48 protein-coding genes and 1 rRNA gene (1 of these 49 only partly in view) are annotated in these 56,988 nt (G+C 74.6%); 31 read left to right on the forward strand and 18 right to left on the reverse strand.

Going from position 1 to position 56,988, the window contains the following annotated elements; translation table 11 throughout:
- The first annotated feature begins 16 nt into the window (after positions 1-16).
- Positions 17-133, forward strand: a 5S ribosomal RNA gene (gene rrf / locus PUR61_RS17550).
- Between the two features lie 75 nt (positions 134-208).
- Here rrf and PUR61_RS17555 read toward each other — a convergent pair.
- On the reverse strand, positions 209-1,369 hold the full coding sequence (locus PUR61_RS17555) for an iron-containing alcohol dehydrogenase (protein WP_329879798.1): 1,161 nt from the start codon (positions 1,367-1,369) through the stop codon (positions 209-211).
- A 173-nt stretch (positions 1,370-1,542) separates the two neighbouring features.
- On the opposite strand from PUR61_RS17555, the gene PUR61_RS17560 reads away from it, so the two are divergent.
- Both PUR61_RS17560 and PUR61_RS17565 read left to right on the forward strand, forming a co-directional pair.
- Positions 1,543-2,568: a LysR family transcriptional regulator gene (locus tag PUR61_RS17560; RefSeq protein WP_329879799.1), complete on the forward strand. Its 1,026-nt coding sequence runs from the start codon at positions 1,543-1,545 to the stop codon at positions 2,566-2,568.
- A gap of 217 nt (positions 2,569-2,785) precedes the next feature.
- A complete protein-coding gene (locus PUR61_RS17565; protein WP_329879800.1) occupies positions 2,786-4,201 on the forward strand; it encodes a uracil-xanthine permease family protein in 1,416 nt (471 codons plus the stop codon).
- A 134-nt stretch (positions 4,202-4,335) separates the two neighbouring features.
- On the opposite strand, the gene PUR61_RS17570 is transcribed toward PUR61_RS17565, so the two are convergent.
- Positions 4,336-4,617, reverse strand: coding sequence for a hypothetical protein (locus PUR61_RS17570; RefSeq protein ID WP_329879802.1), 282 nt, complete (start codon positions 4,615-4,617; stop codon positions 4,336-4,338).
- Positions 4,618-4,975: 358 nt separating this feature from the next.
- On the opposite strand from PUR61_RS17570, the gene PUR61_RS17575 reads away from it, so the two are divergent.
- Positions 4,976-5,707: a heparin lyase I family protein gene (locus PUR61_RS17575; protein ID WP_329879804.1), complete on the forward strand. Its 732-nt coding sequence runs from the start codon at positions 4,976-4,978 to the stop codon at positions 5,705-5,707.
- An 85-nt stretch (positions 5,708-5,792) separates the two neighbouring features.
- Here PUR61_RS17575 and PUR61_RS17580 read toward each other — a convergent pair whose 3' ends face one another.
- On the reverse strand, positions 5,793-6,890 hold the full coding sequence (locus PUR61_RS17580; protein WP_329879806.1) for a winged helix DNA-binding domain-containing protein: 1,098 nt from the start codon (positions 6,888-6,890) through the stop codon (positions 5,793-5,795).
- A gap of 257 nt (positions 6,891-7,147) precedes the next feature.
- Positions 7,148-7,624, reverse strand: a complete 477-nt coding sequence (locus PUR61_RS17585; RefSeq protein WP_329879807.1) for a hypothetical protein — start codon at positions 7,622-7,624, stop codon at positions 7,148-7,150.
- A gap of 500 nt (positions 7,625-8,124) precedes the next feature.
- Between PUR61_RS17585 and PUR61_RS17590 the strand changes: the two genes are divergently transcribed.
- The 5 genes from PUR61_RS17590 (at position 8,125) to PUR61_RS17610 (ending at position 17,969) form a co-directional block, all read left to right on the forward strand.
- A complete protein-coding gene (locus PUR61_RS17590) occupies positions 8,125-11,373 on the forward strand; it encodes a discoidin domain-containing protein (RefSeq protein WP_329879808.1) in 3,249 nt (1,082 codons plus the stop codon).
- Positions 11,374-11,746: 373 nt separating this feature from the next.
- Positions 11,747-13,180: a DUF2252 domain-containing protein gene (locus PUR61_RS17595; RefSeq protein WP_329879809.1), complete on the forward strand. Its 1,434-nt coding sequence runs from the start codon at positions 11,747-11,749 to the stop codon at positions 13,178-13,180.
- Between the two features lie 207 nt (positions 13,181-13,387).
- Positions 13,388-16,582 carry a CHAT domain-containing protein gene (locus PUR61_RS17600; RefSeq protein ID WP_329879811.1) on the forward strand — a complete coding sequence of 1,065 codons (3,195 nt, stop codon included), beginning with the start codon at positions 13,388-13,390 and terminating at the stop codon, positions 16,580-16,582.
- A complete protein-coding gene (locus tag PUR61_RS17605; protein ID WP_329879813.1) occupies positions 16,579-17,277 on the forward strand; it encodes a hypothetical protein in 699 nt (232 codons plus the stop codon). Before PUR61_RS17600 ends, PUR61_RS17605 begins: the two co-directional genes overlap by 4 nt.
- A complete protein-coding gene (locus tag PUR61_RS17610) occupies positions 17,274-17,969 on the forward strand; it encodes an RES family NAD+ phosphorylase (RefSeq protein ID WP_329879814.1) in 696 nt (231 codons plus the stop codon). The genes PUR61_RS17605 and PUR61_RS17610 overlap by 4 nt, the downstream gene beginning before the upstream one ends.
- A gap of 73 nt (positions 17,970-18,042) precedes the next feature.
- Here PUR61_RS17610 and PUR61_RS17615 read toward each other — a convergent pair whose 3' ends face one another.
- Genes PUR61_RS17615 through PUR61_RS17625 form a run of 3 tightly spaced genes read right to left on the reverse strand, consistent with a single transcriptional unit; the run spans position 18,043 to position 21,386 of the window.
- Entirely contained in the window at positions 18,043-18,897 is an 855-nt protein-coding gene (locus PUR61_RS17615) for a fumarylacetoacetate hydrolase family protein (protein ID WP_329879815.1), read from the reverse strand.
- Positions 18,890-19,888: a 3,4-dihydroxyphenylacetate 2,3-dioxygenase gene (locus PUR61_RS17620; protein ID WP_329879816.1), complete on the reverse strand. Its 999-nt coding sequence runs from the start codon at positions 19,886-19,888 to the stop codon at positions 18,890-18,892. The genes PUR61_RS17615 and PUR61_RS17620 overlap by 8 nt, the downstream gene beginning before the upstream one ends.
- On the reverse strand, positions 19,881-21,386 hold the full coding sequence (locus PUR61_RS17625; protein WP_329879817.1) for an aldehyde dehydrogenase: 1,506 nt from the start codon (positions 21,384-21,386) through the stop codon (positions 19,881-19,883). Before PUR61_RS17625 ends, PUR61_RS17620 begins: the two co-directional genes overlap by 8 nt.
- A 149-nt stretch (positions 21,387-21,535) precedes the next feature.
- Between PUR61_RS17625 and PUR61_RS17630 the strand changes: the two genes are divergently transcribed.
- Together PUR61_RS17630 and PUR61_RS17635 are read left to right on the forward strand one after the other, a co-directional pair.
- A complete protein-coding gene (locus tag PUR61_RS17630; protein ID WP_329879818.1) occupies positions 21,536-23,041 on the forward strand; it encodes an aldehyde dehydrogenase family protein in 1,506 nt (501 codons plus the stop codon).
- A complete protein-coding gene (locus tag PUR61_RS17635) occupies positions 23,038-23,781 on the forward strand; it encodes a gamma-glutamyl-gamma-aminobutyrate hydrolase family protein (protein ID WP_329879819.1) in 744 nt (247 codons plus the stop codon). Before PUR61_RS17630 ends, PUR61_RS17635 begins: the two co-directional genes overlap by 4 nt.
- A gap of 104 nt (positions 23,782-23,885) precedes the next feature.
- Here PUR61_RS17635 and PUR61_RS17640 read toward each other — a convergent pair whose 3' ends face one another.
- On the reverse strand, positions 23,886-24,458 hold the full coding sequence (locus PUR61_RS17640; RefSeq protein WP_329879820.1) for a MarR family winged helix-turn-helix transcriptional regulator: 573 nt from the start codon (positions 24,456-24,458) through the stop codon (positions 23,886-23,888).
- Positions 24,459-24,599: 141 nt separating this feature from the next.
- Complete coding sequence (locus tag PUR61_RS17645; RefSeq protein WP_329879821.1) at positions 24,600-25,403, reverse strand: acetoacetate decarboxylase family protein; 804 nt, start codon at positions 25,401-25,403, stop codon at positions 24,600-24,602.
- A gap of 482 nt (positions 25,404-25,885) precedes the next feature.
- On the opposite strand from PUR61_RS17645, the gene PUR61_RS17650 reads away from it, so the two are divergent.
- Positions 25,886-27,148, forward strand: coding sequence for a glutamine synthetase family protein (locus PUR61_RS17650; protein ID WP_329879878.1), 1,263 nt, complete (start codon positions 25,886-25,888; stop codon positions 27,146-27,148).
- A gap of 180 nt (positions 27,149-27,328) precedes the next feature.
- Here PUR61_RS17650 and hpaD read toward each other — a convergent pair whose 3' ends face one another.
- The 4 genes from hpaD to PUR61_RS17670 form a co-directional block, all read right to left on the reverse strand.
- Positions 27,329-28,360, reverse strand: coding sequence for a 3,4-dihydroxyphenylacetate 2,3-dioxygenase (gene hpaD / locus PUR61_RS17655; protein ID WP_329879822.1), 1,032 nt, complete (start codon positions 28,358-28,360; stop codon positions 27,329-27,331).
- 22 nt (positions 28,361-28,382) lie between these two features.
- Positions 28,383-29,927, reverse strand: a complete 1,545-nt coding sequence (gene hpaE, locus PUR61_RS17660; RefSeq protein WP_329879823.1) for a 5-carboxymethyl-2-hydroxymuconate semialdehyde dehydrogenase — start codon at positions 29,925-29,927, stop codon at positions 28,383-28,385.
- Positions 29,928-29,971: 44 nt separating this feature from the next.
- Positions 29,972-30,892, reverse strand: coding sequence for a 4-hydroxy-tetrahydrodipicolinate synthase (gene dapA, locus PUR61_RS17665; protein WP_329879825.1), 921 nt, complete (start codon positions 30,890-30,892; stop codon positions 29,972-29,974).
- A gap of 74 nt (positions 30,893-30,966) precedes the next feature.
- Positions 30,967-32,427, reverse strand: a complete 1,461-nt coding sequence (locus tag PUR61_RS17670; protein ID WP_329879826.1) for a fumarylacetoacetate hydrolase family protein — start codon at positions 32,425-32,427, stop codon at positions 30,967-30,969.
- A gap of 190 nt (positions 32,428-32,617) precedes the next feature.
- On the opposite strand from PUR61_RS17670, the gene PUR61_RS17675 reads away from it, so the two are divergent.
- Both PUR61_RS17675 and PUR61_RS17680 read left to right on the forward strand, forming a co-directional pair.
- Entirely contained in the window at positions 32,618-33,373 is a 756-nt protein-coding gene (locus PUR61_RS17675; RefSeq protein WP_329879827.1) for an alpha/beta fold hydrolase, read from the forward strand.
- Positions 33,370-34,122: a GntR family transcriptional regulator gene (locus tag PUR61_RS17680; protein ID WP_329879828.1), complete on the forward strand. Its 753-nt coding sequence runs from the start codon at positions 33,370-33,372 to the stop codon at positions 34,120-34,122. The genes PUR61_RS17675 and PUR61_RS17680 overlap by 4 nt, the downstream gene beginning before the upstream one ends.
- A gap of 121 nt (positions 34,123-34,243) precedes the next feature.
- On the opposite strand, the gene PUR61_RS17685 is transcribed toward PUR61_RS17680, so the two are convergent.
- Together PUR61_RS17685 and PUR61_RS17690 are read right to left on the reverse strand one after the other, a co-directional pair.
- Positions 34,244-34,990: an SDR family NAD(P)-dependent oxidoreductase gene (locus PUR61_RS17685; protein ID WP_329879829.1), complete on the reverse strand. Its 747-nt coding sequence runs from the start codon at positions 34,988-34,990 to the stop codon at positions 34,244-34,246.
- A complete protein-coding gene (locus PUR61_RS17690; RefSeq protein ID WP_329879830.1) occupies positions 34,987-35,988 on the reverse strand; it encodes a methyltransferase in 1,002 nt (333 codons plus the stop codon). The genes PUR61_RS17685 and PUR61_RS17690 overlap by 4 nt, the downstream gene beginning before the upstream one ends.
- A 96-nt stretch (positions 35,989-36,084) precedes the next feature.
- Here PUR61_RS17690 and PUR61_RS17695 point away from each other — a divergent pair, with 96 nt between their 5' ends.
- Positions 36,085-37,128: an aldo/keto reductase gene (locus PUR61_RS17695; RefSeq protein WP_329879831.1), complete on the forward strand. Its 1,044-nt coding sequence runs from the start codon at positions 36,085-36,087 to the stop codon at positions 37,126-37,128.
- A 148-nt stretch (positions 37,129-37,276) separates the two neighbouring features.
- Here the strand turns inward: PUR61_RS17695 and PUR61_RS17700 are convergent, their stop codons facing one another.
- Positions 37,277-38,761: an amidohydrolase gene (locus PUR61_RS17700; protein ID WP_329879832.1), complete on the reverse strand. Its 1,485-nt coding sequence runs from the start codon at positions 38,759-38,761 to the stop codon at positions 37,277-37,279.
- 115 nt (positions 38,762-38,876) lie between these two features.
- Here PUR61_RS17700 and PUR61_RS17705 point away from each other — a divergent pair, with 115 nt between their 5' ends.
- The 9 genes from PUR61_RS17705 to PUR61_RS17745 all read left to right on the forward strand — a co-directional run bounded on the left by PUR61_RS17705 (position 38,877) and on the right by PUR61_RS17745 (position 49,463).
- Positions 38,877-39,824, forward strand: a complete 948-nt coding sequence (locus PUR61_RS17705; protein ID WP_329879833.1) for an alpha/beta hydrolase — start codon at positions 38,877-38,879, stop codon at positions 39,822-39,824.
- Positions 39,824-40,591 carry an ABC transporter ATP-binding protein gene (locus tag PUR61_RS17710; protein ID WP_329879835.1) on the forward strand — a complete coding sequence of 256 codons (768 nt, stop codon included), beginning with the start codon at positions 39,824-39,826 and terminating at the stop codon, positions 40,589-40,591. Before PUR61_RS17705 ends, PUR61_RS17710 begins: the two co-directional genes overlap by 1 nt.
- Positions 40,588-42,387, forward strand: coding sequence for a branched-chain amino acid ABC transporter ATP-binding protein/permease (locus tag PUR61_RS17715; RefSeq protein WP_329879836.1), 1,800 nt, complete (start codon positions 40,588-40,590; stop codon positions 42,385-42,387). The genes PUR61_RS17710 and PUR61_RS17715 overlap by 4 nt, the downstream gene beginning before the upstream one ends.
- A gap of 156 nt (positions 42,388-42,543) precedes the next feature.
- On the forward strand, positions 42,544-43,704 hold the full coding sequence (locus PUR61_RS17720) for an ABC transporter substrate-binding protein (RefSeq protein ID WP_329879837.1): 1,161 nt from the start codon (positions 42,544-42,546) through the stop codon (positions 43,702-43,704).
- A 103-nt stretch (positions 43,705-43,807) separates the two neighbouring features.
- Positions 43,808-44,680, forward strand: a complete 873-nt coding sequence (locus PUR61_RS17725; RefSeq protein ID WP_329879838.1) for a branched-chain amino acid ABC transporter permease — start codon at positions 43,808-43,810, stop codon at positions 44,678-44,680.
- Positions 44,681-44,731: 51 nt separating this feature from the next.
- Positions 44,732-45,841 (forward strand): zinc-binding dehydrogenase, encoded by a 1,110-nt coding sequence (locus PUR61_RS17730; protein ID WP_329879840.1) that lies wholly within the window; start codon positions 44,732-44,734, stop codon positions 45,839-45,841.
- Between the two features lie 262 nt (positions 45,842-46,103).
- Positions 46,104-47,060 carry an aldo/keto reductase gene (locus PUR61_RS17735; protein WP_329879842.1) on the forward strand — a complete coding sequence of 319 codons (957 nt, stop codon included), beginning with the start codon at positions 46,104-46,106 and terminating at the stop codon, positions 47,058-47,060.
- Between the two features lie 75 nt (positions 47,061-47,135).
- Entirely contained in the window at positions 47,136-48,839 is a 1,704-nt protein-coding gene (locus PUR61_RS17740) for an amidohydrolase (RefSeq protein WP_329879843.1), read from the forward strand.
- 102 nt (positions 48,840-48,941) lie between these two features.
- On the forward strand, positions 48,942-49,463 hold the full coding sequence (locus PUR61_RS17745) for a hypothetical protein (protein WP_329879844.1): 522 nt from the start codon (positions 48,942-48,944) through the stop codon (positions 49,461-49,463).
- Positions 49,464-49,604: 141 nt separating this feature from the next.
- On the opposite strand, the gene PUR61_RS17750 is transcribed toward PUR61_RS17745, so the two are convergent.
- On the reverse strand, positions 49,605-49,958 hold the full coding sequence (locus tag PUR61_RS17750; protein ID WP_329879845.1) for a cupin domain-containing protein: 354 nt from the start codon (positions 49,956-49,958) through the stop codon (positions 49,605-49,607).
- A gap of 329 nt (positions 49,959-50,287) precedes the next feature.
- On the opposite strand from PUR61_RS17750, the gene PUR61_RS17755 reads away from it, so the two are divergent.
- From PUR61_RS17755 to PUR61_RS17765, 3 genes are read left to right on the forward strand one after another with little or no spacing between them, the layout of a single operon-like run.
- Positions 50,288-51,289 (forward strand): RNA polymerase sigma factor SigF, encoded by a 1,002-nt coding sequence (locus PUR61_RS17755; protein ID WP_443035187.1) that lies wholly within the window; start codon positions 50,288-50,290, stop codon positions 51,287-51,289.
- Positions 51,290-51,319: 30 nt separating this feature from the next.
- Positions 51,320-52,081, forward strand: a complete 762-nt coding sequence (locus PUR61_RS17760; RefSeq protein WP_329879848.1) for an STAS domain-containing protein — start codon at positions 51,320-51,322, stop codon at positions 52,079-52,081.
- A gap of 11 nt (positions 52,082-52,092) precedes the next feature.
- Positions 52,093-52,584 (forward strand): ATP-binding protein, encoded by a 492-nt coding sequence (locus PUR61_RS17765; protein ID WP_329879849.1) that lies wholly within the window; start codon positions 52,093-52,095, stop codon positions 52,582-52,584.
- A 68-nt stretch (positions 52,585-52,652) separates the two neighbouring features.
- On the opposite strand, the gene PUR61_RS17770 is transcribed toward PUR61_RS17765, so the two are convergent.
- A complete protein-coding gene (locus PUR61_RS17770; RefSeq protein WP_329879851.1) occupies positions 52,653-52,976 on the reverse strand; it encodes a plasmid stabilization protein in 324 nt (107 codons plus the stop codon).
- Between the two features lie 248 nt (positions 52,977-53,224).
- On the opposite strand from PUR61_RS17770, the gene PUR61_RS17775 reads away from it, so the two are divergent.
- The 4 genes from PUR61_RS17775 to PUR61_RS17790 form a co-directional block, all read left to right on the forward strand.
- Positions 53,225-53,590 carry a response regulator gene (locus PUR61_RS17775; protein ID WP_329879852.1) on the forward strand — a complete coding sequence of 122 codons (366 nt, stop codon included), beginning with the start codon at positions 53,225-53,227 and terminating at the stop codon, positions 53,588-53,590.
- Complete coding sequence (locus PUR61_RS17780; RefSeq protein ID WP_329879853.1) at positions 53,587-55,974, forward strand: SpoIIE family protein phosphatase; 2,388 nt, start codon at positions 53,587-53,589, stop codon at positions 55,972-55,974. Before PUR61_RS17775 ends, PUR61_RS17780 begins: the two co-directional genes overlap by 4 nt.
- Before the next feature lie 118 nt (positions 55,975-56,092).
- Positions 56,093-56,596, forward strand: a complete 504-nt coding sequence (locus PUR61_RS17785; protein ID WP_329879855.1) for a hypothetical protein — start codon at positions 56,093-56,095, stop codon at positions 56,594-56,596.
- A gap of 75 nt (positions 56,597-56,671) precedes the next feature.
- A protein-coding gene (locus PUR61_RS17790; protein ID WP_329879856.1) for an ATP-binding protein crosses the window boundary here: on the forward strand, positions 56,672-56,988 show its 5' portion. 169 nt of this gene lie beyond the right edge of the window; 317 of the gene's 486 nt are visible here — the first part of the coding sequence; the start codon lies at positions 56,672-56,674; the stop codon falls past the right edge of the window.

Below are 56,988 nucleotides of genomic sequence, written 5' to 3' on the forward strand. Positions count from 1 at the left end.
GACAGTTTCATAGTGTTTCGGTGGTCATAGCGTGAGGGAAACGCCCGGTTACATTCCGAACCCGGAAGCTAAGCCTCACAGCGCCGATGGTACTGCAGGGGGGACCCTGTGGGAGAGTAGGACGCCGCCGAACAATCATTGTGAAGAACCCCCGTCCGGGATCCGGACGGGGGTTCTTTGCGTTTCCGGGGAATTCTGGACGAAGGGATCAGCCGTAGATGCCGGCGTAGAGGTCCTGGATCTGGTCGGCGGTGGGCACGGCGGGATTGTTGGCGGGGGAGCCGGAGGCCAGGGCCTGCTCGGCCATGAGGGGCGTCAGGCGGGTCCAGGCCTCCTGGTCGATGCCGTGGGCGCGGGGTGTGGGCACGTCCAGGTCCTGGCAGAGGCCGCGGAGCGCGTCGACGAGTTTCCCGGCGGCCACCTCGTCGGCGTCCGTGGCGGTCGCGGCTCCCAGGGCACGGGCGCAGTGGGCGTACCGGCCGGGTGCCGCGTGCACCGAGAAGGCGGTCACGGCGGGGAACAGCATCGCGTTCGACAGACCGTGGGCGACGTGGAAGTGGGCGCCGATCGGGCGGCTCATGCCGTGCACGAGGGCGACGCTGGAGTTCGAGAAGGCGATGCCGGCCTGGGTCGCGGCGAGCATCATGGCCTCGCGGGCCCGAACGTCCGAGCCGTCGGTGTAGGCGGGGCGCAGGTGGCGGCCGATGGTGCCGATCGCGGTGAGGGCGAGGCCGTCGGAGAAGGGGTTGGCCTTGCGGCTCACGTACGCCTCGACGGCGTGGGTGAGCGCGTCGATGCCGGTGTCGGCGGTCAGCCGGGGCGGCATCGACATGGTCAGCTCCACGTCGACCACGGCGGCGATCGGCAGGAACGCGGGGCCCAGACAGAGCATCTTCTCGTCCGTGCCGCTGTCGGTGATGACCGTGAACTGGGTCGCCTCCGATCCGCTGCCGGCGGTGGTGGGGACCGCGATCACCGGGAGCGCCGGGCCGAGGTTGACGCGCGGCGCCTTGTAATCGCGCATGTGACCGCCCCGCACGCCGAGCAGGGCGAGGGCCTTGGCGGTGTCCATCGGGCTTCCGCCGCCGAACCCGATGACCGAGTCCGCCTCGTGGTCGTGCAGAGCCTTCAGTCCCGGGGCGAGGGAGTCGGTCGTCGGGTCGGGCACGGTGTCGGAGAACAGCCGCGGGCTGAGTCCGGCCTTGAGCAGGGCCGCCGTAAGGCGTTCCGCCGCACCGCTTCCGACCAGGTACGCATCCGTGACGAGGAGCGGCCGGCTCAGCCCCAGCCCCGCGATGACGTTGCCGAGTTCCTCGGCGGCGCCGCGGCCGACGCGCATGATCCGTGGCAGGGACAGGCTGGCAACCATGGAGAACCCCTCAACGCTGGGAGGAACTTGGGGAGGACCCTCGGAAGGAACCGGGGGACGGACGGCGGCCGGGTACGCCGGCCGGGAAGGTTCGACTGTGACCCCCGTGAGGTTGTGCGTTCAATCGCCAATCGTGCAGACGAGGTGTGCGGAAATGCAGATACGCTGATCGCGTGCGCTCCCGTTCCCGCCCGGTCGGTGATGATCCGGCTCCGGCTCCGGCGCAGGTCTCGCCCACGCGGACGGACCGTAGCGGTCTCGATCCGCGCAGACTCCGCGCGGACGACCTGCGTTACCTGCTCGCGGTCGCCCGTACGGGGCGTCTGGTGACCGCCGCCGAGGTACTCGGGGTGGACCACACCACCGTGTCCCGCCGCATCACCGCACTGGAGAAGAGCCTCGGGGTGCGGCTGATGGAACGCGGTGCGGAGGGCTGGGCCCTGACGGACGCCGGGAAGGCCGTCTCCGCGAGCGCCCGCACGATCGAGGACGCCCTCGTCCGCGTCGTCGACGCGGTGTCCGGTCAGGACGCGCCGTCACTCCTCGGCACCGTCCGGGTCAGCGCTCCGGACGGCTTCGGCACCGTCTTCGCCACCCCGGCCCTGGCCCGGGTGCGCCGGCGCCACCCCCGACTGCACGTCGAACTCATCACCGCAACCCGTCAGTTGAACCTTCGACCGGCCGGCTTCGACCTCACCCTGACCATCGGCAGGCCGCCGAGGAGCCGTCTGGTGACCGAGCACCTCACCGACTACGCGCTGGGGCTGTACGCCAGCGACGAGTACCTCGCGCGGTGCGGGCCCCCCGGCGAGGTCGCCGACCTGCGCGAGCATCCGCTGATCTTCTACATCGAGTCGATGCTCCAGGTCGGCGACCTCGACATCGAACGTCATCTTCCGGGCATGACACCCGCGTTCTCCTCCACCAACGTCTTCGCCCAGCTCGAAGCCACCCGTGTGGGTGCCGGGGTCGGTGTGCTGCCGGCCTTCCTCGCCGATCGGGCCGGGTTGCGGCGGCTGCTGGTCGACGAGGTCGACATCCGACTGCCGATCACGCTGGCCGTGCGACGGGAAGCGGTGACCCACCCCGCCGTCCGGGCCGTGCGCGACGCCCTGCACCACGAGGTGGCCGACCGCACCGCCGAACTGCTCCCGGGGGAGTCCGGCCGCACGCCCCGGTCGAACGCGCGCCTGCTCTGACGGGCGACGGGGACGGACGACGGCGACGGCGGCGGTGACGGGTGACGGGCGACGGGTCCGACGGCACACGTGACGGGGGATGTCCGGTAGGGCCCACCGGCGTCGGTGCCGCGCGAGCGCGCAGGTCAGGAGCAGGGCCGGTGGCGTGCGGGACGCCCGGCGGCCACGAGAATGGTGCGGACGACTCCACGGAAGTACAGAGAAAGTGAACCCCCACATGGACCTCGGCGTGCGCTGGAAGCTGCACGGTGACGGGCGGACGCCCGCACCGGGAGCGGTCGTCCGCCCCGACGAACGACTCTCCTGGCCACGGACGGCAGGGCTCGGCGCCCAGCACGTGGTGGCCATGTTCGGCGCGAGCTTCGTGGCGCCCGTGCTGATGGGGCTCGACCCCAACCTGGCGATCATGATGTCCGGCGTCGCGACCGTCATCTTCCTGCTGGCGACCCGCGGCCGGGTGCCCAGCTACCTCGGTTGCTCGCTGTCCTTCGTCGGCGTGGCCGCGGTGATCCGGGCGCAGGGCGGTACCAGTGCCACGGTCACCGGCGCCGTGTTCGTGGTGGGCGTGGCGCTGTTCCTGGTGGGCCTGGCGGTCCAGCGGTTCGGGGCACGGATCATCCACGCCGCGATGCCCCCGATCGTCACCGGCGCCGTCGTCATGCTGATCGGCTTCAACCTCGCGCCCGTCACCGCCTCGACCTACTGGCCGCAGGACCAGTGGACGGCGTTGCTGGTGATGTCGTTCACCGGGTTGGCCGTGGTGTGTCTGCGGGGCTTCTGGTCGCGCGTGGCGATCTTCCTCGGGCTGCTCTTCGGGTACGGGATCTCCTGGCTGTTCGACCGGATCTTCGGGAAGATCCACTCGGTGGACGCGAGCGGACAGCTCACCGACCACTGGCGTCTGGACCTGTCGGGCGTGGGCACGGCGGACTGGATCGGCCTGCCCGCCTTCCACGGCCCCTCCTTCCAGTGGTCCGCGATCCTGGTGGCCCTGCCCGTGGTGATCGCGCTGGTCGCGGAGAACGCCGGGCACGTCAAGGCGGTGGGGGAGATGACCGGTGAGACCTTGGACGACAAGCTGGGCACCGCGATCTCCGCGGACGGCGTCGGCTCCATGCTCTCCACCGCGCTCGGCGGCCCGCCGAACACCACCTACTCCGAGAACATCGGCGTCATGGCCGCCACCCGTGTGTACTCCACCGCCGCCTACTGGGCGGCCGCCGGCTTCGCGCTGCTGTTCGGAATCTGCCCGAAGTTCGGTGCCGTCGTGGCCGCGGTCCCCGGTGGGGTCCTCGGCGGCATCACCGTCATCCTGTACGGCATGATCGGCCTGCTCGGCGCGCAGATCTGGACCAAGTCCGGGGTGGACCTGCGCAACCCGCTGAACCTGGTGCCGGCCGCCGCGGGCATCATCATCGGGGTCGGCAACGTCACCATGACGTTCACCGACACCTTCAGCCTCAGCGGCATCGCGCTGGGGACCGTGGTCGTCATCACCGGCTACCACGTGCTGCGAGCGCTGGCGCCCGCGCACCTCAAGACGCAGGAACCCCTGCTGGACGCGGGCACCTCCTCGTACGACGCGGGCACGGAGGACTCCGGAGAACCCGGCGGGGCGCCGCCGCGCACCTGACCGCTTCCGCAGCGGCCTTCCGGGTGGCCTCCCGCGTCGTCGCGTCCGTGTGCCGTCCCGCCACGGCCGACGACAGGTGCGGGCGAAGCCCACGGGGTGGGCCCGGGGAGCCGGACCGGTGGAGTCCCGGTCGGTCAGCCGGTGTGCGCGGCCCGGTCGCAGTGCGGGCAGACCTTCCCGCTCCCGTGCCACTTGGGCGGGTACCAGGAGGAGCCGGGCTCGGCCGGGCGGTAGTCCACGGCCTGCATCCGTCGGGTGTCGGCACCGCACAGGGTGGAACCACCGGGAGCGCCGGGCACGGACGGGTCGGCCCCGGCCGCGTGCACGGCGCGCACGCCCTCGACGTACTCGTCGGCGGCGCCGCCGAAGGGGGCCACCCGCTGGAGCTCCGGTTCGAGGAGCACGATGAGTCTCATCACCCCACCTTCGTGGTGAGGACGGCCGCGCGCACCCGTAACGCGCCCCGGGGAGGAGGAAGCCGGTCCCGGCCTCCTTCTCCGAAAGCGAAAGCGAAAGCGGGACCGGAAGCGGCAGGGGCCGGTGAGGTCGACGGTGCTCTCGTCCGGGGAGCGCCCACGGCACCCGGGGGCCGCCGCCGTGACCGCGGAGACCTTGCCCCCGGTGCCCGTGGTCGACCGGTGGGAGTGCCCGAAAGGGCCGCTGCCGGTCGGCCTGCTGGCCCGACCGGCCGTCAGGTGGTCGAATCGACGGATGCGTTCGGGCCGGCCGGCCCGGGCGGCGTCCGTTTCCGCCACTCATCCACCCGGGAGAGGCATGTCCTTTCTGTCCCACCACCGCAGGACCGCCGTCGGAGTCGTGGCCCTCACCACGCTCGCGATCGCGGGCGGTTCGGTCACCGCGAGCAGCTCGGCCGCCGCTGCGGGCAAGGTCCTGTGGACCCCCAGCACCAGCAAGGGCCCGTCCTCCTTCGCCGCCGTCCAGTGCGCGTCGGGTGACTTCGGCGTCGTCCAGGACTCCGCCAAGGGCAGCGTGTGGCGGGCGTTCCAGGCCGCGGGCGCGGAGCGCTGCGAGACGCTCGGCCCCGACCTGAAGGAGGGGGACACCTTCTACCTCGGCTGGTCGTCCAAGGTGGACATCCAGGACACGAACAGCCGCTACGTCTTCCAGCTCAAGTGCTCGCCGAGCACCGGTACGGCGAACCACCCGATCGAGATCGACGCGACGGCCGGGCGCATCCGCCTCCAGGAGTGGGACACCGAGCACGTCGCCCACACGCTGTGGACCGCGCCGACCGCCAACAACCAGTGGCACTCCTACGCGCTGAAGATCCGCCTGGGCCGCACCGACGGCACCATCGACTTCTGGTTCGACGGGGTGAAGCAGTCCTTCACGACCGGCTCCGGCACCTTCAGGGGCACCACGTGGGACGGCACCCGCAACTACCTCAAGTGGGGTTCCTACCACCTCTCCTCGGGGGCCGCGACGAACACCTTCACCAGCCCGGTCATGGCGACCACGCTGGAGACGGCCACCGCCGGCTCGTGACGGACGGACCGCGCGCCGAGGCGGTCCGCGGACGGCGGCCCGCCGCCCGGGGAAGGCGGGGAGGCCGTCTGCTCAGGCCGTCTGCTCAGTCCGTCCCGGTGGTGAGGCGGACACGGTCGGGGTCCGCGCCGTGGAAGGTGGCGAGGGCCCGTGCTTCGGCGTGGACCTCGTCCCGTTCCGGGGCGGACAGGGGGCGCAGCGCGGTGACGGTGAGCTGTTCGTCGCGCAGGGTCCAGGTGGCGGCGACGCGTCCGTCGACGAGGACGGCGCGCCGACCGGCGACGGAGAGGCCGAGGTGGGCGTCGTCGATGATGCGGCTGCGGTCCTGGTAGCCGAGGATCGCGTTGTCGAAAGCCGGGAGGAAGCGGACAGGTGCGGGGGTGTCCGGGTCCGGGCGCGGCGCGTCGGGCAGGTCGAGCAGTTCGCGGCCGCGTTCGTCGCGGAAGGTGACGAGTTCCCCGCGGACGGCCTTGACCGCGGCGGGCAGTCCGGCGAGTCCGCACCAGGCACGGAGGTCCGCGGTGGCGGCGGGGCCGTGGGCGGCGAGGTAGCGCCGGACGAGCCGGCGCCCGACGGGATCGCTCTCGTCGGGTGAGAGCGGCGGGATCTCGCGCCCCAGCCAGGCGGCCAGGGGCAGGTTGCGGACGCCCGCGGTGGTGCGCCACAGGCCGCGGGGCGGGAGCTGGGCCATCGGGACGAGGGCGGCGACGAGCACCTCGCCCAGGGCGCGGCGCGGGGGCGCGGGCCAGCGGCCTTCGACTTCCCGGACGAGTTCGGTCATGGTGCGGGGTTGCGCGTCGGCCATGACCGCCCTTCCTGCGGCGGCGAGTTCGTCCAGGTCGACGCCCGCGAGCTCGCGCCGGTAGGCGGCCGTCGACCGCTGGCGCAGCATGGCGTCGTGGCGTGCCCGCCAGGCCAGTGCGTCGTCGGCGGTGACGAGGTGGACGGTGCGGCGCATCAGGTGCGTGCGTACGACCGTGCGCCCGGTCAGTGCGTCGTCCAGGTCCTGTGGCCGGAACGCCCTCAGCCGGGACCACAGGCCCGTGAACGGTTCCTGGGGTTCCTGCGCCTGCAGGCCGCACAGGTGCGCCACGGCGTCGCGGACGGGCGTGTCCTCGCGCGCGAGCAGGTACTGGCGGGCGAGGGCGGCGCGGTTGAGGGCGCGGGTGCCGAGGACGGTCATGCGGTCTGCTCCTGGCGTCGGGTCGGTCGGGCGGTTGGTCGGTCGGTCGGTCGGGCGGGGTGTCCTCGACCGGCGGCCGGGTCATCACCGTGGCAGACGTGGCGGACAGGAGGTGTCCTCGACTCGGGTGCGCCCGGAGGCCGGGGCACCCCGCCCGGGGTGCTCCGGCCGGCTGCCCGAGGTCGTGGATCAGGTGCGGTTGAGGGTTCTGCTGATGCCCGAGATGACGGCGGTGGTCAGGAGCCAGCCGATGGCGATCAGGGTGTAGCCGAACCACTGCTGGGGTCCCGTCCAGTACCACGCGGTGCGAGGAGGACCCGTCGGACGTCGTCCTCGTGGCCGATCCTCCGGTACCAGGAGGCGAGTTGCTCGTACGCCTGGGGCGAGTATCCCTGGAGGCGGGCCAGCCGGGCCAGGCGGTCGGCGACGGGACCGGGTCCGGCGGCCGGGGCCTGGATCGAGGTGTAGGTGAAGCCGTCGAGGCGGGTGTCGGCGGGCCGGCTGTGCTCGTTGTCGTGCAGGACGACGGCCTGTGCGTCCTGAAGGTCGACCGCGCCGGTCGGTGGGGCGGCCGTGATCGCCTCGGCGCGGACGGTGCGCCCGTCACCCCAGGCCGCCCCGTCGGCCGGGTCGTCCGCGATCGCCTCACCGCTGCGCAGGTCGACCACCGAGCCGGTGGGGCACGCGTCCCACAACCGCCGTTCCGGTTCGCTCAGGTGCTCGTACGTCAGCATGCCGTCCCCCTGCGATCGTCGACCGCGTCGGGACCGCACCCTGGACGAACCCCTCGCAGCCGGCCGGTACGGAACCGACTGGCCTACGGGTGTGCGGGTGTGACGTTCAGTGACGTACCCGGCGTACCCGACGGGCCCGGAGGTATTCGAGGGCGAGCAGGCGGAGGGCGGCGGGCTCGGCCGGGCCGGCCGTGCGGTGCAGCAGGGTGTAGACGGCGGCCCGGGCGTGGACGGCCGCCGCCCCGCCCGAGCGGGCCGCGCAGAGGCCGTGCGGGAGGCGGCGTAGGAAGCGGCGCCGTTCGGGCCCGGCGCGTCGCAGGCTTCGGCGGAGGAGTGCGCGTGTTCATTTCGTGGTCATCTGACGGACCGGTGGCTTGCATCGGCACGAACTACCGGGTTCACCGGGTATGCGATATGACTGGCCCTCATCATCTGATCGCCTTCGGTGTTCACCGTGTGCGAATCTGAATTCAGAAAGAGTGATTGTGGACAAATCACCTGTGAGGGCCGTTGTGCCCTCCCTGGTCGGTCTTCTGCTCGCGGCCCTCATACCGGGAACGGCGGCGGCCGTGGAGCCGCCCCCGTCCGTCTGGGTGGCGAGCGGCTACGACCACGTGTTCTCGGCCTCTCCCGCTCCGGATCGCCCCACCCGCGCGGTCGGGCTCTTCGCGGCCCGCAACGAGACCCAGGCCGCCCAGATCGCGGTCCGCTCCGGCCACCGGCTGACGGGGGTGCAGGTGGTGGCCGGCGACCTCGCCGGGCCGGCCGGTGCCACCATCCCGGCGTCCCGGATCACCGTGAACCGGGAGTACAACCACCCGCGCGTCGCCAAGGTCACTCCCTGGAACGGCATCGGGCAGCCCGGCTACCAGGAGCCGCCGGACGGCGGGACCAGCTACTACGACGCCCTGGTGGAGAACACCCCGTACGAGCTGGCCCCCGACACGACGCAGCCGTACCACTACAGCGTCGCGGTGCCCGCCGGCCAGGCTCCCGGTACCTACACCGGCAAGGCCACCGTGCAGAGTTCGGACGGCGCGGTGGACGTCCCGGTCTCGGTGACGGTCTACGACGCCGCGCTCCCGCCGGCCAACCGGTCGACGCTCCGGATGAACAATTGGTTCACCTCGGTCGGCTGGGACTACGGCTGGACCGCGCAGGACATCCGCGCGCAGTACGGCGTCGAGGACTACAGCGAGGGCTGGTGGGAGGTCATGAGGAACTTCGCCGCCAACCACGCCAAGCACCGGAACAACGTGATCTTCGCGGATTTCCAGGCACTGGCGATCCCGGACACCACCCTGGTCGACGGTCAGTACACGTTCACGTGGCAGAACCTCGACCGGTTCCTCCAGCTCTTCCAGGACGCCGGAGCCCTCCAGTACATCTACACGCCGCACCTGATCGAGGGCAGCGGCAACGTGCTGGAGCAGCTGGTCGGTGACGGCCAGGGCGGCGTCAGGAAGACCAACGTCCTGATCGACACGCCCGAGCGCAGGGCGGCGAGCGCCGTGTACCTCGACACGATCCTCGCCTCGCTGAAGGCCCACCTCGACACCAAGTGCCTGGACGCCGGGCCCACCTGCGCCCCCGGCCGGCGCTGGAGCGACGTCTTCTACATGAGCGCCCTCGACGAGCCGGGCGGCAACCTGACCGACCAGAACGTGACCTCGCCGTGGGTCTACCAGCAGTTCCGCAGGCACTTCCCCAGCGGCCTGACCAACGAGGCCCACACCACGGCCGTCCCCACCATCGACGCGGCCCTCGGCACCGTCACGCCGCTGCTCAACAGCGACTACGACGCCAACGCCGGCTACTACCAGAGCCTGCGGCTCGCCGGGAAGGAGCTCTGGCTCTACCACTCCAGCTCGCCGACGGACAATCACCTCAACCGGTTCATCAGCTACCCGCTGTCCGACTCCCGGCTGACGCCCTGGATGGTGGCGGCCGTCGGAGGCACCGGCTACCTGCACTGGGGCTGGAACCACTGGACCGACCCGAACACCTACGCCGCCGTGAACACCTTCGACGACTGGGAGACCGGCGACAACATGCTGGTCCGGCCCAACGCCGGTGACGCCACGCACCGGAAGTACGAGGTCTACGACAGCGTCCGCAGTGAGGCCCTGCTGGCGGGCATCCAGGACTACGAACTGCTCCACCAGCTCGCCGCCACCAAGCCCGTGCTCGCCCGCGCCCTGATCGGCTCGCTGATCACCGGCACCACGTCGTTCTCCACCTCCGGCACCGAGACCGACCACCGCCACAAGCAGATCCTGGACGCGCTCACCTCCACGGCCCCCGACGCCGCCTTCCCCTTCGCCGACGACTTCTCCGGCGGCACCGACGGCGAGTGGCGCCACACCAGGGGCACCTGGTCGGTGACCGCCGACGGCGCGTACGTCCAGAGCGACCCGCTCAGCGGCTGGGAGACGACGTCCGCAGTGGCCGGCCGCGCCTACCGGGACGCCGCGGTCTCCGTCGACGTCCGGATCACCGGGGTCGACGCCAACGACGGCGGTGACACCAACTGGGCGGGTCTCACGCTGCACAGCCAGAACCCGACCGACACCCAGACCGGCTACCTGGTCGGCCTGCGCAACAACGGCACGGTGTTCGTCCACCGCAGCGGCACGACCCTCGCCACGGCCGCCGTCCCCGGGTACACCCCGGGGCGGACCGTCAGCCTGCGGGTCATCAGCCAGGGCGACACCCTGCGGGTCTTCGACGGCGCGACGCTCCTGCTCACCGTCACCGACGGCAGCTACCCGGTGGGCAACGTCGCGCTCGCCACCGGCCACGCCGCCGCCCGGTTCGACAACGTGCGGATCAACCCGGGGACCAACCCCGCCGAGGGCGCCGTCGTCACCGCGTCCAGCTCCTACGAGGCGGACGGCTGGGGCAGGGCCGCCGCCACCGACGGCCGCCGCGGCCTGGCGGACGGCAGCAAGGGCTGGAGCAGCATCGACAACCTCGGTGCCGACCACACCGAATGGGTGACGGTCGACCTCGGCTCCACCCGGCGGACCGGCCGCGTGGACCTCTACCCGCGGGCCGACGGCGACGCCACCGGGCAGGGCTTCCCGGTGGACTTCACCGTGCAGGTCTCGGCCGACAACACCACCTGGACCACCGTCGCGTCCCGCAACGGCCACCCGAAGCCCGACGCCTCGGCGCAGTCCTTCGCGTTCCCGCCCGCGGACGTCCGCTACATCCGGGTGACGGGGACCAAGTTGCGTACCGACCCCCACGGCAACTACCACCTGCAGTTCGCCGAGATCGAGGCCGGCGGCCGGGAACCGGCCCTCGGCCGACCGGTCACCAGCTCCAGCTCCGTGGAGTCCTCGGGCTGGAAGCGCAGCGCGGCGACCGACGGCGTGCTGAACTCCGCGCTCGGCTACTCGATGGGGTGGAGCAGCGCCAAGTCCCCGACCGCGACCGCCCACGAGTGGGTCACCGTCGACCTTCAGGGTGCCAACGTGCTCAGCCAGGTCAGGCTCACCCCCCGCACCGACGGGGTGAACACCGGACTGGGCTTCCCGGTGGACTTCACCGTGCAGGTCTCGGCCGACAACGCCACCTGGACCACCGTTGCGTCCCGGACCGGCTACCCGCGCCCCGGGGCGGTGAGCCAGGACTTCGCCTTCACCCCGGTCACGGCCCGCTACGTGCGGATCACCGGTACCCGCCTGAGCGCCGACCAGTTCGGCGACCACTACCTCCAGCTGGGCGAGATCGGCGTCGGCTGACCCACCACCGGCGGGCCGCCCGGCCCGTCGCCCGGCCCGTCGTACGGCCTCGCCGGGTCGTCTCCCACCGCCCCCGGTCCGCCGCCCGTCACCCGGGCGGCGGGCCGGGGGCTCCGTGCTCCGGGCCCTCCCGGCGGAGGCCCGGCGGAGGCCCGGAGCCCCGCCCGGCCGCAGCGCCCGCCGTCCGGCCGCCCCGGGAGACCCCGGTGCCGGTGCCCGCCACGTGATGCCGGACCCGGTCCGGTCCCCGATGATCGGTCGAGACAGCAGTGTGCGACCGGCCGGCGGCCTTCCGCGGCAGCCCGGTCCGGGCCGCCGATCACCCGCGCCGGTCGGACGCCACCGTGGCCGCCGGCCGATCAGGAGGTCTGTGATGCCACGGGAAGCCGGACCGGCGATGCGCGCCGTGCGACACGCCACGCCCGAGGAGCGGGCGGCCCTCGGCAGGGCCGCCCGCCGCCGCGCCCCCCGCTCGTCGCACGCCGCGTACGAGCCGCCGAAGGGTCGGCCGGACCCGTTGGGCATCCTGGAGTCGCAGTCGGCCCGCCGGGTCCCCGAACTGGTGCCCATCCGCTACAGCCGGATGAGCGAGTCCCCGTTCCGGTTCTACCGGGGCGCCGCCGCGATCATGGCCTCCGACCTGGCCGGCTCGCCGGACTCCGGGATCAGGGCCCAGCTGTGCGGCGACGCCCACATGCTGAACTTCCGGCTGCTCGCCTCCCCGGAGCGGCAACTGCTCTTCGACATCAACGACTTCGACGAGACCCTGCCCGGCCCCTGGGAGTGGGACGTCAAGCGGCTGTCGGCCAGCCTGGCCATCGCCGGGCGGGCGAACGGCTTCGACGACGACGAGCGCTCGGACATCGTGCGGGCCACGGTGCGGTCGTACCGCGAGGCGATGGCGCGGTTCGCGGGCATGCACAACCTCGACGTCTGGTACGCCAGGATGGACGCGGCCCGCGTCCAGGCGCTGGCCACCGGCCGGATCCACAAGCGCGGGCAGAAGCAGCTCGCGCGCGCCATGGCCAAGGCCCGCACCCGCGACAGCCTGCAGGCCTTCGAGAAGCTCACCGAGACGGTGGACGGGCAGGCCCGGATCGCCGCCGACCCGCCGTTGCTCGTCCCGATCTCGGACCTGCTCACGGGCGTCACCCGCGACACGTTGCAGGGCCAGCTCCTCGACCTGGTCGGACGCTACGGCCACACCCTCTCCTCGGACCGGCGCACCCTCCTGGAGGACTACCGGCTCGTGGACGTGGCCCGCAAGGTGGTCGGCGTGGGCAGCGTCGGCACCCGCTGCTGGATCTTCCTGCTGCTCGGCCGGGACGGCCGGGACCCGCTGTTCCTCCAGGCGAAGGAGGCCGACACCTCCGTCCTGGCCGCCCACGTCGGAGCCGGCCGGTACTCCAATCAGGGCGAGCGCGTGGTTTCGGGGCAGCGGCTGATGCAGGCCGCGAGCGACATCTTCCTCGGCTGGGAACGGGTCGAGGGCATCGACGGCCGGCGCCGGGACTTCTACGTCCGCCAGCTGCGCGACTGGAAGGGCATCGCCGTGGCCGAGGACATGGTGCCGGCCGGCATGCGGGCGTTCGGCGAACTGTGCGGCGCCACCCTGGCCCGCGCACACGCCAGGTCCGGCGACCGGATCGCGATCGCCGCCTACCTCGGGCGCGGTGACTCCTTCGACCGCGCGGTCGCGGGGTTCGCCGAGTCCTACGCCGACCAGAACGAGCGCGACCACGGGGCGCTCCTGGACGCGATCCGGTCCGGCCGGCTGCCGGCCGAGGACGTGCGGCCCTCGGGGTGATCCGGGCCGGGGGGCCGGGGGAGAGGGCGCGGAGGCGTCGGCCGGACCGGTCGTCCGGGCGCCTCCCGGAGATCAACCGGTTGATTTCCGGGTGGATTCCGGGCATCTGTCGGTCCGGTGCGGGAATCGGCCGCTTCCCGGCCGGTGGCTCGGCATAGTGGCCGTAGGCACAGGGGTGAGCTCGGAACCGGGAAGGCGGGGGCGCCGGTGGGTGACACGGAGGACGGCGGCGTGCGGGGGCTGCGCGCATGGGTCGTGGACGCGGAGGAACGGGTCAGGCGGATGCACCCCGCGGTGGGCGGGGTGGCGCCGTCGGCGCGGGAGTGCGAGGCGTCCGTCGGCGAACTCGAAGAGCTGACGAGGCTGTTGGAGTACGACCCCGAGCTGCGCAGCGTGGCGGCCGGCTCGCTGGGGGCGGCACTCGCCGACCTGATCGCGAGTGTGAACCCGGCCGGAGAGCCCGTCGTGGACCGGATGCGGCAGACCCTGAACCGGCTCCTCGGCGCGGTGGACGGCGCCCCGGCCCCGGCCCAGACCCCGACCCCGGTCCCGGACCCGGCGACTCCGCGGACCGCGCCGACCCGAAACCCGCCGGACCCGGACCCGGACCCGAGCCCCGAGCCGGCCCCCGATCCGTCGGAGTTCCTCACCCCCGACGCCCTGCACCGCCTCGCCGCCGCCCTGGACGCCGTGGGCGCCGCCAGGTACGGCCTCCAGGACGCCCTGAACGGCGAGGACCCGCACGGGGCGATCAACGAGCTGCTCGGCCGGCTGCGTGCGGTCCAGGACCGGCCGCCCCCGGGACCCGACCAGTCCGCCGGCCTGGAGGCACTCCGGGCGATGCTGCTGGGCATCAGCGCCGCGGCCGGCGGCACCTACCAGGACCAGGCGGCGGGCCGTCACCACCGGGCGGCGACCTTCGGCCACCTCGGCGAGCTCGCCGACCTGCTGCCGCCCGGCGCCGGGGATCCCGGAGTCCTGGACCGCGTCCGGGAGTTGTACGGCCGGATCATGGACGCCGGGCAGACGGGGGACACCGACGCCGACGTACGGGTGGCGCTCGGCCTGCTGGCCGAGGCCGAGACGCTGGCGGAGGACGTCCCGGACGGGGCCTTCCGAGGATTCGTCCTGGCGACGCTGGGGGCGGCACACGGGAAGCTGGGCGTCGTCACGCGTGATCCGGAGGCGGCTCTGCGGGCCATGGCGTCCATGAAGGAGGGCATGGCTGCGGTCAGGGCGAGCGGACTGCCGTTCGGCGACCTGATCCCGATGCCCCGCTTTCCGGACTTCGACCTGCTGCAAGCCGCTCTGGCCGGCGACCCGACGGTTCCGCTGCCCGAGCACGTCCCCCCGCCTCCGCGGTCCTCGACGGAGGAGGTGTACGGCTCCGCGCGCGAGCTGGGCCTGCGGTACGGCCTGAGCCCCGACGGGGAGGTCCTCGACCGGCTGATCGCGGAGCTGGAACGGGTCAGGGACGGTGTGCGGGAGGGCCGGGCCCCGCGGATCGCCGCCGAGGCCCTGTGGAGCCTCGCCGAGGCGTACCGGGAGCGGGGCGTCCGCAACGAGGACGTGTCGGACCTCTCGGCCCTGGCGGCGGCCACGGAGGCGCTGACCGCCCTCTCCGCGGACGTGCTCCTGCAGAGCGGTGCCGAGCACGGGTTGCTCGCGGCCCGCGACGGCGCCAGCCGAGGTCTCCAGGGTGCGCTGTGGGCCGCCTCCCAGGGGCGGCTGCACGAGGCGGTGGCCGCGCTGGAGCTGGGCCGAGCCCTGGTGTTGCAGGCGACGTCCACCGCCCTGGCCGTCCCCGAACTCCTCGAACGGCGCGGCCACCACGAGCTCGCCGACGCCTGGCGGACCGCCACCGGGACCCCGGACGACGGGGCCGCCGGTGGCGGTGGGGTGCCCGGTGGGGTGCCCGGCGAACTGCCCAGCACGCTACGCCGCCGGGCCCTGGAGGCACTCGGCTACCGGCACGAGGGCGCCCTCGTGCGGACTCCCACGCTGAGCGAGCTCGCGGACGGGCTGGCGGAGGGCGGGGCGGACGCGCTGCTCTACCTGGTCCCCGGCGACTCCGTGAGCCCCGGGGTCGTGATCGTCGTGGGCCCGGAGCTCGGGGCCGGTCTGTGGATCTGCGAGCCGCTGTCCCGGGCCGGGAGCGGCCCGCTCGAACGCTACCTCGACGCCACGGCCGGGCACGACGCCGCCGTACGCGCCGCCGCGCGCGACGGCGATGCGGTGGACCCCGGTGCGCGGCAGACCTGGGAGGACGCGCTCGGCGGGCTCTGCGACTGGGCCCACGAGGTCCTCGACCCGGTCCTCGCGGGCATCACCGAACGGCTGGGCGCCGAACGGCCCGGCGCCGAACGGCCGGGTCCCGGGGCCCGGCAGCTCCGGTTCGTCGTCGTGCCCTGCGGGCGGCTGGGCATCGTCCCCTGGCACGCCGCACGGTCCCCCGGCGAACCGCCCCGCGCGTACCTCTGCCAGTCCGCGGTGGTCAGCTACGCCGCGTCGGGGAGCCAGTTCCTGCGCACCCTGCGCCGCGCCCCTCGGCCTCCGGCGGCCGAACCGGTGCTGGTCGCCGATCCGGGGCAGAGCCTGATGTACGCCGAGATCGAGGTCCTGGCCCTGCGGGACTCCTTCTACCCGGGCGCCCGGCTCTGCGGGGCGATCTCGGAGCCGGGCGTGGACGCGACGGCTCCCTGCACGCCCGAGGCCGTCCTCGGGTACCTCGCCGACGGGGCCTCGCTGCTCCACGTGGCCTCGCACGGTACGGCCGGTACGAGCCCCACGGCCTCGGCCCTCGACCTGACGGTCCCCGGGCACGCCTCCCGGCCCGACCGGGATCCGCGGGCGCCCGGCCCGGACCCCGCTCCCGGTCTGCTCACGGTCACCCGGCTCCTCGACCGGCCGGACGCCGGGCACGGGCCGGGGGACGGCCCGCTGGTCGTGCTGAGCGCCTGTCAGACGGACCTCTCGATGCGCGACCACGACGAGGCGCTCACCCTCACCACGGGCTTCGTCACGGCCGGGGCCCGGGACGTCGTCGGCTCGCGCTGGGCCGCCCCGGACGGCGCGTCGGCCCTGCTCATGGCCGTGTTCCACCACTACCTGAACGTCGACCGGCTCAGTCCCGTCGACGCGCTCGGGGCCGCCCAGCGCTGGATGCTCGACCCGGACCGGCGGAACCCGGGCTCGCTCCACGGCGACCTGCTCCGGGAGATGGACCGTCCGGGCCTCGACCGGATCGCGTCGTGGGCGGCCTTCGTCCACCAGGGCCACCCGGGGGCGGGCCCGGGGGCGCGAGCGGGCGTCGACGCCACCGGTGACGGCGTGGAGAACGACGAAGCCGCGGGGCGCGCCGGCGCCGCGGAGAAGACCGTCCGAGAAGGGGGAGAGGCGTGAACGACGACGGGACGGGTGGGCGCGGGGGGCGGTCGGCGAACCGGCTCGTCGGCCTCATCCACACGCACCGGGACACCGTCCGCGAGCGGCTCGGCGAAGAGCTCTACGCCGTACTGGTCGTCCGGGTGGAGGCGCTCGCCGCCGTGGCCCCGGACGACGAGATGGGCTGGCGCAGGGCGCTCCAGGGTGTTCGGCTGGCCCTGCTGCCGCTGCCGTTCGACCATCCGGTCCGGGTCTCCCTGGACTCCTTCCGGCAGGTCGCCGCGCCACCGGGGCCGGCGAGCGTGGCCGAGGTGCGCGAGCTGCTGGCCTGGCTGTCGGCCCCGGCGGCCGGGGCGGCCGACCCCGGGGAGGCCGGGCGGGACGGCCACCCGCTGCTCGACGCGCCGTCGTTCTCGGCGGCGCAGGCGCGGGACCGCTGCGGCGGCCCGCCGCCGCCCGAACTGATCAGAGTGCCGAACGCCCGCTCCGGCGACCGCTATCCGCAGTTCCAGTTCGGGGCGGACGGCGGCGTCCCGCACCGGGTCGTCCTGGAGGTCAACCGGTTGCTGCTCGCGGACGTCGACCCCTGGGGTGCCGGAACGTGGTGGCTCAGCGAGAACAGCTGGCTGGGCGGCGTGCCCGCGTCGCTGCTCGGCCGGCTGCCCGACCACCGACTGGTCGGGGCGGCCACCCAACTGGTGGAGGGAGAATGATGAAGGACGGTCTCTTCCCGTGGAAGGAAAGCCCCTTTCCGCTGATCGACTTCGCCCTGTACCCGAACGTCACGACGGTCCCGGCGGGTACGGAGCTGTGGCGGGTGCACAAGTCCCACTACGCGCCGGACGAGTTCAACCCGAGGCTCTCGGACCTCCACTTCGACGGAGGGCGCTTCGAGGGCACGGTGCTCGACCCGTACCACTACCTGTACCTGGCACACACCCCGGTCACGGCTCTCGCCGAGAGCCTGCTGCGCTCCCTGCCGTACGGCTCGTTCGGCACCCGGGAGGTCTCCTACGCCACGGTGCACGGCCGCTCGCTGAGCTGCCTGCGCGCCCGGTACGACCTCACGCTCGTCTCCCTGGTCACCGGGGCGGACCTGGCCGCCGTCCGCCAGGAGCCCACACTCCTGGAGGACGAGCGGAACTACGCCGCGGCCCGGCGCTGGTCGAGCGAGATCCGGGCGCAGGCGCCGGACGCGCAGGGCCTCGTCTGGGACTCCCGCCGGAACCGGGGCGAGCGCGCGCTGGTGCTCTACCGCGACCGCTTCGAGCACGCCGACGGCGGACCGCTGGAGGTGGTGCCGGGCAGCGGGGTTCCGGACCTCGGATCACCGGAAGGCCGGGAGCGGGTCAACGAGTTGATCGCTCCCCTGTGGGCGGAGGTCTCCAAGCCCGTGGGGTGGTGACGCGGTCGGCCGGTCCCCGGCGGTGGGCCCGCCCGGCGCCGTCGGGCCGGCCCACCGCCGGGGACCGGACCGGTCAGTGCGCGGTGCGGACCGGCGGCCGGACGCCCCGGAACTCCCAGTCGCCGCCGAGGGCGGTGGAGAGCACCTCCTCGGAGGCGGTCAGCTGGGCGCCGACGTCGGTGCGGACGGGCACCGGACCGGCCACCACGTGGTTGCGGAGCCGGCCGAGCCCCTCGACCTCGACCTCGACGACGTCGCCCGGCTGCACCGGCCGGGAGTTGGCGGGTGTGCCGGAGAGCAGCACGTCGCCGGGGTGGAGCGTGATGGTGCGGGCGATGTCGGCCACCAGGTAGTGCATGTCCCACTCCATCTCGTCGGTGGAGCCGTCCTGGACGATCGTCCCGTTCACGTAGGTGCGCAGGTACTTGCCGCGGAAGTCCCAGTCGGTGACCAGGCCGGGGCCGAGCGGGCCGAGGGTGTCGGAGCCCTTCACCCGGAGCATCGATCCGGCGTCGGTGTCGCGGAAGTCGTGCAGGCCGAAGTCGTTGGCGACGGTGTACCCGGCGATGTACGCCCCGGCGTCGGCGGGGGCGATGTTGCGGCAGGTGCGGCCGATCACGATCGCTACCTCGCCCTCGTAGTTGAGGTAGCGGCAGCCTTCGGGCCGGACCACGGCGCCCTCGTGGGAGTTGAGCGCCGAGACGGGCTTGTGGAAGTAGGTCGGGGCCGGGGTGAGTCTGATCCCGAACTCCTCGACCCGGCTGCGGTGGTTGAGGTGGACGGCGACGATCTTGCTGGGGACGACCGGCGGCAGGTGGTGGGCGGACTCGGCGGAGACCCGGCGGCCGTCGCCGGCGACCAGGTCGGCGCCCTCGCGCCGTACCTCGACCACGGCGCCGTCGAGCAGGATCCGGCGGTACTCAGGCATGGGGGAGCTCCTCGGTGCGGGGGCCGGCGGGACCGTCGACGTGGTGCGGATCGTCGTGGTGCGGGTCGACGTGGTGGTGCGGGTCGTGGCGGGCGGGCCCGGGCCGCGGCGCGGTCCAGCCGGCGGCGGGCCGGTCGAACCAGAGCAGCGCCTGTCCGGTGCCCACGGAGTTCTCGTACTCGCCGTACTGGCGGGCGGGCGCGGTGCAGCGCTGCTCGCCGAGGGCGCCGGCCAGCATCAGGTAGTGGCCGAAGCCGGCCTCGGGCTTGAAGGCCCGGAACTCGTCCATGGTGTCGAGGACGCGGTCGTGCCGGCCCTGGCGGAACCAGTCGATCCGCTGCTCGTCGGCGGCCCGGGCCTGCGGGGTGAAGATGTGGCTCGGGTCGCTGGCCTCGTGGTCGCGCAGCTCGCGCAGCGGCCAGAAGGTGTGCGACAGCGCGCCGGAGGCGATCACCAGGACCTTCCGGTCGACGGCCGCGATGCCGTCGGCGAGCGCCCGGCCGAGGCGCAGGTGGTCCTCGGCGTCGCCGGTCTGGCAGACCCCGATGCTGACCCAGCGCTTGTCCGGCAGGCCCTCGCCGAGGTGCTTCCAGAGGTTGACGGTCGCGTAGTAGACCGGGAGCCAGGGATCGTCGATCGGGGTGATCCAGGTGCCGTGGCGGTCGGCGAACCGGGCGACGGAGTGGGCGAGTTCCTGGTCCCCGGGGTAGTCGTAGGGCATCCGGCGCATGCCGCGCGGCAGCTCCTCGGAGGTGAACAGGCCGGCCCGGCGCTGCTGGGCGGCGACCACGAACTCGACGGTGGTGGCCCAGTGCGAGTCGAGGAGGACGACCGTGTCGTAGTCGACCGTCTCGAAGACGTCCCGGCGCAGCTCCCGGAGGCCGGTGACCAGGCTGATCTCCCGGCCTCCGTTGAGCTCGCGCCGGGTGGCCTCGGGCAGCACGATGGTGGGGACGTGGGCGAGCAGCCCGGCGCCGACGATCTCACCCATGGTGGGCCCAGCCCTTCGGTGCGGTGACGGTGTTGCGCAGGTCGCAGTAGAAGTCGAAGCTCCAGTCGCCGCCCTCGCGGCCGACGCCCGACTCGCGCGAGCCGCCGAACGGCGCGCGCAGGTCGCGGACGAAGAAGCAGTTGACCCAGACGGTGCCGGCCACCAGTTGGTCGGCGACCCGGTCGGCGCGCTCCCGGTTGCCGGTGACGACCGTGGCCGCGAGGCCGAAGCGGGTGTCGTTGGCCAGGGTGACGGCCTCCTCCTCGGTGGCGAAGGTCTGCAGCGTGAGCACCGGTCCGAAGACCTCCTCCTGGACGATCTCGGAGGACTGGTGGACGTCGGTGAGCAGGGTCGGGCGGTAGTAGAGGCCGCCCAGCTCCTCGTTCGGCCCGCCGCCGAAGACCGCGCGGGCGCCGTTGCCCAGGGCGCGCCGGACGAAGCCGTCGATCCGCTCCAGCTGGCGGGGGTGGATGTTCGGTCCGACGTCGGTCGTCTCCTCGCGCGGGTCGCCCTGACGCAGTGCGGCGGCGCGGGCGGTGAGCCGGGCGGTGAACTCCTCGGCCACCGACGCCTCGACCAGCAGGCGGGTGGCGGCGAGGCAGACCTGGCCGGCGTTGTCGAACTGTTCGGCGGCGAGGCCGGCGGCGAGGTCGAGGTCCGCGTCGGCGAAGACCAGCAGCGGCGACTTGCCGCCGAGTTCGAGGCTGGTCGGGGTGAGGTGGTGGCCGGCGGACGCGGCGATCTGCCGGGCGGTGGGGACGGAGCCGGTGAAGCTGATCCGCCGGACGTCGGGGTGGGCGGTGAGCGGCGCGCCCACCTCGGCGCCGTAGCCCTGGACGACGTTGAGGACGCCGTCGGGCAGGCCGGCCGCGGCGGCGATGTCCGCGAGCAGCGAGGCGGTGAGCGGTGACCATTCGGCGGGCTTGAGCACGACGGTGTTCCCGGCGGCGAGGGCGGGGGCCACCTTCCAGGTCGCCAGCATCAGCGGCGCGTTCCAGGGGGTGATGAGGACGCACGGGCCGGCCGGGTCCCAGCTGACCCGGTTGGTGTGGCCGCGGGTGTCGAGGTCCGGGTGGGCGAGGGTGAGCAGCCGGTCGGCGAAGAACCGGAAGTTGTGGGCCACACGCGGCATGACACCGCGTCGGTGCGAGCGCAGCAGGGCGCCGTTGTCGGCGGTCTCGACGGCGGCGAGGTCCTCCAGCCGGGCCTCGACGCCGTCGGCGATCGCGTGCAGCAGCCGGGCCCGCTCGGCGGGCGGGGTGGCGGCCCAGCCGGGGTGGGCGGCCGTGGCGGCGGCGACGGCGGCCCGCGCCTCGGCGGCGGACCCCCGGGCGATCCGGGCGAGCTCGGTGCCGTCGACGGGGGAGTGGTCGGCGAAGGTGTCGGCGGAGGCGACGCGGCGTCCGCCGATCCAGTGGCGGGTGTCCACGGGGACCCCGGCCACCGTGGCGAGGTGGGGCGGCGGCGCGTCGACGCCGGCCGCGGGGTGGACGGGCATGCGCGCCCTCCTTCTACTCGTTTGGTTCCAAACAACATAGGGGCGGCGCTCGGCGAGGTCAACCCTTTGACGTGACGCTGTCGTTGGCTATCGTTTGCTTCCAAATGAAGCTCCCGGCGGCATTCGCCGCGACCTGAACCGGAGGCACCGTGACGGGCGGAACGCAGCACGGCGGCACGTACGAGGACTGGCAGCGGCGCGCCCGCGAGCTCGCCCTCCCCACCGCCCACCTGATCGGCGGCACGCAGGAACCCGGCGGCGGCGCCACCTTCGAGGTGGTCTCCCCGCGGGACGGCCGCGTCCTGGCGGAGGTCGCCGCCGGCGGCGACGCGGAGGCGGACGCCGCGGTGGCCGCCGCCCGCCGGGCCTTCGACCACGGCCCGTGGCCGCGGACCGCCCCGGCCGACCGCGGGCGCGCACTCCAGCGACTGGCCGACCTGGTCGAGCTGCACCGCGACGAACTCGCCCTGCTGATCAGCCTGGAGATGGGCAAGCCGGTCGCCGAGGCGCGGGACATCGAACTGCGCGCGGTGGCCGCCACCTTCCGCTGGTACGGACAGCTCGCCGACAAGCTGGTCGACGAGGCCCCGCACACCCCCGGCGACGCCCTCGCCCTCGTCACCCGCGAGCCGGTCGGCGTCGTGGCGGCCGTCGTGCCGTGGAACTTCCCCCTCACCATGGCCGCCTGGAAGACCGCGCCGGCCCTCGCCGCCGGCTGCACCGTGGTGCTCAAGCCCGCCGAACAGTCCCCGCTCTCCGCGCTGCGCCTCGGTGCGCTCGCCGTCGAGGCCGGACTGCCGGACGGCGTCCTCAACGTGCTGGCCGGCCAGGGCCCGGAGGCCGGCCGCGCACTCGGCCGCCACCCGGACGTCGACGCGCTCGCCTTCACCGGCTCCACCGAGGTCGGGCGCCACTTCCTGCGGTACGCCGCCGACTCCAACCTCAAGCGGGTCTGGCTCGAACTCGGCGGCAAGTCCCCGAACATCGTCCTGCCGGACGCCCCCGACCTGGACCGCGCGGCGGCCACCGCCGCCTGGGGGATCTTCTTCAACCAGGGGGAGATGTGCACCGCGCCGTCCAGGCTGCTGGTGCACCGCGCGGTGGCCGACCGGGTGGTGGACGCCGTCGTGGCCCGCGCCCGCACGCTGCGGGTCGGCGACCCGCTCGACCCGGCCACCGAGATGGGCCCGCTGGTCACGGCGGCCCACCGCGAGCGCGTCCTCGGGCACGTCGGAGCCGCCCACGAGGACGGGGCCCGGCTGCGGGCCGGCGGCGCCGCCGCCCTCGCGGAGACCGGTGGGCACTACCTGCTGCCGACCGTGTTCGACCGGGTCGCGGCGGACTCCCGGCTCGCCCGCGACGAGGTGTTCGGCCCGGTCCTCGCCGTCCAGGTCTTCGACACGCCCGAGGAGGCCGTCCGGCTCGCCAACGACAGCGTCTACGGGCTGGCCGCCGGGCTCTGGACCGCGGACCTCTCCACCGCCCACCGGATGTCGCGGGCGCTGCGGGCCGGGACGGTCTGGGTCAACTGCTACGAGGAGGGCGGGCTCGAAGTGCCGTTCGGGGGCGTCAAGCAGTCCGGCCACGGCCGCGACAAGTCCGCCCACGCGCTGGACAAGTACACCGACCTCAAGACCACCTGGATCCGGCTGTGAGCGCGGCCCGGCCGCTGATCGCCCTGCCCGCCCGGCACTCGGCCTCGGCCTCGGCGCTGCGGTACGCCGCGCTGGTGACCGCCGAGGCGCTGGCCGAGGCCGTCTACCGGGCGGGCGGCGAGCCGTTCATGATGCTGCCCGCCGGGCCCCGCGCGCCGGGGGCCGCCGGGGCGGAGGAGATCGCCGAGCGACTCGCGCGCTGCGCGGGCCTGCTGCTTCCCGGTGGCGGGGACCTCGACCCGGCGCACTACGGCGGGGCCGACCGGCACCCCGAGGTCTACGACCTGCACCCCGGGCAGGACGCCTTCGACCTCGCGCTCGCCGGGTACGCCCTGGTGGCCGGCCTGCCGACGCTGGCCGTCTGCCGCGGCCTCCAGGTGGTCAACACGGTGCTCGGCGGCTCCCTGGAGCAGGACATGGGAGGCCCGGGGCGGGACCACCGGCACGTGCTCCACCGGCTGGCGCCGGTCGGCGGGAGCCTGCTGGCGTCGGTCACCGGCACGGGGGAGCGGGAGGTGTCCTGCTACCACCACCAGCGCGTCGACCGGCTCGGGCGCGGACTCCGGGTGACGGCGCGGGCGGCCGACGGCACCGTGGAGGCAATCGAACTCGCCTCGCCGGCCGGGTGGTTCCTCGGGGTGCAGTGGCACCCCGAGGACACCGCGGCCGCCGACCCGGGCCGGCGGGCCGTCTTCGAGGCCCTCGTCGAGGCCGCCGCCGCCGAGAGCCGCCGGGGCTGAGCGCCACCGGGGTCGAACGCGGCCGGCCCGGTCCTCCGAGGGGGACCGGGCCGGCCGCGAGGGGCCGAGGGGGTGCCGGCGCGTCGGGGCGGGGGCCGGAGGGCTCAGACCTCGCGCCGGCGGCGACCGCCCGGGCGGGGCGGCGGGGGAGCGTCGGCGGTCAGCTCGGAGCGGCGGTTCCCGCCGTCCCGCTCCAGCGTGCCGACGACGCGGCGCAGCAGGCCGGCCAGCTGCTCGCACTCCTCGTCGGAGAGCGCGCCGGCCACGAACGCCTCCTCCTGGTTGAACCGCGGGAACAGCTCGGCCATCAGGGACTCCCCGGCGGGGGTGAGCCGCAGCAGCACCATCCGCCCGTCCGACGGGTGGCCGACCCGCTCGACCAGGCCGCGGGATTCGAGCGTGCGGGCCACGCCGGTGAGCGTGCCCTTGGAGATGCCGGCCTCCTCGGCGACGTACCGGGTCTCCATCTCGCCCCAGATCCAGACCACCCAGAGCACCACGAACGAGGTCCAGGTCAGCTGGGCGCCGCGCAGGACGGAGTTCTCCAGGTGCTGGCGGACGGCGGCGGCCGCCCGGTGGATGTTGGAGACGGCGGCCATCTGCGCCCGTAGCAGCGGGACCTGGCCCAGCTTGGCCAGGACGGCCCGCTCGGTCTCCTCGATGGTGCGGTTGGTCACCGGTCGTCCCTCCCACGCGGCGGGGCCGCGGTTCTGTCGTCGGCCGAATCTAGCGTGCCGGGCACTCCATTTGCACCCGTACGACCTGCGTCCGGGGCCTGGGGGTCCCGGGACCGGGGGTTCCGGGCCCGGGACGCAGGATCAGCCCGTCGTGGCCGCCGGCTCCAGCAGGCGACCGCCGTTCCAGACCACGCCGACCTGCCGGTAGTAGGCGGCGATCGGCTCCTCGATCCGCAGCGCGGCCAGCTCCTCCGTGGGCGCCTCGAACAGCTCCAGCTCGGCGCTGCCGCGCCAGGCCGGCCCGGCCTCGAACGCGGCGGCCCCGCTCTCGACCAGCTCGTCCAGCGCGAAGGCGCCCGGCCGGTCGATGGCCGGCAGCCGGCGGTGGTGGGCCATCGGGTGGCCGTTCACGAAGCCGTTGGTCGGGGACTCCTCCTCCAGCGTGACCACCGCCTGGGCGAGCCGCCGGTCGGCCGCCGCGAGGGTGGCCCCGAACCGGGCGCCGGGGGCGAGCCGGGGCGCCGGGCCGAAGGGGTGCGGGCGGGTCTGGTGGATCGAGCCCAGCTTCTTCGGGTAGCCCTGGTGCAGGCCGCGCGCGATCGCGAAGTCCTTGTCCACCCAGATGTAGACGCAGCGGGAGTAGGTCCGGCCCCGGTAGCTGCAGCGCACCACGGCGAAGCACTCCCGGTACTGGGAGCGGACCGGGTCGAGCAGCTCCGCGCCGTCGGCGGCGCAGGACTGCCAGTCGGCCCAGATCAGGGCGACCGCGCCGGGGTCCTCCTCGGCCGGCGACAGCGGCGCGGGGAGCAGCTCGGCGACCCGGGCCGGGTCGGTGCGGTACTCGATCGTCAGCAGGTCGCCCGAGTAGTGCCAGGGCGGGGCCGGGACGAGGGAGGAGCGGCCGGTGGCCGTCCTGGGGTGAAAGAAGCCGTGCACGGTGGCCACGGCACCTCCTGGTTCGGGGTGGCTGGGGCGGGTGGCGGGCGGGTCGGTGGGCGCGGCGGCGTAGCCGCGGAAGCGGCGCGGCGGCGGGGGCGCGACCTGCGGGGGTTTCTCGTTTGGGGCCATACGATATGCCGCGACGGGCCGCCTGTCACCCCCTCCTCCCCGATTGCGCGGATCCGGCCCGGACTCTTGCCGAACGGGGCACCCGGGCCTAATGTTTGATCCCAAACGAGAGTCCGGGGCCGGTGCTGTCCGCTCGCCCGCCCGGACCGCAGGTGCACTCCCTCCCCCACGCCAGCCTCACGAGGAGGCCCGCAGTGACCGACCAGGTCGCCACCCCCGCATCCCCCGCCGGGACCGCCCCCGACGCCGGGACCGCCCCGGTCGCCGGCCCGAACGCCGCAGGCCCGAGCGTCGCCGAGACGGTTGCCGCGCTCAAGGCCCAGGGCGTCGACGTCGTCCGCGTGACCTACCCGGACCTCATGGGGACCGACCGGGGCCGCGACATCCTCGTCGACGCCCTGCCCGACGCCGTCCACCACGGCCTCGCCTTCTGCCGCGCGATCTACCACACCGGACCGCTCGGCGAGGTCGTCCCGGTCGAGGGCGGCCTCGACGCGGGCCTGCCCGACATCACCTTCCACCCCGACCTCGCCACCCTGGTCCCGCTGCCCTGGGAGCCCGGCGTCGCCTGGTGCCTCGGCCGCACCACCGACCCGCGCACCGGCCGCCCGGGCCCGGAGTCGCCCCGCGAGGTCCTGCACACCGTCACCGAACGCCTCTCCGGGCTCGGGTTCACCGCCGTCGTCGGACCGGAGCTGGAGTACTTCCTCTGCGACCCGGACCCGACCGCGCCGAGCGGCTGGCGGCCCTACGCGGACGCCCCGGGAAACGTCTACGCGGCCGGCCGGCGCGGCGACCCGGACGGCCACCTGCTGCGCACCCTGCGTCAGCTCGGCCGGCTCGGCATCGGCGTCACCATGGGCAACCACGAGTTCTCCGGCGGCCAGTTCGAGATCAACCTCACCCACTCCGAGGCCGTGGACGCCGCGGACCGGGCGTTCCGGTTCAAGGCCGCCGTCAAGGAGCTCGCCCGGGTGGAGGGCCGGCTGGCCACCTTCATGGCCAAGCCGTTCAACGCCGAGGGCGGCTCCGGGTTCCACCTGCACGTCTCCTGCCTCGACACCGCGGGGCGGAACGTGTTCGCCGACCCCGGCACGCCCGACGGCCTCTCCGCCACCGCCCGGCACGCGATCGGCGGCGTCCTGCGGCACGCGCCCGCGCTGGCCGCGCTGCTCAACCCCACCGTGAACTCGTACAAGCGGTTCGGGCCGGACACCCTGGCGCCCTGGCTCATCGACTGGGGCCTGGACAACCGCAGTGCGATGGTGCGCATCCCGCCGGAGCGCGGCGGCTCGACCCGGCTGGAGGTGCGCCTGGGCGACGCGACCGCCAACCCCTACCTGGCGGTCGCCGGCCTCGTCGCCGCGCTCGCGCTCGGCGTCGAGGACGCGGTGGAACCGTCCGCGCCGCTGGAGGGCTACGGCTACGACGCCGCCAGGGCGCCCGTGCTGCCCGGCTCGCTGGGCGCGGCACTGGACGCGTTGGAGACCGACACGGCCCTCTGCGAGGCGCTCGGCAAGGACTTCACCGGGGCCTTCCTGGCCTTCAAGCGGGCGGAGCTGGAGCGCTTCGACCGCTACGTGACCGACTGGGAGTTCCGGGAGTACGGCTACCACCTCTGAGCTTGTCGTCCCACCTCTGACGGACCCGCACCCCCGACGGACCCGACGCCCGCCCCGGGCGGCGGGTCCGTCGCCGTTCCCGCAGCTCGCCGCCCCCCGCCGGTGCCCGCCCGGGAACGCCGCTGCCGCCCCGGGCGGACCCGGGGCGGCAGCGGCGTCGTTCGGCGGGGTGCGGGCCGGTCAGCCCTCCGCGGCCGGCACGGCCGCCGGGATGTTCCCCAGCCCGTCCGCGCCGACCTGGACCGCCGACTCGTCCAGCGCGGCCGAGACGACCGGCTGCGGCTTCCCGTCGAGGTCCAGCACCGGTACCGCCTCCTTGTACCAGGACTCGATGACGGCGTTGCCCCAGAAGTCCCGGCGCCGGTCGTCGTTCACGTTCCAGCGGAAGGTCTCGTGGTCCGGGTCGCCGGTGTAGTAGTCGGAGGTGTAGATCTCCACCCGGTGGCCGTCCGGGTCGCGCAGGTACACGTAGAAGGCGTTGGACACGCCGTGGCGCCCGGGCCCGCGCTCGATGTGGTGCTCGGCCCGCAGCGAGCCGAAGATGTCGGCCGTCCGCAGCACCTGGTGCGCCTCGGGGGCGAAGACCCCGACGTGGTGCAGCCGCGGCCCGGCGCCGCTGGTGAACGCGACGTCGTGGACGGTCTGCTTGCGGAACATCCAGGCCGCGTACAGCTCGTGCTCGTCGCCCTCGATGGTCTCCGAGCAGCCGAAGCCGAGGGAGCGGTAGTGCTCGTAGGCGGCGGGTATGTCCGGAACCACGATGTTGAAGTGGTCCAGCCGGGCGACCTCCGCCCCCCGGCGCAGGTCGTACCGCTGGATGAGCCGCTCGGCCCGCTCGATCGCGTGGAAGAACTCGACGGTGAAGCCGAGCGGGTCCACCACGCGGACGGCGTCGCCGACGCCGCGGGTGCCGGTGCCGGCCGGGACCCGGCGCACGGGGCAGCCGAGTGCGGTGAAGAACTCCTCGGCGTGGTCCAGGTCCTCAGGGGTGCGCACCCGGTAGGCGAGGTGGTCCAGCGCGGCGGCGTCGCCCACCCGCAGGACGAGGCTGTGGTGGGTGAGCTCGTCGGTGCCCCGCAGGTACAGCGTGCGGTCGTCCTCGTACTGGACGTGGAAGCCGAGCATGTCGACCCAGAACCAGCGGGTGCGGGGCAGGTCGGTGACGACCAGCTGGGCGTAGGCGGAGCGTACGACGTCCGGGGGGGTGGGCATCTCCGTGACCTCCATCTGCGGGTCAGTGCTGCTCGTCGGCGCCGAAGCGCGGGGTGTGGACGTCACCGAGCATCACGTGGACGATCTTGGACTCGGTGTAGAAGTCGATGCTGTGCGCACCGCCCTCGCGGCCGAGGCCGCTGGCCTTGACCCCGCCGAACGGCGTGCGGAGGTCGCGGACGTTGTGGGAGTTGATCCAGACCATGCCGGACTCCACGGCGTGGGCGACCCGGTGACCCCGCTTGAGGTCGGACGTCCACACGTAGGCGGCCAGACCGTACTCGGTGGCGTTGGCCAGGTCAATGGCCTCGTGTTCGTCGTCGAACGGGGCGACCGCGACCACCGGGCCGAAGATCTCCTCCTGGAAGATCCGGGCGTCGCGCGGCACGTCCGCGAAGACGGTCGGCCGGAGGTAGTTCCCCTCGGGCAGGTGCTCCGGGCGCCCGCCGCCGGCGACCAGCCGGGCCTCCGTGCGTCCGGTCTCGACGTAGTCCAGCACCCGCCGGTAGTGCTCGGGGTGCACCAGCGCGCCGACCTCGGTCGCCGGGTCGCCCGGCAGGCCGACCCTGACCCGCTCGGCCCGCTCGGCCAGCCGGCGGGTGAACTCCTCGTACAGCGGGCGCTCGACAAGGACCCGGGAGCCGGCCGTGCAGCGCTCGCCGTTGAGCGAGAAGACGCCGAACACCACCGAGTCCAGGGCGGCCTCGACGTCCGCGTCGGCGAAGACCACGACCGGGGACTTGCCGCCCAGCTCCATGGAGACGGTCTTCAGCCGGTTCGCCGAGCAGCGCACGATGTGCCGGCCGGTGGCGGTGGAGCCGGTGAACGACAGGATCGGCACGTCCGGGTGGTCGACCAGGGCCTGACCGGCCTCCGGGCCGAGCCCGTGCACGATGTTGACCACGCCGGCCGGCACGCCCGCCTCGGTGAGGATCTGCGGCCAGAGGCTGGCGGACAGCGGGGTCCACTCGGCGGGCTTGAGCACCAGGGTGCAGCCGGAGGCGATGGCCGGTGCCAGCTTCCAGCTCTCCAGCATGAACGGGGTGTTCCACGGGGTGATCAGTCCGGCCACGCCGACCGGCGTGCGCACCACGTAGTTCAGCTGCTGGCTCCCGACCCGGAACGCCTCCTCGCCGAGGGCGACGACGACGTCGGCGAAGTAGCGGAAGTTCTCGGCGGCTCGCCGGGCCTGGCCGCGCGCCTGGGTGATCGGCAGGCCGGTGTCGAAGGACTCGAACGCGGCCAGCTCCTCCTCGCGGGCCTCGACGGCGTCGGCGATCCGGTTGAGCACGGTGGCCCGCTCGCGGTTGCCGAGTGCCGCCCACGCGGGGAAGGCGGCCCTGGCCGCCGCGACGGCGCGCTCGACGTCGGCCGCGCCGCCCGCCGCGAGGGTGGCGTAGGGGGTGTTGGAGACCGGGTCGGCGACGTCGAGGACGCGGCCGTCGGCGGAGGGGGCGGCCGCTCCGCCGATCCAGTGCAGGATCGCGCCGGGCAGTCCGGCCGGGCGGGCCGGCGCGCCGGCGGGGTCGGCGGCGGCCTCCGGGGTCGCCTGGGTGCTGGTGGTCATCTCGTCTCCTGCTCTCGTGGTGGGCGGGGCCGCCGGCCCCGGGGTCACAGCTGCTGGGTCAGGTCGCCGCCCGCGGCGAGGAGCGCGCGGATCCGCTCCAGGCCGGCGTCGGTCGGGGCGGTGAGCGGCGGACGGACGTGGTCGGAGGCGATCCGCCCCTGCCGGGCCAGGACCCACTTGGCGGGGGCCGGGTTGGTCTCCACGAACAGCAGGTCCACCAGCGGGTGGAGCCGGTAGTGCAACGCGCGGGCGCCGGCGTGGTCGCCCTGCTCCCACAGCTCGTACATCCGGGCCACGGCGGCGGGTGCGAGGTTGGCGACGGCGCTGATGAACCCGGCCCCGCCGAGCGCCATCAGGGGCAGGCAGAGCAGCTCGATGCCGGACCAGACGAGCAGTTCGGGGCCGCAGGCGTGCAGGACGCGCGAGAAGTGCTCGAAGTCCTTGGTGGTTTCCTTGACGCCGACGACGTTGTCGAAGTCGGTGAACAGCCGGCGCACCGTCTCCGGCTCGATGTCCACGGCGGTGCGCGAGGGCACGTTGTAGATCACCAGCGGCAGGTCGGGGAACTCCCGGGCCACCGTGGCGTACCACCGGTAGAGCGCCTCCTGGGTGGGCCGCGCGTAGTACGGGGTGATCACCAGCGCGGCGTCGGCGCCGAGTTCGGCCGCGGCGGCGGTGAGTTCGAGGGTCTCGTCGAGCTTGGCGGAGCCGGTCCCGGGCAGGAACGGCACCCGGTCGGCGATCTCGTCGGCGGCGGTGCGCATCGCGGCGATCCGCTCCGCGACGCTCTGCGCGCTCGGCTCGCCGGTGGAGCCGCCCAGCGAGATGCCGTGCGAGCCGGAGTCGAGCTGCCAGCGGACGAGGGCGCGCAGCGAGTCGTGGTCCACGGCGCCGGCGTCGGTGAAGGGGGTGACCACGGGGGCGAGGGAGCCGCGGATCGCGGACGGGTCGCTTCGGAACTTCATCGGTTCTCCGTCGGGAGTGGGGGAGGAGAGGGGGGAGAGGGGCGGGGAAGTGCGGGAGGGGGAGGGGGCGGGGGTCAGTCGCCCTGCGGCCGGTTCTCGCGCAGGTAGAGCGCGCGCCAGTGCTCGTCCATCGGGTAGAGCCCCTTGATGCCGGCGCCCCGGTCCACCTGGCGCAGGATGAAGCGCTCCTCGTCCTCCTGCGCGACGGCGGCCCGGGCGACCTCGGCGGCCAGTGCGGGCGGGATGACCACGACCCCCTCGGCGTCGCCGACCAGCACGTCGCCGGGCATGACGAGCACCCCGCCGCAGGCGACCGGCACCTGCGAGTCCATCGGGACGTGCCGGCGGCCCAGCACGGCGGCGTGCGCGACGGCGTAGTAGGAGGGCAGGTCGAGCTCGGCGAAGGCCGGGCTGTCGCGCAGCCCGCCGTCGGTGACCACCCCGGCCGCGCCGCGGCGCAGCGCGCGCAGCGCGAGGATGTCGCCGAGGGTGCCGGAGCCGTGCTCGCCGCGGGCCTCGATGACCAGCACCTCGCCGGGCAGGATCTCCTCGACGGTGCTCTTCTGGGCGTTCATCCCGCCGCCGCGCTCGGCGAACACGTCCTCGCGCAGCGGCAGGTAGCGCAGGGTGCGGGCGACGCCGACCATCCGCAGGTCGGGGCGGGCCGGGCGGACGCCCTCGATGAAGTGGTGGTCGATGCCGCGTGCGCGCAGCTGGCTGGAGAGGGTGGCGGTGGAGACGGTGCGCAGCGCGGCGGCGGTCTCCTCGTCGAGGCCGGCCGGGCCCGCGGGGGCGGCGGCGCGTCCGGCGGCCGACGGCGGGTGGCCGGCGTCGTGCGCGGATCCGTAGGCCGCCTGCCGGGCGGCCTCGGTCGCCCGCGGCAGCGCGCCGTACTCGGTGATGCCGGGTTCCTCGGCGACGATCTCGTTGCGCAGCCGGCCGCTCTCCTCCAGCTCGACCTCCACCACGTCGCCGGGGCGGACGACGGTGGAGCCGGCCGGCGTGCCGATCAGCAGGACGTCGCCCGGCTCCAGGGTGGTCGAGCGGGACAGGTCGGCGATCAGCAGGTCGACGGGGAAGAGGAGTTCCTCGGTGGAGGCGTCCTGGACGAGCAGGCCGTTGACCCAGGTGCGCAGCCGCAGCCGGGTCGGATCGACGTCGGTGAGCAGGGCGGGGCCGACCGGGGTGTAGCCGTCGCGACCCTTGGCCCGCAGGTTGGCGCCGAGGTCGGCGTGCTTGAGGTCGTAGACGCCGAAGTCGTTGGCGGCGGCGTAGCCGGCCACGTGCTCCAGGGCGTTCTCCCGGGAGACCCGGTGGGCGCGGGTGCCGATCACCACGGCGATCTCGCCCTCGAAGGCGAGCAGTTCGCAGCCCGCCGGGCGGACGACGGGCCGTCCGCTCCAGGAGAGCGAGGTGGGGGGCTTGAGGAAGTAGGAGGGGGCGTCCGGTGTCCGGCCGCGTTCAGCCGCGCGGCTGCGGTAGTTGAGGTGGACCGCGATGATCTTTCCCGGCGCCAGCCCTAGGGGGTGCTCCACGTTGCCCTCCTGTAATCGTATACGGCATCATGCACGATAGCGGACGCGATGGGCGCTGACCATGGTTGATCGGATGCGACTTCGTACATGATCCGTGGGCGCAGATCGACCCTGTCGAGGTCATGACCGGGGAGGGTGCGTGCAGTACTATCAAAAATCGTATGCGAAAACTGGGGAGAGGTGCAGGGGCATGAGAGAGATCGACGGCCTGGCGGTGCGGATCATCACGCCGGCGGAGGGCGACGTGCGGACCACCGGAGGGGAGCCGCCCGTCGTCCTGCTGCACGGCTTCGTCTCCGACGGCGTGACCGACTGGATCGCACCGGGCACCGCCGCCGCGCTCGCCGCCACCGGCCGCACCGTCGTGGTGCCGGACCTGCCCGGCCACGGCGCCTCGGCCGACCCGGTCGACGCCGCCGAGATGGGCGCGGGCGCCCTGACGGGCCGTCTGCTGGCGGCCCTGGACGCCCTCGGGGTGGGGGAGTTCGACCTCGTGGGCTACTCCCTCGGCGCCCGGCTGGCCTGGGAGTTCCCGGCCGTCGCGCCCGGGCGGGTGGGGCGCGTGGTGCTCGGCGGGCTCAGCCCGCGCGAGCCGTTCGCGGCCGTCGACGTCGAGGCGCTGCACCGCGCGGTGGCCGGCGGCGGCGAGCCCGAGGACCCCTTCACCGGCATGGTCGCCGGCCTGGTCCGCTCGCGCGGCGACCGGGCCCCGGCCCTCGCCCGCTGCGTCGAGGGGCTGCGCAACACCCCCTTCGCGCCGGGCGGTTGGGCCGGCCGGGTCGCGCCGGTCGTGGTCGTCGGCGCGGACGATGTGATGACCCGGGGCATCGAGAGTATCGTTGCTCCCCTTGACGGGGCGGAGCTGGTGACCGTCCCCGGCGATCACCTGGGGGCCGTGGCCGGTGCGGAGTTCCGCCGTGTCGTACTGAAGGCCCTCGCACGGTGACCGCACGGGGCGCGCGGACCGCCGAGCGGTCCGCCACGGGGGCGATGGCCGGTGTGAGGAAGGACGAGGGAACGGCGTTGGGTTCCGCGAAGGACCGATCCACCGGCGGGTCGAAGGCCGAGCAGAGTTACGAGCTGCTCCGCTCACGCATCCTCGACGGCACGTACGGGCCGGGCTACCGGCTGGTCATGAACCAGCTCGCGCAGGAGACCGGGGTGAGCACCATCCCGCTGCGCGAGGCGCTGCGCCGGCTCCAGTCGGACGGCCTGGTCGAGGTGGTGCGCAACATCGGGGCCCGGGTCGCGGTCTTCGAGTCCGTCCAGGTCGAGCACTCGCTGCAGATCCTGGCCCGGCTGGAGGGGTACGCGACGGCCATCTGCGCGCCGCTGCTGACGCCGGACCAGATCGCCGCCTCGCGCGAGATCAACGCCCGGATGGTGGCCGCGCTGGACGAGTTCGACCCGGCCGCGTTCACCGCCCTCAACCGCACCTTCCACTTCTCCATCTACCAGCACTGCCCGGACGCGCACCTGCGGTCGCTGCTGGAGGCCGAGTGGGCCAGGCTGGACCACATGCGGCGCTCCACCTTCACCTACGTCCCGGGCCGGGCCCGGCGCTCGGTGGTGGAGCACGAGCACATCCTCGACCTGATCGAGCGGGGTGCCGACATGGCGGAGATCGAGCGCGTGGCCTGTGCCCACAAGGCGGCCACCGCCGACGCGCTGCACCAGGCGAAGCCGTCGGGCTGAGCCGGACCCGGCGTCCGGACCCGGGTCCGGACGCCGAGCGGGGCGCCGAGCCCGCAGCAGGGGCGGCACGCGGAAGGGGCGGGAGTCCGAGGACTCCCGCCCCTTCCGGGTTCTGCGGGGGTCACACCAGCAGCTGGCCGCCGTCCACCTGCACCACGGCGCCGGTGATGTGCCGGGCCTGTCCGGAGGCCAGGAACAGCACCAGGGGCGTCAGGTCGGACGTCTCGGCGATCCGGCCGAGCGGGATGCGCGTCTCCCAGAGACCGCGCGCCGTCTCGTCCTCCATCAGCGGCGCCGTCATCGGCGTGTGCACCGGCCCGGGGGCGACGCCGTTGACCCGGATGCCGTGCCCGGCGAGTTCGAGGGCCGCGGTCCGGGTGAGGGCGTCCACCCCGGCCTTGGTGGCCTCGTAGTGGCCGAGCCCCGGGGTCGGCTGGCGGGCCCCGATCGAGCTGATGTTGACGATCGCCCCGCCCCGGCCGGTGTCGGCCATCTGCCGGCCGACCACCTGGGTCACCGTGAAGGTGCCACGCAGGTTGACCGAGACGACCAGGTCGAAGATCTCGGCGGGCAGGTCGAGCAGCGGACCGCCGCCGCCGGCCAGGCCCGCGTTGTTGACCAGGACCTCGACCGGGCCGAACCGCGCGGTGGCCTCGGCCAGGGCGGCGGTCACGCTCTCCCGGTCGGTGACGTCCATGGTGACGGCGAGCGCGCCGGCGCCGATCCCCTCCGCCACCGTGTCGGCCGCCGCACGGTTCAGGTCGGCGACCACCACCCGGTCGCCGGCCGCCGCGAACGCCTCGGCGACCGCGCGGCCGATGCCGCTGCCCGCCCCGGTGACCAGGACGACGCGCCCTTCGGTGCTCATCGTGCCTCCGCGATGAGGATGCGCGGGCTGCCGGGCAGCGCGCGGGTCTCGACGGGCTCCCAGCCGGCCTCGCGCAGCCAGCCGCGGACCTCGTCCTCCGGGTAGACGATCGTGCCGTCGATCACCAGGTACTCGCCGGCGTGCAGGGCGTCGATGCCGCGCTGCTGCTCGTCGGAGTCGAGGAAGAAGTCGAGCAGGACCAGCTTCGCACCCTCGGCCGCCGCCGCGCGCGCCCGGCGGACGATGGCGCGGTTCTGCTCGGCGTCGAAGCGGTGGGCCACGTGCTCCAGCAGCACCAGGTCGAAGCCGCCCGGGACGTCGCCCGTGACGGCGTCGCCCTCGACGATCTCCACCCGGTCGGCCACCCCGGCGCCGGCCAGCACGCCCCGGGCGTGGCCGACCAGCTCGCCGGCCGAGAAGAAGGTGCCCCTGAGGCCGGGGGCGGCCTTGAGAGCCTCGGCCAGGAACGAGCCGGAGAGGCCGCCGAGGTCCAGCACCCGCTCGTGCGCGGTGAAGTCGTAGTGCTCGGCGAGCTGGCGGGCGTGCAGCGCGTTGTAGGTCATCACGCCGGCCAGGAAGGTGGTCATCCGGTCGCCGCCGAGGTCCAGCCGGTTGGGCTCGGCGGTCCGGCTGGTCTCGCCGAAGCCCAGCCAGTGGCCGTAGCTGATCTCGTCGAGGAAGGTCAGGAAGGGGCGCAGGTCGATCTCGCCCTCGGCGCCGGTGAGGTAGGCGGCGGTACTCGCGGAGTTCGCGTAGCGTCCGGCCGTACGCTCCAGCAGTCCGAGGCCGGCCATCGCGTCGGCCAGGATGCGGCTGGTGCGTTCCGGGAGGCCGGTGCGGGCGGCGATCTGCGGGACGTCCTGCGGGCCGTCGGCGAGCGCGGCGAACAGGCCCGCGTCGGCGGCGGCGAAGAGCTGCTTGGCGGCCATGTAGCCGACGGCCACGTCGACGATCGGCGTCGGGTCCGCGGAACGGGGGGATTCCGGACGAAGGGACATATCGTGTCCTCCTTGGCGGTCAAAGAATATGCCGGATGCTATACGATCGTCCTCCCGGCGGCCAGAGCCGGACTACTCGGATCCCAGGAGGTTGACGTGGAGCTCTCGCAGGCTGACTCCCCCCGCGGCGGTGCGGGCGCGCCGGACGGTGCGTCCGCGACGGACCGCGTGCCCCGGCGCAGGCTCGGCGCCGACGGCCCGGAGGTGCCGGTGTTCGGCCTCGGCTCGTGGAACACCTGGGACCGGATGACCACCGACGAGGCCGCCGAGCTGGTCTCCCGCGCCGTCGCGCGCGGGGTCGACCTGTTCGACGTCGCCCACTACAACTTCGGGCCGCACGCGGAGAACGCGGTCACCGACATCATCTTCGGCGAGGCGGTCCGCACCGCCGGCCTGGCCCGCGAGGACTACCTGCTCTGCGGGAAGCTCTGGCTCTGGGACTACCCGAAGGCGTCGTTCGCGGAGCAGCTGGACGTCTCGCTGGCCCGGGTCGGCACCGACCGCGCCGACTTCGTGGTGGCCGGCGACCACCTCGGCGAGCTGGACGTCCACTCCGTGGTCACCGACGTCGCCGAGCTGGTGCGGGCCGGGCGGTTCACCGCCTGGGGCGTCAACAACTGGTCCGCCGACGACCTGTGGGCCGCCCGCCGGTTCGCGCTCGCCGAGGGCCTGGTCCCGCCGTCGTTCGCCCAGCTCAAGTACAGCCTGGCCCGCCGCTCGGTGCCCGAGGGGGAGCCCTACGGCCGGCTCTTCGACGAGGCCGGGCTCGGCCTCCAGGCCTCCGACGTCTTCGAGGGCGGCATCCTGGCCGGCAAGCTGCACCCGCAGCGCAAGATCGGCGCCGACCCGGGCGGCATCCGCGAGCGGATCCGGGAGTCCTACCCGGAGGTGCTGCGGGTCGCGGAACGCTTCGGCGCCACGCCGGCCCAGCTGGCCGTCGCCTTCACGCTCACCCACCGGGCTGCCGCCAGCGTGCTGTTCGGCGCCAGCAGCATCGAGCAGTTCGAGACCAACCTCGGCGCGCTGGACCTGCTGGAGCGCCACGGCGGCGAACTGCGCGAGGCGGTCGCCGGTCTCTGGCTGGACCGCGACGTCGTCCACCCCGGCGCCTCCTGGGGAACCGACGCCCCGGCCCGCTGACGCCCGTCCGGCAGGGCCCGGCGGCTCCGCAGCGGCGACGGGCGCGCCCCGGACCTCCACCGTGCGAGGTCCGGGGCGCGCCCGTCGGGTCCGTTCCGTCCGTCCTGCCCGTCGCGTCCGCCAGGCCGCGGCGGTCGCCGCTCCGGGCTCAGACCTCGTGCACCACCCGGCCGTCGACCACGGTCATCGCCACCGGGACCTCGGGCAGCGCACCCGGGTCGACGTCCCGCAGGTCCGCGCCGAGCAGGCACAGGTCGGCGACCTTCCCGGCCTCCAGGGTGCCCTTCCAGCGCTCGGCGCCGTCCTGCCGGGCCGGCGCCACGGTGTAGGCGTACAGCGCCTCGTCGAGCGCGAGCCGCTGCCCGCGGCCTCCCGCGGTGCCGTCGGCCCCGGCCCGGGTGGCCGCCGCCGCCACGCCGGCCCGCCAGTCCGGAGCGAGCACCGGCGCGTCCGAGCTGAGGCAGAGCGGGACACCGGCGGTCAGCGCGTCGCGCACCGGCCAGGCGTGGGCGAGGGCGTCCGGGCCGAGGGCCCCGGCGAGCATCGGGGCGGTCGCGGCGGCGATGCCCGGCTGGGTGTTCAGCCCGACCCCGGCGGCGGCCATCGCGGCGAGCGTCGCCGGGTGGACGACGTCGCCGTGGATGAGGTAGTGGCGGCCGTCCCGGCCGTCCGTCGCGCGGGCCTCGGCGAAGGCCCCGGTGACCACGCGGGTGGTTCGGCTGCCGGTGGCGTGCACCCCGATCTGGTGACCGGCCGCGTGCGCGGCGCGGATCATCGAGCGCAGGTTCACCTCGCGCTCGCCGGCGTCGGCGCCGTCCACCAGCAGGGCGCCGTGGCCGCCGTCGGCGTACGGCTCCTCGCTCCACGCGCTGCCCATCGGCGGGATGCCGTCGGCGAAGATCTTCACCCCGGCGACGCGGAACCAGCCGGGGACCTCGGCCGGCGCCCGGAACCCGGCCAGGCCGCGCAGCAGGTCGGTGGCGCTGCTCGCGCCGTCCAGCAGGCCGAACAGCAGCAGCGCGGTGACCCGGGCGCGCAGCAGGCCCTCGGCGGCCAGCGCGGCGTACTCGTGCAGGACGGCGGAGGAGAAGCAGCCGGTGGGTCCGGCGTCCTCGCCGGGTCCGAGGCCCGGTTCGGTGTAGCTGGTGACGCCGAGCGAGGCGAGCAGGTCGCCGGTGCGGAGGATCGCGCGGCGCCGCTCGGCGGGGGTGGTGAGGGCGGCGAGCGCCGGCCCCTCGCCCGCGTGGTCGTGCCCGTGCCCGTCGTGCCCGTGCCCGTCGTGCCCGTGCGCGTCGTGCCTGTGCCCGCCTCCGGGGTGGTCCGGCCCGCCGCCGGTCGGGGCGGCCGCGGCGAGCTGGGCCATCAGGGTGTCCGGCCACATGGTGCCGAGCCACGCCCCGTGCAGGTGCGAGTCGTTGATCCCGGGGATCAGCGAGCGTCCGCGCAGTTCCACCACCCGGGTACCGGGTCCGACGAGCGGCGCGACCTCGGCGTCGGTGCCGGTCCGGAGGATGGTCCCCCCGCTGACCGCGAGCGCCTGGGCGACCGTCCGGGCGCCGTCCATCGTGTGGACACGGCCACCCCTCATGACCAGGTCAGCCGTGGTGATTCCGGTCTGGAGTCCGTTGCGCATCTTCTTGCTCCCAGCTCTGGACACCGTGGATTGTGACTCTTAACGTACATGGAATCAGATACGATTTGCGAGTGCCGGACCCCTGCGACGGCACCCGGGCAATCGGAGGTAAACGATGCCCCTGCACCCCGAGGCACAGCTGATCATCGACCGGGCCGGTGCGGCGGAGCAGCCCGCCCAGCCCGTCGAACTCGATGCCCAGACCATGCGCGAACAGTTCCGCACCACCTGGACCATGCCCGAGACGCTCCCGGCCGTCGGTTCGGTGGCCGACACCACCGTGCCGGGCCCGGCGGGCGACATCCCCGTACGGATCTACACCCCCGAGGGCGAGGGCCCCTTCCCGGCCTTCGTCTGGCTGCACGGCGGCGGATGGACCATCGGCTGTCTCGACGAGAACGAGTACTCCTGCCGCGCCGTCTGCGCCGCCTCCGGCGCGGTGGTCGTCTCGGTGGACTACCGGCTCGCGCCGGAACACCCCTACCCGGCCGCCGCGGACGACTGCTACGCCGTCCTCACCTGGCTCCACGAGCACGGCGCCACCATCGGCGTCGACCCCGGGCGGCTCGCCGTCGGCGGGGAGAGCGCGGGCGGCAACCTCGCCGCCGTCACCGGTCTGCGCGCCCGCGACCTCGGCGGCCCCCGGATCTCCCTCCAGGTCCTGATCTCCCCGGTGGTCGCCCACCCCGACGAGGGCCGGCTCTCCTACCGCGACTTCGCCGACGGCTACTTCCTGTCCAAGGACAGCATGGACTGGTTCTTCACCCAGTACCCGCGCGACGAGGCGGACCTCGCCGACCCGTACCTGCTCCCGCTGCGCGCCCGCGACCTCTCCGGACTGCCCCGCGCACTCGTCCTGGAGGCCGAGTACGACGTGCTCCGCGACGAGGGCGAGGAGTACGCCCGGGCGCTCGCCGCGGCCGGGGTCGAGACCTCCCTGGTCCGGTTCGACGGCCTCATCCACGGCTTCTTCGGCCTGCTCGCCACCGACCTCACCGACGCCGCCCGGGCCCACGCCCTGGTCGCCGACGCCATCCGCTCCGCCTGCGGCGGAGCCGCGTGATGACGCCCGCGCTCGCACTGCGCGACGTCAGCATCAGCCGGGCCGAGGCCCCGGTCGTCCACGGGGTCAGCCTGGACGTCGCCCCCGCCTCGGTGACCGTCCTGCTCGGGGCCAACGGCGCCGGGAAGACCACCCTGATGGACGGCATCGCCGGCCTGGTCCGCTGCACCTCCGGCACCGTCACCCTCGACGGCAAACCCCTCGACAAACTCTCCACCTACCGCCGCGCCACCTCCGGCCTGGCCTACGTGGAGCAGTCCCGCAGCGTCTTCCGCACCCTGACGGTCGAGCAGAACCTGCTGGTCGCCCAGCGGCAGGGCGCCGACCTCGACACGGCGTACCGGCTCTTCCCCGAGCTGGACAAGCGGCGCGGCCTGCAGGCCGGCCACCTCTCCGGCGGCGAGCAGCAGATGCTCGTCCTCGGGCGGGCCCTGGTCGCCGGGCCGAAGACGATCCTGATCGACGAGATGTCCTCCGGCCTCGCGCCGGTGGTCGTCCACCGCCTGATGAAGGCCGTCGCCGACCTGGTGGACCTCGGCATCGCGGTGCTGCTCATCGAGCAGTTCGCCCATCTCGCGCTGGAGATCGGCAGCCGCGCGTACGTGCTCAGCAAGGGCCGGCTGGCCTTCGACGGCCCGTGCGCCGAGCTTCGCGGTGACGCGGAGCGCCTGCACGACTTCTACTTCGGCGCGACCCCGGCACCCGCCGCCGCGGCGGCGGGCGCCCACAGCCCGGGCAGCGCCCCGGCGGAAAGCGAGGGAGCATGAGCCTCACCGAGAGACTGGCCACCGACCGCCGGGCGCTCGTCACCGGCCTCGGCGCCGCCGTCGCCGCCTGCGTCCTGGTGCCGGCCCTGCTGCCGCCCTACTGGGTGTACCTGGCGATCACCGCCGTGGTCAGCGCCGTCATCATGCAGAGCTACGGCGTCATCGTCGGCCGGGTCGGCGTGATGTCGCTCTGCCAGATGTCCTTCGCCTCGATCGGCGCCTGGGTGGTGCTGCGGCTCAACGTCGCGCAGGCCCCCGGCGGGTTCCTGGTCTGGCTGGTGCTCGGCGGTCTGGCCGCCGTCCCGGTCGGGGTCGCCATCGGGCTCCCGGCGCTGCGGATCCGGGGCGTCAACCTGGCCGTGGTGACCTTCGGCTTCGCGGTCTCGGCCGACATCGTGCTGAACGCCAACCAGTTCCCCGGCATGTCCGAGCTCAAGACCCTGGAGCGGCCCGCCCTGTTCGAGGGCGACGGCGGCTACTTCGTCCTGGTCGTGATCGTCTTCACCGTGCTGGCCCTCGGGCTCGCCCTGCTGAACCGCACCCGGCTCGGGATGTCCTGGGCCGAGCTGCGGCACTCCGAGCGGGCCGCCGCCGCGCACGGCGTCTCGGTCGCCCGCGCCAAGCTGGCCGCGTTCGCGATCAGCGCCTTCGTCGCGGGTGTCGGCGGCGGTCTGATGGCCGGACAGTTCGGCCTGGTCGTGCCCGGCAACTTCGCCATGATGCAGTCGCTCGCACTGTTCGCGGTCGCCGTCCTGATCGGCCCGCACAACCCCGAGGGCGCCGTGATGGGCGGGGTCTTCGGTGCGGTGATGGCCACCGTGCTGGAGAAGCTGGACCTGCCGCAGGACCTCGGCGGCATGCTGTTCGGGGTCGGCGCCGTCCTGGCCCTGCGCAGCGGGGTCAGCCAGACCGACTTCACCCGGGCCCGCAAGCGCGAACGCGCGGCGCGGAGGTTCCTGGAGACCCACGAGGCCCGGCCGGCCGCCGGGCTCCCGGCCGCCGAGGACCTGCCGGGGCCGCTCGCCGCATCCGTCCCCGCCGCATCCGCCCCCGTGGCATCCGCCCCCGCCGCGGCCGGCGGCGAACCGGCCCTGACCGTACGGGGGTTGACCGTCCGCTACGGGTCGGTGACCGCCCTGGAGGGCGTCGACCTGACCGTCCCGCGGGGCGCCGTGGTCGGACTCATCGGCCCCAACGGCGCCGGCAAGTCCACCTTCATCGCCGCCGTCACCGGTTTCGTCGGCGGCTACGAGGGGAGCGTGGCGCTCGTCGGATCCCCGATCGACCGGCTCAGCCCCAGCGCCCGCGCCACCCGCGGCCTGCGCCGCACCTTCCAGACCACCACCATCGCCCCGGAACTCACCCAGTACGAGTACCTCACCATCGGCGCCGGGCGCCGGCTCTCCACGGAGGAGGCCGACGAACTGCTCGCGTTCTTCGGCTGCCCGCCCGGCCGGCTGCCGGTCTCGATGGTCGACGCGGGTGCCCGCCGCCTGCTGGACGTCGCCGCCGCCGTCGCCGCCCGGCCCGCCGTCGCCCTGCTCGACGAGCCCGCCGCCGGTCAGTCCGCCGCCGAGTCGCTCGCGCTCGGCCGCCGGCTGGCGCAGGTCCCGGCCCGGTTCGGTGTCTCCGTCCTGCTCGTCGAGCACGACATGGACCTCGTCCAGGCCGCATGCTCCGAGGTCACCGTCCTCGACTTCGGCCACGTCATCGCCACCGGCCCGACCGGCGAGGTGCTCGCCGACCCGACCGTGATGGCCGCCTACCTCGGCACCGCGGACGTCCCGGTCGGCTGACCGCCGCCCGCCGCCCGCCGCCCGCCGCCCGCAGCCCGCAGCTCCACCGGCCCGGCCCGTACCACCCCCGCACCCCCGCGACACCCACCCCCACCCTCGTGCGGAACCGCGCAACCCCGTTCCGGCGCGCCCCCACAGACGGAAATGAGTGCACCAATGAAGCATGCACGGCTGACCGCCGCCCTCGCCGCCGCCACCGCACTGGCCCTCGGCGCCACCGCCTGTGACGGCGGATCCGGCTCGGACACCGGCCCGATCAAGGTCGGTGCGATCAACGGGATCACCGGACTCTTCCAGACCCCCGAGGTCCCCCAGGCGGTCAAGGCCGTCTTCGACGAGGTCAACGCCGCCGGCGGCATCAACGGCCGCAAGCTGGAACTGCTCAGCATGGACGACGCGATGAACCCGCAGCGCGCCACCGAGGCCGCCGTCGACCTCGTCAAGTCCAAGAACGTCGTCGCCCTGGTCGGCTCCTCCAGCGCCGTCGACTGCGGCCTCAACCGCGCGGCCTACAGCAAGGCCCAGGTCGTCTCGATCCCCGCCGTCGGCGTCGACCCCGCCTGCTTCACCAGCCCCAACATCGCGCCGGTCAACCCCGGTCCGTTCAACCTGCTGACCGCCAACCTCTACTACGCCTCCGAGGTGCTCAAGCGGGACAAGGTCTGCCTCGACTACACCGTGCTGCCCGGCAGCGGCGGCGGCATCGAGGACGCGATCAAGAAGTGGACCGAGCTCACCGGCAAGCAGCTCGCCCACAAGGAGCTCGCCATCGCCGAGGGCGACCCGACCAAGTACCTCGTCGCCGACAAGGGCGCCGGCTGCCAGGCCGTCCTCTACAACGGCATCGTCGGCCCCTACTTCGCCCAGGCCAGGACCCAGGGCATGGACGACGTCGACTTCATCGTCGGCGCCAACACCTACACCGACGCCAACGCGCAGGCGATCCCGGCCGGCCTCAAGGTCTACGCCGGCACCGAGTGGCAGCCCTACACCGACACCACCCTGCCGGGCAACGAGCGCTGGTCCCAGCTGGTCGACAAGAACAAGATCCAGAAGACCGCCTTCAGCCAGGGCGGCGTGATGGCCGCCGACGTCTTCGTCCAGGTCCTCAAGGGCATCTCCGGGCCGATCACCCGCGAGTCCGTCACCAAGGCCTTCAAGTCCATGAAGCCGATCGACTACCCGATGGTCGGCACCCCCTGGGTCTTCGGCGAGGGCGACACCCACAACCCCGTCCAGGGCAGCCGCTTCGTCCAGGCCGTCAACGGCAGCTGGCAGGTGCTCCCCGAGGGCTTCGTCGTCCCCGGCAAGAAGTGACCCCGGCCGGCCCTGACCCGGCCGCAGCCCGCCGTCCCCCCACCCCGGACCGTGCGCCGCGCCCCGGCGCACGACCGGACCCCAGGACCCCAGGAGGTGTCCCATGCTCAACTCCACGCTCGCGGGCCTGACCGGTGGCGGCGTCTACGCCCTCCTCGGCCTGTGCGTCGTGCTGACCTACCGGCTCGTCGCCACGGTCAACTTCGCGATGGCGGCCGTCGGCGCGATCGGTGCCTTCGTCATGGTCGGCCTGACCGACGGGGGAGTGAGCCCCTGGCTCGCCCTGCCGGTCGGCGTGCTGGCCGGGGCGGCGCTGTCCGCCCTGCTCGGTACCGTCCTGGTGCGCTGGTTCGCCGATCACTCGCAGAACACCAAGGCGGCCGTCACCGTCGCCGTCTACGTCGCCGTGATGGCCGTCGGCCTGCGGCTGTTCGGCTCCACCACCACCGGCGCGCACAGCTTCCCCAGCCCCTTCGAGAAGCCCGTGCTCACCCTCGGCGGCGTCGTGATCCCGCAGTCGGTGCTGGTCACCATCGCCTTCGCCGCGGTCATCACCGTCGGCGTCGGCCTGCTGCTCGGCCGTACCCGGCTCGGCCTGCGCCTCCAGGCGCTCTCCGAGCGGCCCGCCACCGCGGAGGTGGTCGGCATCCCGGTGGCCCGCCTCGCCGTCGCCGTCTGGGCCGCGATCGGCGCCGTCACCACGCTGGTCGTGGTGCTCGCCGCACCGCGCCTCGGCGGGGACTTCTCCACCCTCGGCAAGCTCATCAACACCGCGCTGGCGGTCGCCATGCTCGGCGCCTTCCGCAGCCTGCCGCTCACCCTTCTCGGCGGCCTCGTACTGGGCTGCCTGGAGGGCTTCTCCGCCTCCGTCGAGGCGATCCAGAAGTACCAGGGCGTGGTGCCCTTCCTGGTGATCGTGGTGCTGCTCTGGTGGCGCAGCCGCAACGAGGTCTGGGACACCGCGCACAGCCGATGACCGGTCCGGGCACCAGCCCGGACCCCGGACCGGGGGAACGAAGGAGAGACCATGACCCGAGTGACCAGCACCAGGGCCGCCGTGCTGCGCACCCACGGCAAGCCGCTGGAGATCGAGGAACTCCCGCTGCCCGAGCGGATCGAACCGGGCGCCGCCCTCGTGCGGATCGACTGCGCCACCCTCTGCGCGACCGACGTCCACCTGTGGAGCGGGGCGATGTCGATGCCCGGCATGCTGCCCCTGGTCCTCGGCCACGAGATGGTCGGCACCGTCGTCGCCGTCGGCGAGGGCACCGTCGACGCGCTGGGCCGCCCGGTCGCGGTCGGCCGGCGGATCGGCTGGTCGGAGTCCACCTGCGGGTACTGCCACGGCTGCACCGCGCTGCGCACCCCGGTGGCCTGCGAGGACCGCGGCTACGGCTTCCGCCAGCGTGCCGACCGGTACCCGTACGCCACCGCCGGGCTCGCCGAGTACAACTACGTCGTCCCGCAGGCGCAGAAGTACCTGCTGCCCGACGAGGTCGAGTCCACCTGGGCCGCCGCGGCCGGCTGCGCCGTCAAGACGGTGCTGCACGCCTTCGACCGGGCGGGCGGCACCCGGCCCGGCTCCTCGGTGGTGATCCAGGGCGCCGGCGCGCTCGGCATCGTGGCCACCGCCGTGGCCAAGGCCGGCGGCGCCGGACCGGTGATCACCATCGGCGCCCCGGACAGCCGGCTCGCACTCGCCGAGGAGTTCGGCGCCGATCTGACCCTCGGTCTGGCCGACGGCCCCGAGGCCCGTCGCGAGGCGGTGCTCGCCGCGACCGGCGGGCGCGGCGCCGACCTGGTGATCGACCTCGCCGGTGCCCCCGGCGTCGGCGCCGAGGCCGTCGACCTCGCCGCCTGGGGCGGCCGGTTCGTGATCGTCGGATCGACCGGTCCGGCTCCGCAGGAGCTGCCGCTGGGCACCGTCATGGGCAAGGAGCTGACCGTGCTCGGCTCGCTCAACGGCGATGTCGGCGACTACCACCGGGCCATCGGGTTCCTGCGCGACTTCCGCCCCCGGTTCGACTGGGACGCGCTGTTCAGCGCCCCGGTCGGCCTGAGCGGCGCCTCCGCGGCCATCGAGGCGATGGCCAGGCTGGAGCAGACCAAGGCCGTCGTCCACCCCTGGCTGCCCTGACCCGCCGTCCGGTCCCCGCCCGGCCGCCCACGGCCGGGACGACCACCCCGTCCACACCCGTCCGCCCGTCCGGGCGGACCCGCCGCGCGGACCGCCGCACCACCGGCGCCCCGCCGCCCGGCCCCCTCGCCGCCCGGCGCCCCGGGACCCCACCCTCCGTGTGTCCCAGCCCGGGGCGCCGGGTGCCCGCCGGCCGTACGCCGGCCGGCCACCGCACCCGCCGTACGCCCGCCGACCGCTCCCGAAACCCATGAGGACCGCCATGCCCATCGTCCCCCGCCGCAGGCTCGGCACCGCCGGCCCCGAGGTGTCCGCCCTCTCCCTCGGCTCCTGGCACACCTACGACCGGATGGACTTCGGCGACGCCGTCGCCATGGTCCGCCACGCCGTGGACCTCGGCGTCAACCTCTTCGACGTGGCCGTCTACGGCCTGCCCGGCCATCCGCCGGTCTTCACGGACGTGCTGTTCTCCGCGATCGTCCGGGCGGCCGGCCTCGCCCGCGAGGAGTACCTGCTGTCGGTGAAGCTGTGGCTGGAGCCCTACCCCGCGCAGTCGCTGCGCGACCAGCTGGCCAACGCGCTGTTCCGGGCCGGTGCCGAGCACGCCGACGTCGCGGTCCTCGGCGACATCCGCCGCGACGACCTCGACCTGCGCGGCATCGCCGAGGAACTCGCCGTCCTGGAGGCGGAGGGTCTGATCGGCTGCTGGGGCGTCAACAACTGGTCCGCCACCGCGATCCGCACCGTCCGCGACCACGCCCGGGCCGCCGGCTCGCCCGGCCCGCAGCTCGCCCAGCTCAAGTACAGCCCCTGCCGCCGCGCCATCCCGGACGGCGAGCCGTTCGCCGCGCTCTTCGCCGAGGGCCTGACGATGCAGGCCTCCGACGTCCTGGAGGGCGGCATCCTCGCCGGCCGGACCAGCCCGTCGCGCGAGATCGGCCGCGACCCGGGCGGGATCCGCGACCGGATCACCGGGGCCGCCCCGGGCCTGGCCGCCGTCGCCGCCGAGCTCGGCGCCACCCCCGCCCAGCTCTGCGTCGCCTTCACCCTCACCCACCCCGCCACCGCCACCGTGCTGTTCGGCGCCAGCCGGATGCGGCAGCTGACCGAGAACGTCGGCGCCCTCGACCTGCTCGACCGGGTCGGCGCCGACCGGCTGCGCGAGCTGGTCGCCCCGTACTGGGCGGACCGCGACGCCGTCGACCCCGAGGGGCCCTGACACCCCGTGGCCCGCCCCGCCCCGACCAGCGTTCCCCGAACCGGCCCGACCCCGGGCCCGCCCCCAGGAGAGACCGTGGACCGGCCCGCCGACCTCGTCCTCGTCGACGGCGACGTACTGACCGCCGACGCGGACTTCACCACCGCCCAGGCTCTGGCCGTCCGTGACGGCCTGATCACCGCCGTCGGCAGCACCGCCGCCGTCCTCGCCCACGCCGGACCCGCCACCCGGGTCGTCGACCTGCGCGGACGCACCGTCCTGCCCGGCATCAACGACTCCCACCTGCACGGCCACGCCTGGGGCCTAAACCGTCCGCCCCTCGCCCTCGACCTCAACTTCCCCGCCGTCCGCTCGATCGCCGACATCGTCGCGGCCGTCGCCGCCGCGGCCCGCGCCACCGCCCCCGGCGAGTGGATCGTCGGCCGCGGCTGGGACGTCGGCTACCTCGCCGAGTGCCGCGACGGCAGCCGGGACCTGCCCGACCGTGCCGACCTCGACGCCGCGGCCCCGGACAACCCGGTCTGCCTGACCGACTTCTCCGACCACATGGCCTGGGTCAACTCGGCGGCCCTGCGTGCCGCCGGCATCGACCGCGGCACCCGGCCCCCGCCGGGCGGCACGATCGACACGGACCCGACCGGCCACCCCACCGGCATCCTGCGGGAGGCCGCGCAGCGCGCCGTCCACGCGCCCATCCCCCGGGCCGACGAGCGCCGCCGTCGCGCGGCGATCACCGGAGCCGTCCGCGCCCTGCACGCCCTCGGCACCACCAGCTACACCGAACCCGGCCTCGGCCCCGGCGGCGAGGGCATCATGTCCGGCGCGATGGGCACCGGCGCGCTCCACACCTACCTGGACCTCGCCCGGGCCGGCGAACTGGACGCCCGGGTGGGCGTCCTGCTGCTGCCCTCCCCGATGGGCGGCGGCGTCCGGGACCTGCGGGCCGGCCTCGCCGAGCTGGCCGGCGTGCCGCTGGACGGCATCGACCCGCGCCGGCTCGCCGTCCTCGGCGTCAAGCTGTTCGCGGACGGGGTGCCGCCGAACCGCACCGCCTGGATGCACGAGGCCTACCCCGGGGGCGGCCACGGCGCGCTCTGCGTCCACGGCGCCGCACCGGCGCTGCAGGCCGCCGAACTCACCGCCATGATCGACGCCGTCCACGCGGCCGGCCACCAGATCGGCGTGCACGTCACCGGGGACCGGGCGATCGACACGGTCGTCGACGCCTTCGCCGCCGCCCAGCTCGCCCACCCGCGACCCGACGCCCGGCACTACCTGATCCACGGCGACTTCGCGACCCCGCACAGCCTGGCCGTGCTGGCCGCGCACGGCTACGGCGTCAACATGAACCCGGCGATCAAGTGGACCATCTCCGACCTGATGGACGAGGTGGTCGGCGAGGAACGGTCCGGGCGGATGTGGCCGGTGCGGTCCGCCCTCACGGCGGGCGTCCGGGTCTGCGCCAGCTCCGACGCGCCGATCACCGAACCGGACTGGCGGCAGGGCGTCGCCTCGATGCTGCTGCGGGAGTCCAAGGCGACCGGCCGGGCGAGCGGCCCGGGGGAGCGGGTCGGCCTGCGCGAGGCCGTCCGCGCCTACACCGCCGAACCCGCCGTCCAGGACTTCGCCGAGCGCTGGAAGGGCACCGTCGAGGTCGGCAAGGTCGCCGACCTGTGCGTGCTCGGCGGGCGCCTCGCCGACACCTCCCCGCACGACCTGCCGGGGCTGCCGGTCGACCTCACCTACTTCGACGGCCGGCTGGTCCACGGCGCCCACTGAGCGTCCGCCCGTGGGGGAGGGACTCCGGGCGCCTCCCCCACGGGCGGCGCGCCGCCGCGTGGGACCGGGCCGAGCGCGGCCCGGATCCCTAGGGTGGTGCGTGTGAACCGCCTACTCCCGTGGCCGCACAGCCCCGACCCGGCCGGCGGGCCGCCGGTGCGGACCGACTACGCCGGGGCCCTCTACGGGTCACTCCTCGCCGCCTCCGTGATCGCCTCGGCGAGTGTGGTCGGCGACTTCCCGCGCGTCCAGGCCGTCGTGCTGCTCCTCGTGACCGGCCTGGTCTTCTGGGCCGCCCATGTCTACGCGAACCTCGCCGGCGAACGACGGGTCGGCCGGCGGCCCGGCTGGGCCGAGATCCGGCGGGTGGGGCGGCACGAGTGGCCCATCGTGGAGGCCGCCCTGCTGCCTGCGGCGGCTGTCGCCGTGAGCCCCCTCCTGGGGCTGGGGCTGAGCGGCGCGGCGTGGCTCGCGCTGGGGATCGCGGTGGCGCAGCAGGTCGGCTGGGCCTGCGTCGGGGCCGTGCAGGCCGGGGCCACCCGCACAGAGGTGGTGGTCGAGGGTGTGATCAACCTGGTTCTCGGGCTGGTCCTGGTGGCGGCGAAGGCGGCCCTCGGCCACTGAGCGGCGAGGACCGCACGCACCCGCACGCACCCCGTACGCACCCCGCACCGAGCCCGTACGCGCCCCGTGCGGTCCGGCGCGTGGCCCGTGCGGTCCGGGGAGTTGCCCGCGCGTCGGCCGGGGGTGACCGGCCGTGGCCGGTCAGACGGCGCCGAGGTCGATCGCGTAGACCTTGCGGAGCGTCTCGTGCACCGTCCAGGTGGTCCGGTCGCCCTCCCGCAGGACGGCCACGTCGCCGGGCCCGACCTCCAGGGTGGGCCCGTTCTCGACCTCGACGGTGGCCCGGCCGCTGACCACGACGAACAGCTCGTCGGCCTCGGTGTCGGTGACCACCCCGGGGGTGATCTGCCAGACGCCGCGCAGCCGCCGGCCGTCGGGGGACTCCCAGAGCACCCGGCCGGTGACCTGCGGGTCACCGGAGACGATCTGGTCCGGGTCCAGCGGGTCGGGGAGGAGGTCGACGTCGGCCACGTGCAGGGCGAAGCTGTGGATCATGCCCCGACGTTATCCGGCGGAGCCGGGCGGCGGACCTCGCAACCTGTCCGCTCTTCGGCGGCGTGCCTGACAGGTCGCCAACCGGCCTCCCCTCGGTACCGCCGGCCGGTCCTCGCGTCCGACCCGCCTCCGACCAAGCAGGTCAGATCGGCATCAATCGTCCGAAGGATGGGTATCTCCGAAGACGGAGCGGTCGCGGAAGCCCGCACCCCGCTCCGGCACCCCGTCGGGGTGCCACCGGGACCGTCGCTTGAAGAAGCCGGGCAGTGGCCCTCGGGAAGACAACCCGCGGCGCGTGGGCGCGATCCGCCTCCCGCGCGGTCCGAGGGATGCCCGCTGCCCTGGAGCCAGTTGTGCCCACCACCCTTCCCGGCGTGCTGCCGACCGCCGCGCCGCCCCGTCCGGCCCACCACCCCGCAGCCGGTCCGACCACCGGTCCGGGGAGCCCGACCCCGCAGGTCCCGTCCGATCCGCCGGTGTCCGAACTGCCGCCGCGCCCCACCGAGCAGGAACTGCGCGCGATGGGCAAGACCGAGGCCCGCGAGCTGAGCGACGCCCTCTTCGAGCGCCTCACCGGGCTGGCCCGCGAGAGCCACGCCTACAGCTACGTCCGCGGCACCGTCATCGAGCTCAACATGCCGCTGGTGCGCTTCATCGCGGGCCGCTTCCGTCACCGCCCGGAGGAGATGGACGACATCCTCCAGGTCGGCACCATCGGCCTGATCAAGGCCGTGGACGGCTTCGACCCGCAGCGCGGCGTCGAGTTCGTCACCTATGCCATCCCCACCATCGCCGGCGAGATCAAGCGGTTCTTCCGCGACACCTCCTGGCCGGTGCGCGTCCCCCGGCGGATGCAGGAGCTGTACCTGAGCGTCGTGCGCGGCTCCGACCGGCTCGAACAGCGGCTGGGCCGTCTGCCGCAGCCCGCGGAGCTCGCCGAGTACCTCCACCTCACCGTCGACGAGGTGATCGAGGGGCTGGTCGCCGGCCGGGTCTACCGACCCGACTCGCTGGACGCGCTGCGGGACAACGACACCGACGAGACCGGCAGCGCCATGCTCGACCGGCTCGGCTCCTGCGACCCCGGCATCGAACTCGCCGACTTCCGCACCGCCGTCCGGCCCCTCCTCGGCCGGCTGCCGGAACGCGAGCGGACCGTGCTCAAGCTGCGGTTCTGGGACGACCGGACCCAGTCCGAGATAGCCGAACGGGTCGGCGTCTCCCAGATGCACGTCTCCCGGCTGCTCTCCGCCACCCTCACCCGCCTGCGCGAGCAACTGGAGGACCGCGACGCCCCGGGCTGGACGGAGGACCCCGCCGGACCGGGCTGACGGGGGCCGTGCCGGGCCCGCGCCCCGGCCGTGCCCGGAGTCCGGGCCGCCGCCGACGGCAGCCCGGTCGAACGCGCCCGGCCCCGGCCGCGCGGCGCGCGCATGCTCGAACTCGCCAACACCGCCGAGGTGTTCGCCCTGCGCACCGCCTCGCCGTCCTGGGCGGGGGAGTCCGCGTGTAGCCGGGCCGGGCGTGGGCAGACGCCGGGCATGAACGCATCGGTCCGGGCTTCGCCGGTCCGGAGCGGTACCGTGCCGGTCCGGCCGCTCCGCGCCGTCCGCGCGGCCCCGCCTCCCGCGCGGCATCATGGTCGGGACGGCACCGTGCCGTCCCGAACGGACCGGGAGCCGATCATGCAGCTGCCTGCCGGGGAAGGACGCGGGCCGGCGGACGACGCGCTGGAGCCGGGGGTGCTGAAGGTCGCGGCGCGCCGTGAGGGGTCCGTGCTGATCGTCGCCCTGACGGGGGAGCTGGACCACACCTCGACGGACGGTCTGCGGACGGCGCTCGCCGCGCCACCGGAGGGCGGCCTCACCCGGATCGTGGTCGACCTCACCGACCTGCGATTCTGCGACTCCACCGGACTGAACACCCTCCTGCGGGCCCGCCCGGAGGCGGAGCGGGCCGGGCTGCGGCTGGAACTCGCCGGGCCGCGCGGGGTCGTCGCCCGGCTGTTCGAGATCACCGGGGTGAACTCCGTGCTGCGGATCCACCCCGGGCTCGACGCCGCGCTGGGCGCCGGGGAGCCGCCGGACCCGCAGACACCGGACCGGCCCTCCGGTCACGGCTGAGGGGCGCCGTGATGACCGTTCCCGGAGTGGGCCCGCCGTCCCGCCGGGACGAGCTCCGGCGGCTGGCCCTGCGCGGCAGTGACGGTGCGGTCCAGCGCTGCCGGGACTTCAGCCGGCGGGCGCTGCTCGACTGGCGGTGGCTGCCGGCCGACGGGGACGAGCGGCAGCCCGACGAGGAACGGCTCGCCGTCGCGCAGGACGTGCTGCTCATGGTGTCGGAACTCGTCACCAACGCCTGCCTGTACGCCCCGGGCGGCCCCCGCGAACTCCGGCTCCGCTGGGACAGCGTCAGGCTCCGGGTCGAGGTCAGCGACGGCAGCCCGGTGCCGCCGAGGCTGCGCCCGCACGCCGATCCGGGCCGGCCGGGCGGGCACGGGCTGCGGGTGGTGGACCGGCTCGCCCGGGTCTGGGGCTCCCGGCCGGAGGGCGGGGGCAAGCAGGTCTGGCTGGAGGTGCCGTCCCCGCTCCACCGCCTCCGGGGCCTCGACGGCCGGGCGAGCTGACCGGTACGGGCACCGCGGCGGGCGAGGAGCCCGGTCCGGGCGACCGTACCGGCGGCGGGGCCGGCCGGTCAGCGCCCGAGGGCTCGGGCCAGCTCGCCCTTGTTCATCGTCGAACGGCCCTTGATGCCGCGGTGTCTGGCCTCGTTGTACAGCTGGTCGTAGGTGGGCCCGGCGGCGCCCGTGTGCGAACGCTTCCCGCCCCGGTGCCCGGAGGAGACGTCCTGGGTCGAGCTGCGGCTCGCGGTCTTCGACTCGCCGTGCCGGGCACGTTCCTTGTTGACCGTGCGGGCGGCGATCTCCTTCGCCCGGTCCTCGCTCTCGCCCCGGTCGAGGACGCTGTCCTTGATGTGCTCGTACTGGCGCTCCCGCTTGGGGCTGGATCCTCGGGGCATGGCGGCCACTCCTCCCACGGTCGTGTCCCTGTCCGGGCGCGTCTACCCGGGCGGCGGTCGGGCGAACCCGCCCGGGCCGGCCCTTCGCCCGACCGCCGGACGCACGCCCGACCGCCGGACGCACAACCGGCCCGCCCGCCACGCCGCGCCGGTCGGTGGCAGAGTGGGAGGTGAGGCGGTGCCGCCGCCTCCACCGGCCGGGCTGCCCGCGGGGCTCCGGCCGCGCAGCCGATCCGGGCGGTGGACGGATGGACGAACAGGCGGCGCCGGGAGCGGTGCCGGCGGGCCGGAACGCCCCGGCCGAACAGGGGCCGCGCGGCCCGACCGTGCTGCACGCCGCCGCCGGCGGCGCCGGTCCCGACCTGCGGCGCGCCCACCCCGAGACCGGTCCCGTCCTGATGGACGTGATGATGCCCGGCCTCGACGGCTGCGCCACTGTCGCCGCCGTCCGCGCCGGGGAGCGCTTCGCCCGCCCGCCGGTCGTCGCCGTCACCGCCAGGGCGATGCCCGGGGACCGGGACGGGAGCCGCGCGGCCGGGGCCGACCACGTCACCAAGCCGGTGGACACCGACCACCTGCCGGCCCGGATGCGGCACCGGCCGGACGCGCCATGACGGGCGATCCCTGGCCCGGCGACCCCCGGCACGGCGGAGCCGGGGCCGGCGAGGGCGACTCCGCGTCCGGCAGCGCCCGGCTGCTGGCCGCCGCCGTCCGGCGGCTCCAGGACGACGCGGCCCGGGTGCGCGCGGAGGAGGGGCCCCGGACCCTCGTCGACCTGGCCACCGGCATGCTCGCCGAACGGCTGGCCGTGCCGCCCGGCGAGGCGGCCGTCCGCCTCGCCGGGCTCGCCCGCACGGCGGGGGTACCGGTCGCCACGCTGGCGGCCGACATCGTCGGGCGGCAGGAGGACCGGGAGGAGCTGCCGACGCCGTCCGGGCCGTCCGGGCCGTCGGCGCAGCCCGCCCGGAACCCCGCTGCCGAGCGGGCCGCCGAGCCGGCCGCCGCATCGGTCGCCGCCCGGGCGATCGCCGCCGCACCCGACCTGCCGGCCGCCGTCGACGCCCTGCTCCGGCAGATCGCCGGACCGCTCGGCGCCCACGCCGTCGTGGTCTGGCAGCGGTTGCCCGGCGGGGCCCTCGCACTCGTGGCCCAGGCCGGGCTCCGCGCGGACGAGGCCGAAGCCTGGAGCCGCGTCCCGCCGACGGTCGCCACCCCGGCCCAGCGGGCCGTCTCGGAGGGCGTCGAGTGCTGGCCCGACGACGGGACCGCGGGTACCACGGGCCCCGTCCCGGCCGTGCCGTCGGTCGGTGGTGTCGACGCGCCGCGGCTCGTCCTCCCCCTTGTCGACGACGGTCGGCGGCGGGGAGCGCTCGAAGTGCTCTGGCCCGGCCCCGCACCCGTTCTCACCCCGCCGCAGCACCGCCGGCTCCGCGCCCTCGCCGACCTCTGCACCACCCTGCTCGGCGATCCGGGCGCCCCGGCCGAACCGGACCGGCAGGCCGACGTGCTCGACGGTCTGCTCACGCCCGCCCTGCTGCTCGAACCCGTCCTCAGGGACGGCCGGGTGGTCGACTTCACCATCCTCCGCACCAGCCCGCCGTTCCGCGATCCGCTCGGCCGCCCCCGCAGCGGGCTGGACGGCGCCTCCCTGCTGGAGGTCTACCCGGTCGCCTGCGCCACCGGCCTGCTCGAACCGCTGCTGCGCGCCCACGCGAGCGGCGAACCCCGGTCCGGCGAGCGTCTCCACGTGGTCTTCCGGAGCGGCGGGACGGACGTGCCCGTCACCGTCCGGCTCGCCGTCGCGCCGTTCGGCCGCTGCCTGCTGGTCACCTGGCAGCCCGCGGCCGACCGGCCCGGCGAGTCCGACCAGGCCGCCATGCAGCACCAGGCCCAGCGGCTCGCCCGGGTCGCCGGCTTCCAGGAGCACCCGGGGACCGGCCGGATCCTCTGGGGCGAAGGCCTGGCCGAGCTGTACGGGCGGTCGCCGCAGGCCCCCGCCGTTCCGCTGGCCGACCTGGCCGGGCACGTCCACCCCGACGACGAGCCCGCCGTCCGGAGGCTCGTGGACGCCGTCGAGCGCCGCCACCGCACCTCCTCCGCCGTGTTCCGGCTGCGCCACCCCGACGGCACCGAGCACTACACCAGGGTCGTCGTCGAGCCGGTCCTGGACGAGGACGGCCGACTGGACGCCGTCCGCGGGGCGTACCTCGACGTGTCGGCGCAGCACCGGACGGAGATCGCGCTGGGCGCCACCCGGCAGCGGCTCGCCGACAGCGAGCAGGAGACGGTCGAGAGCGAGCAGTTGGCCCTCCGCCTCCAGCGGGCGATCCTGCCCTCCGCGCCGCCGCCGCTCGACACCACGGGCCTGCGGGCCGCCGTCCGCTACCGGCCCGCCGCCAAGCGGGAACGGGTCGGCGGCGACTGGTACGACGTGCTGGTGCTCCCCGGCAAGCGGGTGCTGCTGGCCGTCGGCGACGTCGCGGGGCACGGCGTCGGCGCGGCCACCGGCATGGTCGCGCTCCGGCACGCGCTGCGCGGCCTCGCCGTCACGGGTGCCGGGCCGGGCCGGCTGCTGGAGTGGGCCAACACCGTCGCCCTGCGCGAACCGGGACAGGTCACGGCCACGGCCGCCTGCGTGCTGTTCGACCCGGCCGGTGGCGAGGTGCGCTGGGCCCGGGCCGGACACCTGCCGCCGATCCTGCTGGGTCCGTCCGGGGCCGAGGTGCTGCCGCTGCCGCACGGGGTGCTGCTCGGCGCCCTGGAGGAGGCCGTGTACGAGGAGCGGACCGTCCAACCGGTCGCCGGCGACGTCCTGCTGCTCTACACCGACGGCCTCGTCGAGCGCCGGGGCCACCCGACGGAGGAGTCCGTCGGCCAGCTGATCCGGGCGGCCGGCCCGCCCGGCCACGACCTGGAGCGGTATCTGGACCGCCTGTTGGAGCTCAGCCCGGCCGACACCGACGACGACACCTGCCTCGTCGCCGTCCGGATCGAGTAGCGCGAGGCCGGCCCCCGGTGGAGGGGCCGGCCGTCTTCGCGCGTTAGCCCCGGGGCGGGGAGGGTAGGCGCGGGTCGACGGGGTGGAGCCGGGGAGAACGGGACCGGAGGACATCGCCATGCTGCTGTTCGGACTTCTGCTGATCGTCGCGACCGGGGCCTTCACGGGCCTGCTGATCGCGGACAACCTGTCCGGCGGGCCGGAGTACCAGGTCACGATTCTGGGGCAGGACCTGGTGACGCTCGACGCCCTGGGGATCTTCCTGGCCGGTCTGGCGCTCGCCCTGCTGTTCTGTCTCGGTCTGGCGCTCGCCACGGCCCGGGTCTTCCGTCGGCGTCGTGGCGCCCGACACGCCGCCCGGTCCGGGAAGCACCCGGCCGAGGACGTCCGTCAGGACCGGCCGCCCGTCCGCGAGGAGCCTGCGGGCCGTGAGGACTCCGCGATCCGTGCGGACTCCGGCGTCCGTGCGGACCCGGCCGTCCGGGACGTCAGGGGCGAGCCGCCCGCCCGTGGGGACGCACCGCGCTCGCCGTCCGTCGACGGGGCGGGCGGCCGCGCCGTCGCGGCACCGGGCGAGGAGTCCTCGCAGGGCGGCGGACTCCGCCGCTTCCCCGGACGCTGACACACGAGTCCGGGGCGCCGGCCGAGCGCCGACGGTGCCCCGGAGAGGACGACGAACCAGGAGGGATCGACTCTGATGACCTGCAGCCGGCTGTACGACGGGCCCGGCACGGCCGGGCCCGGCACCGCCGAACCCGGCATCCCTGCGTCGAGCACGGCCGACCCCGGCACCGGCCCCCCGTGGGAGGCCGGCCGGCTGCCGCTGTCGGCGCACCCCGGCGTGGTCTCCGCGGCGAGGGACTTCACGGCGTACCGGCTGGCGGGCAGAGCCGACCCGGTCGTGGTCGGGGACGCCGTGCTGCTGGTCTCCGAGGTGGTCTCCAACGCCTGCCGGCACGCCGGGAGCCCGCACGACCTGCTGCTCGTCCAGGGGCCGGGACGGCTGCGCGCGGA

It is taken from the genome of Streptomyces sp. BE20 (genome assembly GCF_036322525.1).
GTDB lineage: Bacteria > Actinomycetota > Actinomycetes > Streptomycetales > Streptomycetaceae > Kitasatospora.

Coding starts and splice junctions, on each gene's coding strand:
- PUR61_RS17615 (WP_329879815.1), bottom strand. CDS start 18,897: ATGCCTGAGTACCGCCGGATCCTGCTCGACGGCGCCGTGGTCGAGGTA.
- PUR61_RS17785 (WP_329879855.1), top strand. CDS start 56,093: ATGCTGCTGTTCGGACTTCTGCTGATCGTCGCGACCGGGGCCTTCACG.
- PUR61_RS17765 (WP_329879849.1), top strand. CDS start 52,093: ATGACCGTTCCCGGAGTGGGCCCGCCGTCCCGCCGGGACGAGCTCCGG.
- PUR61_RS17725 (WP_329879838.1), top strand. CDS start 43,808: ATGCTCAACTCCACGCTCGCGGGCCTGACCGGTGGCGGCGTCTACGCC.
- PUR61_RS17700 (WP_329879832.1), bottom strand. CDS start 38,761: ATGCGCAACGGACTCCAGACCGGAATCACCACGGCTGACCTGGTCATG.
- PUR61_RS17580 (WP_329879806.1), bottom strand. CDS start 6,890: ATGACCGTCCTCGGCACCCGCGCCCTCAACCGCGCCGCCCTCGCCCGC.
- PUR61_RS17775 (WP_329879852.1), top strand. CDS start 53,225: ATGGACGAACAGGCGGCGCCGGGAGCGGTGCCGGCGGGCCGGAACGCC.
- PUR61_RS17675 (WP_329879827.1), top strand. CDS start 32,618: ATGAGAGAGATCGACGGCCTGGCGGTGCGGATCATCACGCCGGCGGAG.
- PUR61_RS17610 (WP_329879814.1), top strand. CDS start 17,274: ATGATGAAGGACGGTCTCTTCCCGTGGAAGGAAAGCCCCTTTCCGCTG.
- dapA (WP_329879825.1), bottom strand. CDS start 30,892: ATGAAGTTCCGAAGCGACCCGTCCGCGATCCGCGGCTCCCTCGCCCCC.
- PUR61_RS17595 (WP_329879809.1), top strand. CDS start 11,747: ATGCCACGGGAAGCCGGACCGGCGATGCGCGCCGTGCGACACGCCACG.
- PUR61_RS17780 (WP_329879853.1), top strand. CDS start 53,587: ATGACGGGCGATCCCTGGCCCGGCGACCCCCGGCACGGCGGAGCCGGG.
- PUR61_RS17620 (WP_329879816.1), bottom strand. CDS start 19,888: ATGGGTGAGATCGTCGGCGCCGGGCTGCTCGCCCACGTCCCCACCATC.
- PUR61_RS17650 (WP_329879878.1), top strand. CDS start 25,886: ATGGGGACCGACCGGGGCCGCGACATCCTCGTCGACGCCCTGCCCGAC.
- PUR61_RS17625 (WP_329879817.1), bottom strand. CDS start 21,386: ATGCCCGTCCACCCCGCGGCCGGCGTCGACGCGCCGCCGCCCCACCTC.
- PUR61_RS17720 (WP_329879837.1), top strand. CDS start 42,544: ATGAAGCATGCACGGCTGACCGCCGCCCTCGCCGCCGCCACCGCACTG.
- PUR61_RS17585 (WP_329879807.1), bottom strand. CDS start 7,624: ATGCTGACGTACGAGCACCTGAGCGAACCGGAACGGCGGTTGTGGGAC.
- PUR61_RS17705 (WP_329879833.1), top strand. CDS start 38,877: ATGCCCCTGCACCCCGAGGCACAGCTGATCATCGACCGGGCCGGTGCG.
- PUR61_RS17750 (WP_329879845.1), bottom strand. CDS start 49,958: ATGATCCACAGCTTCGCCCTGCACGTGGCCGACGTCGACCTCCTCCCC.
- PUR61_RS17690 (WP_329879830.1), bottom strand. CDS start 35,988: ATGTCCCTTCGTCCGGAATCCCCCCGTTCCGCGGACCCGACGCCGATC.
- hpaE (WP_329879823.1), bottom strand. CDS start 29,927: ATGACCACCAGCACCCAGGCGACCCCGGAGGCCGCCGCCGACCCCGCC.
- PUR61_RS17570 (WP_329879802.1), bottom strand. CDS start 4,617: ATGAGACTCATCGTGCTCCTCGAACCGGAGCTCCAGCGGGTGGCCCCC.
- PUR61_RS17735 (WP_329879842.1), top strand. CDS start 46,104: ATGCCCATCGTCCCCCGCCGCAGGCTCGGCACCGCCGGCCCCGAGGTG.
- PUR61_RS17575 (WP_329879804.1), top strand. CDS start 4,976: ATGTCCTTTCTGTCCCACCACCGCAGGACCGCCGTCGGAGTCGTGGCC.
- PUR61_RS17715 (WP_329879836.1), top strand. CDS start 40,588: ATGAGCCTCACCGAGAGACTGGCCACCGACCGCCGGGCGCTCGTCACC.
- PUR61_RS17565 (WP_329879800.1), top strand. CDS start 2,786: ATGGACCTCGGCGTGCGCTGGAAGCTGCACGGTGACGGGCGGACGCCC.
- PUR61_RS17755 (WP_443035187.1), top strand. CDS start 50,288: ATGCCCGCTGCCCTGGAGCCAGTTGTGCCCACCACCCTTCCCGGCGTG.
- PUR61_RS17710 (WP_329879835.1), top strand. CDS start 39,824: ATGACGCCCGCGCTCGCACTGCGCGACGTCAGCATCAGCCGGGCCGAG.
- hpaD (WP_329879822.1), bottom strand. CDS start 28,360: ATGCCCACCCCCCCGGACGTCGTACGCTCCGCCTACGCCCAGCTGGTC.
- PUR61_RS17685 (WP_329879829.1), bottom strand. CDS start 34,990: ATGAGCACCGAAGGGCGCGTCGTCCTGGTCACCGGGGCGGGCAGCGGC.
- PUR61_RS17555 (WP_329879798.1), bottom strand. CDS start 1,369: ATGGTTGCCAGCCTGTCCCTGCCACGGATCATGCGCGTCGGCCGCGGC.
- PUR61_RS17730 (WP_329879840.1), top strand. CDS start 44,732: ATGACCCGAGTGACCAGCACCAGGGCCGCCGTGCTGCGCACCCACGGC.
- PUR61_RS17770 (WP_329879851.1), bottom strand. CDS start 52,976: ATGCCCCGAGGATCCAGCCCCAAGCGGGAGCGCCAGTACGAGCACATC.